Below are 51,022 nucleotides of genomic sequence, written 5' to 3' on the forward strand. Positions count from 1 at the left end.
TGCTCATTATAGGGCAATTTCTTACACGTGCAAGTGCTTTTCACTCACAAAGAACACGAGTGTTTTATTTTTATGCACCATTATGGTTCAAAAAACACACTTTACTTACATAAATACATGATATTTATTACAAATATCATGTAAAATATTTTTCCTATTTTGTGCGTTTAGTTTTTTACAGGTGCTGCTTTAATCACCACACTCTGTATAACTACTGGGTTTACAGGGACATTCTGGTGCATTCCATAGTTCGCAGTTGGAACTTTTACGATTTTATCGACGATATCCATACCTTTAGTGACCTTACCAAAAACAGCATATCCCGCATTCATTGCACTTTTATTGAGGAAGTCATTGTCTGCAACATTAATAAAGAACTGACTACTTGCTGAATCAGGATGATTCATCCGTGCCATTGCCAATGTGCCACGCTTATTGCTCAAGCCATTACTTGATTCATTCTTAATCGCCGCTTTTGTTGGCTTCTCCTGCATCTTGACATCCATGCCCCCACCCTGAACCATAAATCCAGGTATCACGCGATGAAAGATCGTGCCGTTATAAAATTTTTCTTTTGCATAGCTTTCAAAGTTTTTAGCTGAGATAGGTGCTTTGTCATTGAATAGCTCAATTTCAATATTGCCTTGAGAGGTTTTCATTTCGACAATAGTATTGGCAGCAAAACTGCTTAAGCTCACACAGCCAAGTGCTGCGGTAAATAAAATCTGTTTTAACATTTGCTAACTCTTCTGGTTGATCTCGTACTTGTTATTGACTGTATATTAGTCTTTGATGATTAAAAAGTAATTATTCTGCCATTATTAAAACGAGAACAATGATGACGCAAATAATACCGTCGGACACTGCATTGACACATTTACCGCCTTGGCAACTGCGTGGCGATGCTTTTATTTTGAATTATTGGATCTCTCCGAGTTTTATCCAACAAGCGCAGATGTTCCGTTTAGCGACATCAGCTTTGGGTCGTGTGGTTCAGGTGTTATTGGTCCGATACCATGATTCGCCTTTGGGTCCTTATGACGAATTGCTGATTTTAGATCACCCTTTATGGAGTAAGAAAAGGTTAAGTTCGATACCTAAGATTTATGTTTCGACAGATATCTCTGTCATTCATGGCCAAAAACTCTGGGGTATTCCTAAAGAGTTGGCAAAGTTTGAATGGCAACAACATGACAATGAAGTGGTCTGTACTATAGAAGTTGAACAACAAAAGATGCAGATCCGTTTAAAAAAATCACGTTTACAGCGTTCTTTCTATATTAATAGCCATCATATCCCAGCAGCGATGTTGCAAATCAGACAAGCGTGGGAAGGTAAGCGCTATCAATTTTCACCGAAGTTTCGTGGACGGCTCTCTAAACTGAAACAGGTAGAATGGCACAACACGCAGGAGATTTTTCCTAATTTTGCCGAAGCACGATTATTGCAAAGCTTTTATGTCCCAGAATTTAGCCTCGTTTTTCCTGCTGCAAAAATCCAAGATAAATAACCCAATAAATAAAAACCCAGTGTTTCACGTGAAACACTGGGTTTACTTTATATAAAGGAATGATTAGCTACGTTTATCCCAAAATTTACGGAACTTCGTACTGATCTCGATCACGTATTTTTTAGCTCGGTGCGAAACCGGGGTTAAATTGATAAAACCATGGGTTTGATCGGTATATTCTTGATAAAACACTTTTACCCCTTGCTGACGGAGTTTATGCGAATAAATTTCACCTTCGTCATGTAAAACGTCATGCCCTGCTGTCACGATATACGCGGGTGCGATACCTGCCAATTTTCCATAGGTTGGTGAAATTAATGGATCATCTAAGGCCACTGCATGTTGTTCTGCATATAAAGCCGTTACGACATCAATATCTTTTTCAGTCAGAACCAAACCATCTTTATAAGCATAGAAAGATGGGTGGCGACTTTTGAAATCCACCACAGGATAAATTAATAGCTGAGCTTGCGGGGCAAAAACTTTCTGAGCACTGCGCTGCGCAACTGCGGTAGCAATATTGCCGCCTGCACTATCCCCTGCCACCGCAATTCGATTTTTTAGAATTTTAAACTGACGACTATTTTGATAAGTCCAAGCCAAGGCATCTTCACAACTTTGCATTAATTGAGCTGGGCTGGCCTCTGGCGTGAGTGGATAATCAATACTTAAAACTTGTGCTTTGGCATGCACGGCCAATAAACGACAAACTTCATCATGCGTGTCAAGACCACCCACCACAAAACCACCACCGTGATAGAACACGATCATCGGTAATTTTTTATTTGGAGCAGGATGATAATGACGCGCAAACAGCGTTGCACTTTGTAAAGGTAGACGTATATCTTGCACTTGTTTCACAAAGGTCGGCTTGGTCTTGATCGACTCCATCTGTAAATCAAATAATTTACGAGACTTCACATAGTCTTCGGTCACAAAGCCTGACTTACCTTGCTTGAGTTGAGCCGCCATCATGCATTTCACCAGCGGATCTAATTCTGGAAAAATAAACGGATAATCGAGACGTTTTGAGAGGCTTTCTTTGGCAAAGTTAGGAAGACGATCAAGTAACCGAGCAGCCGTACCTTGGCCTTTATCTTTCATATTTTTAAGTGATTCATTCAATGCAAACATGCTCTATCCTTCGAATTATGCTCTTCATACTTTCTACATGATCTAGGTCAAATGTGACCATATTCACATATAAGTCTCAACATCAACATACATAGTACAGACCTAGTTAAGCTAATCTTCTTTTATAGAGTTGTCATTGACAATTTACCCAAGTTTTATGGGTTGATTATGCTAACCCATTCTCGATAAAGGATACTCACCATGGCTAAAAAGATCATCCTTCTGTCTTTTGCGACTGCTTTTTTGGCTGTAGGCTGCGTAGCATTCCCTGAAGATGGTTACTACGATGGACGTTATGATCAACGTTATGACCGCCGTTATGATCATAATGATCGACGCTATGATAATCGTTATGATCGCCGTTACGACAGTCGTTATGAACAAGACCGCCGTACATGGGAACGTCAGCAACAACAACGTAATCGTTTAGAGCTCGAACGTAGGAAGCAGCAACTTGACCAGCGTAACTGGGAACAAAATCGTAAAAATCAACAAGAGTGGGATCGTCGTAAAAACGAACTCGAACGTCAACGTCTAGAACAACAGCGTAAATACTCTGAAGCTGAACGTCGTAAACGTGCTGAACAAGATCGTCAAAAAGTCAGCAAAGAGCGTCAGCGCTTAGAAGAACAGCGCCGTAAAGCCAGTCAAGATCGTAGAAAACAAATTGAGCAAGAGCGCAAAAAAAATATTCAAGATTTAAGAAAGGCATCAGATCAACAACGTAAAGCGGCTGAAGAACGTCGTCGCGCGTGGGAAAATCGCCGTTAATTGTTGTTTTTGCAGATCGGTTAAAAGTAAAAAGCTCATCTACATGATGGGCTTTTTTTTCGTTCACTAAAAATAGAAAAGGTAAAAAAAAGCAATAGAAAAGAAAATAGACAGAAGAGGCATCCTATCTTCTGTCTATTCTTGACTGCCTGTTGTTACAGGTCAGAGAGCATTAAACAATCTTATTGCTGAATTGTAGGTTGTGGTGCAGGCGCAGATTGAACTTCAGCACCTTGAGCTGATGGATCTGCTTGAACCACAGCACCCGATTGCTCTGTTGTTACAGATGCTTCAGTTGCAGACGTTACTTGTGCGGTTTCCGGAGATTCTACAGTTTCTTGAGAAGTACAACCCACCGCAGCTAAACCAAAACCTAAAACTGCGACAGCGAATAAACCAATTTTTTTCATCTTCATTATTTCCTTCATTGAATCATTAAAAGCAAAGCTCAACTTTGCCCGAGTCATAATGGAAAATAATTCTGTGAAGTTCCCACCTTCTGAGTTGTACTTTGTACGAGGCACGGTACAGCTTATGAAATGTTTTATTAATTAGGCGGTTTTCTTTCATTTTAAGGCTTTACATCATTTTTTTAACTCAAGTGCTTTGTTTTTTATTAAAAAAATAAATATAAATGATTTTGAATAAAGCGTGATCTCAGCTTTTGAATACAACAAAGTTCAACAAAACTTGCAACTCAGTTACTTAAGTGGCTGTTTTTATAAATTTCATGCAAAAAAAAAGCCTGCTTATGAGAGAAGCAGGCCATGAAAAACACATTTGAAATAAATTAAGAAACTACAGCGATAGAATCTGAAACAGAGAATACTGTGCTGATCATTTTTTGTGAAATATTTAATAAAACTGATACTAAGAGTTTTTATGTATAAATATTAACCACTATTTTTTGAGGCAAAAAAAATGCTGATTCTTGGGAAATCAGCATGGAAAAGTGTTTCTAAAATCTAGAGGTAGTCACCATATCCCTCTCTCCAGTGGATATGGTCACTTCCGATAGATAAATTATGCAAATTTTCAGGCACAAAGAGAAACCGTTAAAATTTATGATGAAAATCTATAAATCCGATCAAAATATGATTATACATTCAAATCAATAATTTATATTTTCATAGAATTTAATTTTGCAGTCGATATTTGGCTGAAAAACCATTTATTTGAATAAAAAATTGCATTTAATCGCTGACTTCGCTTGAATTTTTATACCCTGCCCCGATTTCTTTTATTAATCATGAATTCAAAACGCATGGCAGTTACGCATCGATGTCGTTTGAACGCACAGCTATAAGGACTGAACATGTTTAAGAACCCATTTAAACGGAGTAAATCAATGGCGACTGAGCAAAACCAAGACGCTCAAGATCTTCAACAAGAGCAAGCAGAACAGCAAACTCAAGCTGAAAACGAGCAAGCTGAAGTTTCAGTTGAAGATTTACAAGCACAAATCACCAATTTAGAAGAAAGCTTAAAACTTGAAAAAGCACGTACTGCAAATGCCGTATATGAAGCGCAAAAAAGTGTAGAACGCATTCAACGCGAATCTGAAAAGCATAAAGATACTGTGCTGGAAAAATTTGCAAAACAATTGCTTGAGTCAGTTGATAACCTTGAACGCGCGATTGCTGCGGCAGGTGATGAAAAATCAGGTTTATCAGAAGGTGTAGAACTTACACTGAAATCATTGCTCAGCACTTTAGAAAAGTTTGGTGTGGTTGCTGTGGATACTGCAAATGGTTTCAATGCAGATCTTCACCAAGCTGTGGGCATCGATCCAAATGCCAAATCGAATGAAATTGGGACAGTATTGCAAAAAGGCTATAGCTTAAACGGTCGTCTATTACGCCCTGCTATGGTTATGGTTGGTGCATAAAGACAAATTTTCTGAGACGAATTAAAAATTTTAACCAATATTACTTGAAAATTTTTGATTGGCTCTCATATCGGATAACAAGCGAAAACATCGTAAAAGAATTTTAGAGGAAACATCCAAATGGCGAAAATCATTGGTATTGACTTAGGTACTACAAACTCTTGCGTAGCAGTACTTGAAGGCGACAAAGTAAAAGTAATCGACAACGCTGAAGGCGCTCGTACAACCCCATCTATTATTGCGTATAAAGACGGCGAGATCCTTGTCGGTCAATCTGCTAAGCGTCAAGCAGTGACTAACCCTAAAAACACATTATTTGCAATCAAACGTTTGATCGGTCGTAAGTACCAAGACCAAGCTGTGCAAAAAGATATCGGCCTTGTACCTTACAAAATCATCAAAGCTGACAATGGCGATGCTTGGGTTGATGTAAACGACAAGAAACTTGCACCACAACAAATCTCTGCTGAAATCTTGAAAAAGATGAAAAAAACAGCTGAAGACTACCTTGGTGAAACAGTAACTGAAGCGGTAATTACTGTTCCTGCGTACTTTAACGATGCTCAACGTCAAGCGACTAAAGATGCAGGTAAAATTGCTGGTTTAGATGTTAAACGTATCATCAACGAACCAACAGCTGCTGCACTTGCGTTCGGTATGGACAAAAAAGAAGGCGACCGTAAAGTAGCGGTTTACGACTTAGGTGGTGGTACTTTCGACGTATCAATCATTGAAATCGCTGACCTTGATGGCGACCAACAAATCGAAGTGTTGTCTACAAACGGTGATACATTCCTTGGTGGTGAAGACTTCGATAATGCATTAATTGAATACTTGGTTGAAGAGTTCAAGAAAGAACAAAGCGTAAACTTGAAACAAGATCCGCTTGCACTTCAACGTTTAAAAGAAGCTGCTGAAAAAGCAAAAATCGAGCTTTCTTCTTCGAATGCAACAGAAATCAACCTTCCATACATCACAGCAGATGCGACTGGTCCTAAACACTTAGTGATCAATGTGACTCGCTCTAAACTTGAAGGTTTAGTTGCTGAATTGGTTGCTCGTACAATTGAACCATGTAAGATTGCACTTAAAGATGCAGGTCTTTCAACCTCTGACATCTCTGACGTAATCTTGGTGGGTGGTCAGTCTCGTATGCCACTTGTACAACAAAAAGTACAAGAGTTCTTCGGCCGTGAGCCACGTAAAGACGTGAACCCAGATGAAGCTGTAGCGATGGGTGCTGCGATTCAAGGTGCAGTACTTTCAGGTGATAAAACTGACGTACTTCTTCTTGACGTAACTCCGCTTACACTTGGTATTGAAACAATGGGTGGCGTGTTAACAGCGATCATTGAGAAAAACACGACGATTCCTGCGAAGAAATCTCAAGTGTTCTCAACTGCTGCAGACAACCAACCAGCTGTAGACATTTCAGTTTACCAAGGTGAACGTAAAATGGCTCAACAAAACAAATTGTTGGGTAACTTCCAATTGGGCGATATTCCACCTGCTCCACGTGGTGTACCACAAATTGAAGTATCATTTGACATCAACGCTGATGGTATCTTGAAAGTATCTGCAAAAGATAAGAGCACAGGTAAAGAGCAATCAATTCAAATTAAAGCTAACTCTGGTTTGAGCGATGCTGAAATTGAAGCGATGATCAAAGATGCTGAAGCGAATGCTGAAGAAGATCGTAAATTTGAAGAATTAGCGAAAGCACGTAACGAAGCTGATGCACTTGTTTCTTCTGCTCAAAAAGCAGTAAAAGATCTTGGTGAACAGGTAACTGCTGATGAGAAATCTGCAATCGATGCTGCTGTAGCTGAGCTCGAAGCAGCGACTAAAGAAAACGATGTAGATGCAATCAAAGCGAAAACTGAAGCACTTCAAAACATCATTATGCCGATCACTCAACGTGCTTATGAAGCTGCACAAGGTCAAGGCGGTGCTGAAGGTTTTGATCCTAACGCTTTCCAAGGCGCTGAAGGTCAAGCTCAAAAAGCAGATGACGGCGTTGTAGATGCTGAGTTCACTGAAGTGAAAGATGACAAAAAATAATTTGTCGCTTTAACTGAGTTTTTCAAAGCTCAAAAAGACCGCGCGAAAGCGCGGTTTTTTTTGTGGATGATTTTGTCTGCATCAGGCAATATTCAAATAACACGCTTAAGCTCAAACAGCCACATTCTTCTCGACTCACTATCAATCTAAACTTAGATTTGCATAGCACTAAATTTCAGTTAAATTAATGCAAAATAATCAAGTTTTGCGACGCTATGCGTTTGATTTTAATTATTGTTGTCATCGTTTTAAGTACTTGGTGGATCTATCAAACCAAGCAGCATCCTCAACTGAAATTTAATTCAATTTCAGATCGACTTTTACACCCTCTCGATACCCGTTTGCGTTATCGGGTTGCTGATGTCGATCCGCGTTTTGGATTAAGCCAGCAACAAGTCATTCAACTTAGCCAAGAAGCCGCAGAGATATGGCATAAAGGGACACTCAAACCGTTATTTATCTATGACCCAAATGCACAACTGGCGATCCATCTAATTTATGATGATCGCCAAGAACAATACAATGCCTATAAGCAAGTCCAAAATACCTTAGCCGCAGATAAAGCCCGTAATGATTTATATGCCGAGAACTTAGCAAATTCGAGAAAAGGTCTGGAGATGAATGAGCAACAGCTCCGATCAAAACAAGCCATGATTCGTGCGGAAATCGCACAGCTGTCGCAAGAACGTATGAATTGGAGCCGAATAGAGCATGCACAAGGCCCCAATATGCAACGCGTTGAAAGAGAACTTGAGCAAGTTAAAGCACAAGCGATGCAATTAGACCAAGAAATAGATCGATTTAATCAGCAAAATGATCAATTTAACCAACAAGTCTTAAGCTATAACCAGCAAATCGATCAATATAATGCAGGCGTGATACAAGCCAGTCAGCGCTTTCCTGCTCGAGAGTTTCATAAAGGTGTCTTTATGGGCGATCAGATTCAGATTTATCAATTTGATGCCGAAGATGATTTACGCCTTACCCTTGCCCACGAACTCGGACATGCTCTCGGCTTATCTCACCATAATGACCCTGCTGCATTAATGTACCCAATTTTAGGCGCGCAACAATTAGAAAACTTTAAACTGATGCCAGCAGACCAAGGATTACTATATTATCGTTAGAATACCCTGAGCAAAAAAACCATACAATCTATAAGGATATTATAGGATTCACCAACAATAATTAGCATTTCATGTTATTGTTGATTTGCAATAATTCCCTTATATCAATGACATCTTACGTGGAGAGCAATGTGAGTTACTACCATATCTTAATTGAAGTGAATGACCACATCAGCACGATTGAACAAACCCGTGATATTGAGATTTTTGATATTACAGACATTCAACCTTATCTCCATGCGGTACTTTTACCCTTTTTTAATGAGCAATTAATTGAGCTCGAAGACGAAAATCTTGAGTTTAAAGATGTCTTGCATTTACAGGTCAAACAAACCCTATTGCCGATCCGTGACCTCATCGAAGAAGAACAACGCCTGCTTCCGAGTGATACCGATGTCACCATTACGGCATATGAAATTTTTAATAATTATCAATTGACTCAAGACGTGACTACCGTAATTTTAGATCTATTAGAAGCACTAAAATTTGAAGCCTAATATCGATTTTAAACATTAAAAAAGCCCTCTAAATGAGGGCTTTTTTATGGCTCAATTCATCATCGCGATTAGATCGAGAATGAAGATCCACATCCACACGTGGTTGTCGCATTCGGGTTTTGAACCACAAATCGAGAACCTTCAAGACCTTCAATATAGTCGACTGTTGAACCAACTAAATATTGATAGCTCAGTGAATCAACCAACATCTTCACATCACCATTGATAAATTCAGCATCATCTTCGTTTTGGCTTTCAGCAAAATTAAACCCATATGAGAAACCTGAACAACCACCACCAGTCACATATACACGTAACATAAGGTCTTGATTACCTTCACTCTCACGCAATTGGCGTACTTTATTGGCAGCATTGTCAGTCAGCACAAGTGCTTGAGCATTCATGATGGATTCCTCTGAGTCATTGGGGTGTCTTTAAAAAGAAAAGACCATATTTCAAGTATAACATACTCAATATATGGTCAGTCTTCACAGTTTAAAGTTAAATCAGAGTATTTTTCTCAAGATTCATTTAAAACTTATTTATAGTTTTCTTCCTGTAATGCGCATTCGAAGTTTTTCGGATCTTGTTTACAGCGGAATTGCCATAATAGTTTCATCATTCGCTTGTCGTAGATACCACGTTTAGTCAAATCAATACGCGCTTCACGCATCATTTTTTGATAACCAGCTTTGTCTGCAGTTGGAACATCCATCCAATATTTGGCTGGAATTTCCGATTTCATTTTTCCTAAAATGGTGAATGCGCGAGGTAATTGTGTTTTGACCCAATCACGTGATTTTTGTCCATAACCTGCAGGGAATTTATCTGGGCGAATAATGATATTTCCCGTCACTTGTAAAATTGGATAATTGACGATTGCGCCTTTGCTGCCTAAACCTTTATGTAATTCCAATGGTTTGAACACCGCAGCAGGTGCCCCAATTATATCTACCTGACCATTGTTAAATTTGGCGCCAAAATTGGTTACATCAGCACTGACTGCTTGAGCTCCGACCTGCTGCACCATAATTTTCTGTGCATCATCATAGTCAAGCACCGCAATTTTTTTACCTGCTGCTTTAGCGACAGTATTAATACTTCGGTCATTCACTAACAGATAGGCATCACCAACAGGTATCACACCTGCCACTTCATATTTACTATTGACCATGCTCTTAGCAAATGTTGGACTTGCAAGACCTTGCATAACTTTTACGGCCAATTTCAAATCTGGAATCGCACCAATGGCATCTAAAGAACCGGTAAAATTATTGAATTGGCGACCACGCATACCAGTAACACTGATCCCATCACATTTACCAGCTTTAAAATCTTCTGCAATCACCGCTTCATTTTGACCGACGCGGAGCTCAATGTCTGCGCCCCAGTTTTTTGCCGCCAATTGATAATCTTTCATCAGGGTAAAAACATCACCATTTTTACCAACCAAATCAAATACGCATACCACTTGCTTCGCTTGAGCTACGCCATTTACCGCTATTAATGCAGCAGCAACACTCAATGCCTTTGTCCATTGTTTCATACTGACTTTCCTTGTTTTTTACTGTTTTTGTTTTTAACCATTTTTTGAATTTTGGGTCATGCTGAGTTCGATTCAATTGACTCACAGCCCTCGATTTGAATTTAGATTACCTGAATATTTTGCTCACTCAATGGCGAGAATGACCTGTAAATTTGCAAAAAAAAGCCTGGATAAATCCAGACTTTTTTCTTTAAATATCAGCTTATTCGCCGCCAAGTGAACATTCAAAATTGGCTTTATCGACAGAACAACGTGCCTTTTTCAAAACAGACATCATGCCTGCATCATAAATGCCACGCTTCGTCATATCCATACGACCTTCACGCAGTAATTTTTGATATTTGGTTTTATCTTCTGCACTTAAGTTCAGTTTATATTTCGCAGGAATACCCGCTTCTAGACGGTTAATCATCGCGATACTCTTCGGTAAGTGTTTCACAAACCAATCACGAGATTTTTGACCAAAGCCAGCTGGGAATTGGTCAGGACGAATAATAAAGTCCGCAGTCACTTGTAGAACTGGGAAGTTAAACATCGCACCATTGGTACCTAAACCTTTATAGATCTCTAATGGTTTGTAGGCATATGCAGGCGCACCCACCATATCCACCTGACCATTATTAAACTTCGCCACAAAGTTAGATACATCTGAAATCACAGCTTGAGCGCCGACACGTTGCACCATGATTTTTTGTGCTTCGTCATAGCCTAATACTGCAAACTTTTTACCTGCTGCTTTTTCAATTGAGTCAATTTTCTTGTCTTTGACAAAGATGAATGCTGAACCTAGTGGGGCAATACCCGCCACTTCATATTTCTTACCACCTAGATTGCTGACCATTTTTGCAGCATTACGTTGGTCTAATGCAAAGGTAATCGCACGTTGTGCAATCGCATTGCTCGGTGCGCCACCCAGCGCATCAATAGAGCCTGCAAATTTGTTGTATTGACGCGCACGCATTGCGGTCATAAATACACCGTCACATTTACCCGCTTTAAAGTCATTGTCGGCTACTGCTTCGTCTTGACGCGGAATTAAGTTAATTTCAGCACCCCAGCCTTTTGCTGCAAGCGCCCATTCCTGAGCCATTTGATATGACTCGCCTGACTTACCTAGTAAGTCAAATACACAGATATCTACTTTTGCTGCCTGAGCTGAACCAGCAAAGCCAATTGCAGCAAACGTAGCCAATGATAGGAGCGTTTTTTTCATTCTATTTTCCTTTCAAATCTTTTTATGGTTCAGAGGTGTCCTTACACAAGCCCGATATTAAGCAAGTTAATTTAAAAAAATAGAGCATTTACTCCATTTATTTATGTCATTTTGGCATATTCTGTTTTTCTGTGATGCATATCACTTTTTATTCAAAGTTAAATTATAAATATAATCATCATCTTATATTTGCAAAAAAGGCTTTTTACATTTACAGCGATTGCATCAAAATTTACAAAGAAATACAGAAAAAAGCTTATTCACCCGCCACTGAACACTCAAAATTGGTTCGCTCAATCGTACAACGGGCTTTTTTCAGTACCGTCATCATAGTGGAGTCATAGATCCCCTGTTTAGTTAAATCCATCCGACCTTCGCGTAAAATTTTCTGATATTTCACCTGATCGTCTTTGCTGAGATTCATCTTATATTTGGCAGGAATTTCAGCTTCCATACGTTTCACCATTGCAAAACTTTTTGGTAATTGCTTAACAAACCATTGCCGAGAAGGTTCAGCAAAACCTTCTGGGAATTTATTATTACGAATAATCAGGTCTGCCGTGACATTCACCACAGGAAAATTCACCATCGCCCCGGTAGTGCCTAAGCCTTTTGAAATTTCGAGTGGCTTAAAGGCATAAGCTGGCGCAGCCACAATTTCAACTTCGGCCTGATTAAACTTGCGAATAAAATTAGAAATTTCTGACATCACTGGCACAGCGCCAACACGGTCGACCATCACTTTTTGCGCATAATCATAATGCAAAATGGCAAATTTTTTACCTTCAGCTTTTTCTAAATTATTGATATTGCGATCACGGACAAAAATGTAGGCTGAACCAATTTGCCCGATCCCTGACACTTCATAACTATCTTTGCCTAGATTGCTAATCAGTCGTTTACTGTTCCGTTTATCTAAGACATAGGTAATGGCTTTTTGCGCGATGGTATTGTTCGGTACACCACCAATGGCATCAATCGAACCGGCAAATTTGTTATACGCACGTGCCCGCATCGAGGTCATATAAAATGCGTCGCATTTCCCTTCTTTAAAATCTTTATCGACTTTGGATTCATCTTGATATGAAATCAGTTGTACTTGTGCTCCCCATGCCTTACTGGCCAGAGACCACTCTTCCATCAGCTTATAAGATTCCCCCGCTTTTCCAAGTAAATCGAACACACAAACCTTCTGATTGGCATAGCTTTGTGCAGACATCACACCTGAAAGAAGCGATAAAATTAAAATTCCTTTTCTCATTTCTTATATTCCCAATATGTTTTATTAATCCATTTAAAACAACAACTTGAAATATTTTTTTAATACTAAAGCCCGTTCAATATACCTAAATACGTGGAATCTGTCACATTTTTTCAGATGGTTGCGATGCTTTGTTTTTTCTTTTGCAAAGCCATCCATTAGAATAGCCCCACATTCTTCTTGTTTAGTTAGTTCCATGATTCAGTTAGACCAACTTTCCATTCGTCGCGGTGGGCGTGTTTTATTTCAAAAAGCATCTATGCAATTGCATCCAGGCTGGAAAATCGGCTTAACCGGTGTAAATGGTGCGGGTAAATCGACTCTTTTTTCTGCGCTTTTAGGTGGAATGGAATCTGATGGCGGCTCATTGACTCGTCCTGCGGTATGGACCGTCGCGCATATGGCACAAGAAATCAAAGCACTCGATATGAAAGCGATTGATTTCGTTCTATCAGGCGATGAAGAATATTGGGATATACAACATAAACTTGAACATCCAGAACAATTAGACAATGAAGCGTTGGCACACTTATATGGCCGATTTGATGAAATCCATGGCTATACAGCACCATCCAAAGCCTCACAACTGATGGCCGGCCTGGGATTCTTTGAACATCAGTCCCAGCTCAATGTTTCAAGCTTTTCAGGTGGTTGGCGTATGCGTTTAAACCTTGCGCGTACCCTGATGAGCCGTTCCGACCTCTTATTACTCGATGAACCAACCAACCACTTAGACTTAGATGCGATTTTGTGGTTAGAAGATTGGTTAAAAGCTTACGAAGGTACACTAATCTTGATTTCACATGACCGTGATTTCTTAGATGCGGTGACTGATCATATTTTACATATCGAAAATCAAGAGCTGACACTTTACACCGGCAACTATTCGACCTTTGAACGCACCCGCTCTGAGCGCTTGGCACAACAACAACAAGCCTATGAAAAGCAGCTTGAAACCCGTGCGCATCTCCAAAAATTTATTGACCGTTTTAAAGCCAAAGCGACTAAAGCTAAGCAGGCTCAAAGCCGTATTAAACAATTAGAACGTATGCAGGAACTTTCTGCCGCGCATGTCGATACGCCATTTAACTTTAGTTTCCGTGAGCCAACCAAAATGAGCTCGCCGCTGTTACAAATGGAACATGTCGATATTGGCTATGGTGACAAACTGATTGCCACCAATGTGAATTTACAGATTACCCCAACCAGCCGAATTGGTTTACTCGGGATGAATGGTGCGGGTAAATCAACCTTAATTAAATCGTTAGTTGGTGACCTTCCTTTATTACAAGGGACGCGCAAAGCCTCTGAACTGTTGAATATTGGCTATTTTGCTCAGCATCAAATGGATGCTCTAGATGGCAATGCCAGCCCGATGTTGCAACTATCTCGAATTGCTGACAAAAAAATCAGTGAAGCTGCATTACGTTCATTCTTAGGTAGCTTTGGTTTTAGTGGCGAACGCATGGATACACCAAGTGAAGGCTTTTCAGGCGGTGAACGAGCACGATTGGCTTTGGCTTTGATTGTTTGGCAGCGCCCCAATGTTTTAATTCTAGATGAACCGACCAACCATTTAGACCTTGATATGCGTCATGCCCTGACTATGGCATTACAAGACTTTGAAGGCGCTGTGGTTTTGGTTTCGCATGAACGTCAATTGATTGCTAGTGTTTGTGACGAATTATTGTTGGTACATCATGGAAAATGTCGTGAATTTGATGGAGACCTCGTGGCTTATGCCGATTGGCTGCGTCAAGCACGGATTGACATGATGAAAAATAGCCAACAAGCCCCTACTCCCATCAAATCTCAAGTTGAAACTAAACAGACGATTTCTAAAGTCGATAAAGAAGCGCAACGTAAAGAAGCTGCACGTCAGCGTGAATTGACCCGCCCGATTCGTAAAAACATTGAAAAAAATGAAGCGCAAATCAGCAAAATTCAGCCACGCTTAAACGAAATCGAGGAATTATTAGCAGACAGTGCTTTATATGAAGCCAGTCGTAAAGATGACTTACTCAAACTAATGAATGAGCAAACAGAATTAAAAGCTAAACTTGAATCTGTCGAAGAGCAAATGCTTGAATTAATGATGGAATTAGAAGAAATGGAAAGTAGTTTTCAGGCTTAATTTAAAAAGCAAAACCCTAGATTTGCATTATTAAGAAAACCTAACTTAAGCTCAAAAAATCAGTCGCCGTGAAATTTAAATGTTCCACGGCGATTTTTTATTTAAACTTCACAATCATAATCACACTATAAATCTAAAAAATATTTAAAAAATCGAATGTTCATATCCAACTGGTTATTGCATCGTTAAGGCATTTCTATTCGGAAAGAATCTAAAAATTCAGCGATCGCTTTTACCCTAATTTTGTAAATGAATTCAAAAAAATATACTTCACATCAAACTCATTACCACAGTTATCCACAAAAGCCATTTTTAAATTCAAATCTTAGTTTTAAATTCATTTTTATTTTTTAAATTCAAAATATCAAACCACCTTTTTGTGGATAAATATTTTTAAATAATGTTGTCCACAATTATAAATGACTTTGATGTTAAACACTATTAAATGTGAAAATTCACAAAACTTATCCACATTTGCAAGATGGATGCATTTTATCTCCATTCACGACATCAATTTAAACTTTTTATTGTTTAAGATAAGGCAGAAGGATGGGCTTCTTTTGCCTTTAAAAAACGTAATTCTTGTATTTTCCAGGTCTGATCAAAATGCCAGATTTCCTGTATTTGCTGCTGTGTTTCGGCTAAACCAATTAAAATTTTGCACTCAGTTTGGTCACGATTAAACTCATATTCTTCAAATTCTACGTCTGGTTTTTGTGGTTTCCAAACCCCATTCTTCACTGCATGTGCAATACGTTCATAGCGGACATAATTACTTTCGACACGCCCGTCTTGCTCATAAACCACCTTAAAGTGCTCATCTTCGTATTCGGCTAAAACGGTATAATTTCCGGTAAAAAATGCATTTACCCAGATGTCACGAATGTGTTCAAGTTGATTGTCCATCATATATAGACCTCTTATTTTTAGCTGCTAAGTTCAATTTGATTTGAGCTTAGCATCAGAATAAGTCAATTTTATAAAACACAAATTGGCGATTTAATATTCAATTTTATTTAAGATAGCATAAAAAAAAGCACTCCCAAGAGTGCTTTTTTGAATGATTCTGTAATCAGAATTTAGGCATCAATATCCGCATTTAACGCATTTTCTTCAATGAAGGCACGACGTGGTTCCACATCATCACCCATCAAGCAAGAGAACATACGATCAGCTTCAATCGCATCCTGTACCGTTACTTGCAGCATGTTACGGTTCTCAGGATCCATCGTGGTTTCCCAAAGCTGCTCAGCATTCATCTCACCCAAACCTTTATAGCGCTGAATCATCATGCCACGGCGTGAGTCTTGTAAGATGTTTTGCCAAACCTGATGGAAGCTGCTCACTGGAATTTTGCGCTCGCCTTTTTGTAGGAAAGCGCCTTCTTCCAATAAGGTGAACCAACTCCTCGAATTTTTGAGTAAACGCGCATATTCACCTGAACCCAATAGACCTGAATCTAACAAGTATTGGTGCGGTAAATTATGAACATAGATGGTAATACGCGGGAAATAGGTCGCTGACTTATTGCCTTCAGTATCTTCATGCTCAAACGTTTCGATGCTTAATTCAGGACGTAGGCTAGGCTGAGTTTTCTCAATATTGGCACGTAGTTGCTCACCCCAAGTCTGTACATAGTCTTGGTTATTTGCTTGATCTAACTTAAAGCCTTCTACTGCCAATAAACCATCCAACACACTTGCAGGATAACGTACAGTCAGACGATGCAAACTCTTTTGAGAGGTTTGATAATCCGCAATCACACCCGCTAAAGCCTCACCACGAATGGCAGGTGCTTCTGCACTGATGTGTAATTCAAGCTCATCAATTGCATTTGAAATCAGGTAAGTCTCAAGTGCATCATTATCTTTGATGTACTGTTCTTGCTTGCCTTTTTTCAGCTTATACAACGGTGGCTGTGCAATATAAATATATCCACGTTCCACAAGTTCTGGCATTTGACGGAAGAAGAAGGTCAATAGTAGCGTACGAATGTGCGAACCATCGACGTCGGCATCGGTCATGATGATGATTTTGTGATAACGCAGTTTATCTGGGTTGTATTCCTCACGGCCAATACCACAGCCTAAAGCAGTAATCAACGTTCCCACTTCTTGTGAAGAAATCATCTTGTCAAAACGTGCACGTTCCACGTTGAGGATTTTACCTTTCAGCGGCAAAATCGCTTGCATCTTACGGTTACGGCCCTGTTTTGCAGAACCGCCCGCAGAGTCACCTTCGACTAAGTAAAGTTCAGACAATGCAGGATCTTTTTCCTGACAATCGGCCAATTTACCTGGCAGGCCTGCAATATCAAGCGCACTCTTACGACGAGTCATTTCACGTGCTTTACGCGCTGCATCACGCGCACGTGCTGCATCAATAATTTTGCCTGCAATCGATTTAGCAGCTTGTGGATTCTCTAAAAGATATTCAGAGAACGATTTATTCATGGCTTGTTCAACCGCAGTTTTCACTTCGCTCGACACCAATTTTTCTTTGGTTTGCGAAGAGAATTTTGGATCAGGCACTTTCACCGAAACAATTGCAGTTAAGCCTTCACGCGCATCATCACCAGAAACTGCTACTTTCTCTTTTTTGAGTAAGTTTTCGCTTTCCATGTAGCTGTTTAAGCCACGAGTTAATGCAGCACGGAAACCCGCTAAATGCGTACCACCATCTTTTTGTGGAATGTTGTTGGTAAAGCAACGAACATTTTCCTGATAAGAATCATTCCACTGCAATGCAACTTCTACACCAATGCCATTATCGGCTTGAGTAGTAAAGTGGAAGATATCATTCAGATGGGTTTTGCCTTGGTTAATATATTTTACAAACTCAGACAAACCACCTTCATAGTCATAAACGTGCTCTAAATTGATACGTTCGTCACGTAGCACAATTCGTACACCTGCATTCAGGAACGATAATTCACGTAAACGACGCGCCAAAATATCGACATTAAAAATCGTTTGACTGAAGGTTTCAGCACTTGGCCAGAAACGTATACGTGTACCTGTACGATCTGTCACACCCACCACCTTTAATGGATACACGGAATCGCCGTGTTTATATTCTTGCTGGTGGATTTGACCCGCACGATGAATGGTTAATTCGAGCTTACTTGAAAGCGCATTCACCACGGATACACCTACACCGTGTAGACCGCCTGAAACTTTATAGCTGTTATCGTCAAATTTACCGCCCGCATGCAGAATCGTCAAAATCACTTCTGCTGCAGAAACACCTTCTTCTGGGTGAATGTCGGTAGGAATACCACGGCCGTTATCCGATACGCTTACAGATTCATCTTCATGAATGGTGACTTGAATTTCGTCACAATGACCTGCCAACGCTTCATCAATTGAGTTATCGACAACTTCAAACACCATGTGGTGTAGGCCAGTACCATCGTCAGTATCACCAATATACATGCCCGGACGCTTACGTACAGCGTCTAGACCACGTAATACTTTGATGCTAGAGGAATCATAAGCTTTTTCTATGGTTTGTTCTGTTTGAGAAGCAGCTTGATCTTCTGAACTCATGGTTTCTCCCTAGTGAAAAATAGGTCTATCCAAAGGTGGTATTTCATTGCACAACAGCCTGCACCGTACCATTTTCAACTTTGAATAATTGATAAGAAATAGATAAATCATGTAAGTGTTTTTGCACTGAATCATGGTCTAAAGTGGTAATAAAAACTTGACTACCAAGATGGCTTAAACGCTCAATTAAACGCTGTTGTGCGGTTAAATCTAATTCTGCTGTCAGATCATCTAATAATACCACAGTTTCCTTATTACAAGCATGTAGCATTGCAATCTGTGACAGTTTTAACGCCATGATCAATAACTTTTTTTGCCCACGTGAGAGCACAACATCAGCATCCCCCATAGCAGTTTTTAACCTTAAATCTGCACGGTGCGGACCATACTCAGTATAGCCACGTTCGCAGTCTTTAAAGTGCTGATTGGTCAGATCATTCAGCAGTCCTGTTTCAGCATGAAAGCCTGCACTATATTCCAATGTCACTGTTAAATCAGGCAATAATGCTTCAAGATCTTGTTGGAAATATCGAGTCCACTGTTCCACCACATTGCTGCGTAGACTATGTAATATCTCACCATAGTCACTGAGCATTTTGTTCCACGGTTCTAAGTCAGACAGACTCAAATGACGTCGTGATTTCAGTAAACTATTCCGCTGTTTTAATGCCCGTGCATAATATTGCCATGCATGGTAAAACTCCGGTTCCACGTGGAACATCAACCAATCTAAAAGTTGACGTCGTGGCTTCGCACCATGATCAATAATATCGGTACTTTGTGGATCGATGAGTTGTAGCGGTAAAATCTTAGCCAACTGCCCTTGTGTCCCCACTAGGTCGCCATTGACTTTAATCACTTGCTCGCCCGACTGCATTTTTTGCATACCAATGCGGTCTGTTGCAGACTGCGCAAAGACAACAGCGTCAGGGCTATTATTTTGAATATAGTTTTTCGGAATATGGGTTCGAAAAGAACGTCCGGTTGCCAGCAAATGTACTGCTTCTAATACAGACGTTTTACCTGAACCATTTTGCCCATAAAAGACATTAAACGGCTGCAACCCAGAGAGTGCAACCGTCTTTAAATTTCGAACACGTTCTACATGTAAACGCGTGATATGCATAATAATTGAGACGTCAGTCCGAATTAAACACGCATTGGCATCACAACATAGGTTTGATCTTGTTGCTGTGGATCTTGTACCAATACCGACTGGTTCGCTTCTGTCATGGTCATTGCAACATCATCACCATCCAATACATTCAGAACTTCCAATAAGTACTGTGCATTAAACGACATTTCCATCGGTGCATCTGCATATTGAATCGCAAGATCTTCGATTGCTTCATCTTGCTCAGGGTTATTGGCACGAAGTTGTAAAGTGTCCGCATCAAACTTCAAGAATACGCCGCGCAATTTTTCATTACTCAAAATTGCAACACGTTGTAGCGATTGCTTGAAAACATCATGTGCAATGCGCACGTTTTTATCGCCACCACGTGGAATCACACGGCGGTAGTCTGGGAATTTACCATCGATCAATTTTGTGGTGAAACGTACGGTAATATCACCCTGCTCTTTATCACGGCTGGCAATGGTAATTGTTACATTTAATAATTCACGACCAATTAACAACGATAATTGCTCGTCTTCAACACTCAATAGACGCTGCAATTCACCTACGGCTTTACGTGGAACAATCGCTTGCATTGCTTGTGTCGCATTCGAGCTTGCCGCTGTTTCACACATCGCCAAACGGTGACCATCGGTCGTTACTGCACGCAATTGATTTTCATCAATTTCAAGCAAAGTACCCGTCAAATAAAAACGCACATCTTGAACCGCCATAGCAAAAGACGTTTTTTCAAATAAACGCTTTAACTCACGTTGAGTCACAACGACTTGAGTGCCTTGAGTATTTTCAGTGGTTAATAATGGATAGTCTTCTGCAGGCAAAGTACCCAATACAAAACGACTGTTGCCAGATTTTAAAATACAACGTTGGTCTTCAGTAATTTGCAAATCAATCAATGCCGCTGACGGTAATGATTTACAGATATCCATCAATTTTCGTGCAGGAACAGTCGTCACCCCTGCTTGTAAACATGCACCTTCAGTAAGTGGTGTACTTGCAACCAGTTCAACTTCAAGATCTGAACCGGTAATGGTCAAAGCTTGCTCTGTTACCTGTACTTTTACATTAGATAAAATATTTAAGGTATGGCGACGCTCAACCGCTCCTACGACATGTGACAGAACATTCAGTAAGCTTTCTTTCGCGATTTTTAAACGCACAATACATTCCTCTAAAAACTGAAGACAGACAAAATAAATTAATTTTTTAGCAGTGTACTATGCGGCAGAATATACCGCATTGCAAGAACAGAATTTGAACAAAAAGACTTAACTTTGCAGCAGACGTTGCAAGTTTTTATAGTCCTCATTGAAGATTGGATCTTCTTCTCGCAGGCTTTGTACTTTTTCACACGCATGCATCACCGTACTGTGATCACGATTACCAAAAGCCATACCAATTTCAGGGAAACTATCACCTGTCAGCTCACGTGCTAGCCCCATAGCCAACTGACGTGGACGTGCATAAATACGTGTACGTTTTGGGCCAACCAATTCTTTCAGTGGAATACGGAAATACTCGCTGACCACACGCTGAATATTTTCAGTACTAATGGTACGTGCACGAATCGCTAACACATCTTTTAATGATTCACGCACCACATCAAGGTCGATTGGAGTGCCTTTAAAACGAGAAATGGCTACGACTTTATTCAGCGCACCTTCTAGTTCACGGACATTGGCAACCACCTGTTGAGCAATAAACAGCGCACAATTACGTGGAAGTTCCACGCCATTGCTTTCCGCTTTTTTCAGTAAAATTTCAATACGGGTTTCAATATCAGGCGGTTCAACACCCACCGATAAGCCCCACGAAAAACGTGAAACCAACCGTGGATCCAACTCAGTCAGTTCTTTTGGATAACGATCCGAAGTTAAAATGATTTGCTTAGATTCATCTAATAACGCGTTGAAGGTATAGAAAAACTCAACCAAGCTGGCCTCTTTACCCGCTAACAAATGAATATCATCCACCAATAACAAATCTAACGAACGACAATTTTTCTTGAATTCTTCGACCTTACCTTGCTGTAGAGAGCTCACAAAGTCTTGTACAAAACTTTCAGCCGTCATGTACATCACACGTGCATTCAGCTTCGCTTGTAATAATGCATTACCTACGGCTTGCATTAAATGGGTTTTACCTAAACCAGTCGGTCCATATAAAAATAACGGGTTATGCTGTGAAGCACCGGGCTGCGTCAAAACTTTACGACAGGTTTCTGCCGCCATCTGATTGGAACGGCCTTCAACAAACAAGGAAAAGGTAAATAATGGGTTAAGCTGACGCTTACGGTTATTTTTTGAAGACGTCTCTTCTTTTTCTTTTTTTAGACGATTCGGTGCAGACACATGCGGCGTTGACTCTAATGCTGCGGTGGTTGTTGCAGGTTGTTCAGCTGCAGATAAAATTGCACCAGGCCGTGAATCAACCAAAATCTCGACTTTACGTACCCGACCTTCAGACAACTGTTCCGCTAAAATAGAGATCAGTTCTAAATGGTGTTCTTGAATATAGCGTGTCCAATACGGATTCGGTGCATAGAGTTTTAGACTATCACCTGCATCTTCTGCCACTAGTGGGCGTATCCACATTGTATAGACATTTCCTGAAAGCTCTTGTCGCAAGCGAGTTAAGCAGTCTGTCCAAAGCATGTGAAACCCCTATTTCAGTCCATTGTACGAAAAAAATAATTCAACCCCGCCTAAGCGGGCAGCCATTCTAACCATCTTATCCACATCTGTCATGAACAAATCAGTCGAAATCGATCAAAAAAACGCAAATTGAGTTTAAATTTAAATTTAAATCACGTGTGGATAAGTTTATCCGCAAGCTGTGGATAAATTGTAGCACAAAGTTATCCACAAACTATCAAAATTATAAAAACATCGTTATCCACAGTGTAATTATTTGTTTTTTAAATCTAAAAATGCGTTTTCCACAGAAAACATCAACACTAATAGTAATAAATTTAAATTTTAAAATTTGAATTTATTTATAAGATCGACCCATTCTGGGGATAACTTGATGGTTGGTTTAAATTCAAATTTAAATTCATAAAAACCAATTCACAAATTTGAGATTGTGGATAAATCTGTGAGTAAACTTGAAGATAACTTAAATAATTAATATATACAATGATTTAGTTTGTGAATATTTTAATTTAAAACTTTCTGACTGATTTCTAATCCTTATATTATCTTGATATATCACAGCCTAGATTTTGAAAGAAAGCGTGTTTTTCATTGACAGCTCAAGCAATGAGCACTAAAATCGCGAACCTTTACTGAAAGATCATTTTTGGAGTTTCGATATGAAACGTACTTTCCAACCTTCTGAGTTGAAACGTAAACGCGTTCATGGTTTCCGTGCTCGCATGGCTACTAAAGCTGGCCGTCAAGTATTAGCGCGTCGTCGTGCAAAAGGTCGTCACAGCTTAACTGTTTAATTTCAGTTAAGACTGTCAAGACTTGGGTGTTATGACAACACTTTACGGCTTTAGCACAGATGTGCGAATACACTGTGCTGCCGATTATAAAAGTGTGTTCGATGGTGCGCTTTTTAAAGTGCATCAACCCCATTTCTTATTTCTAGCAAAAATCTCCGAACAGCCGAATAGCCGTTTGGGTATTGTTGTTGCTAAGAAAAAAGTGCGCCGCGCACATGAAAGAAATCGAGTAAAACGACTTGCACGCGAAAGTTTTCGCCTGCATCAACAGCAGTCTAATGTATTAGATATTGTCGTTATGCCAAAAATGGGCATAGAGGCGGTACCGAATGCAGAGTTGCATCAGCAATTACAATTTGCTTGGCAAAAATTGCAGCGCCTTGCAAATAAGCATAAAAAAATAGCTACCTCCCCACAAGCGTAGAGATGACCAATGGTTCGTTTACTGCATTGGCTCATTCGTTTCTATCAGATTGCGATTAGTCCTTTATTGGGACCACGCTGTCGTTATATTCCAACATGTTCTCAATATTCTTTGGAAGCAGTCCATCAACATGGTGCTGTACGTGGAGTGTGTCTAGCTGTTCAGCGTATTTGCCGTTGTCATCCTTGGGGCGGTTCAGGCTATGATCCTGTTCCATCAAAAGCAATTCGTTTTATTTCATTTCAGCAAATAGATTCTCAAACGCGTCACGTTGCTGTACCCTTTCGTGAACGTTTATTGAACCAAAATCACTCTAACCACTTGGGGTAATACCTATGCAACAATGGGCCAGGATTGCAATTCTAGGGGCCATGTTTGTTGTCGCATATTTGCTCATTTTGGCTTGGCAGAAAGATTATGGACATGCGGAACAAAAACCTCAGCAAAATGCTGCGGTGGTAACGCATGAAGTATCTGCCGATTTGCCAAATGGCCAGACAGCTACGGCTGCTACTGATGTGCCGCAAGCAAATAATGCTGCTACACAACAAACAACAGATGCCACTGCACCTGTTAGTCAACAGTTAATTTCAGTACAAACTGACCTTTACCATCTTTGGATTAATCCAAAGGGTGGCGATATTGTTCGTATTGAATTACTCAATCATGACAAAAATAAAGACAGCGACGAACCGTTTGTAATGCTTGAAAGCGATGCAAAACGTACTTATGTTGCTCAGTCTGGCTTAATTGGTCTTAATGGCCCTGACAGCAATCCGAAAGGACGTCCAACCTATGAGATTGAAAAATCTTCATATACGTTAAATGACGCAAAAGCTGTGAAGGGTAAAGATGGCCAAATAGCAAAAGTTTTGTCAGTACCAATGGTTTATAAAACAGCAGATGGTGTAGAGGTTATTAAAACCTTTAACTTCACTGAAGGTGAATACCCTGTTGTCGTGAATCATAAAATCGTGAACCGCAGTGCTCAGAACTGGCAAGGTCAGATGTTTGGTCAGCTTAAACGCGACAACTCTGAAGATCCAGGTAAATCTGATCAAGGTATTTTCACTTTAGGTACATTCCTTGGTGGTGCATGGGGTTCGCCTGAAGAACATTACAACAAACTTAAATTTGCCAACTTCAATGAAGAAAAATTGAATGTTGAAGCAACTGGCGGTTGGGTTGCAATGGTTCAGCATTACTTCGTGAGTGCGTGGATTCCTGGACAGATCAAATTAACGCAAGCCAATGGTCAACCGTATGCTGCGAAACTTGAGTCACGTAAATCTACTGATGATATGAACATTATTCAGTTCACTTCACCTGCAATCAATGTTCCTGCAGGAACTGTGGCAGAAGTAGATGCAACGTTCTATTCAGGTCCAAAAATTCAATCTGAATTGAAAGAATTGGCGGTTGGTTTAAACCAAACTGTAGATTACGGTTGGTTATGGCCTATTGCGAAATTATTGTTTGTCGGTCTTGAGTTTTTCCACGGTTTAGTGGGTAACTGGGGTTGGTCAATTATTCTATTGACCATTCTTGTGAAACTGATCTTGTGGCCTTTGTCATCGAAGAGCTACCGCTCTATGGCGAAAATGCGTGTGATTGCACCTGAAATGCAACGCATGAAAGAAGAGTTCGGTGAAGACCGTATGCGCTTCTCGCAAGAAATGATGGCATTGTATAAACGTGAACAAGTAAACCCACTATCAGGTTGCTTGCCGTTATTGCTCCAAATGCCGATCTTCCTTGCTTTGTACTGGGTATTGATGGAGTCTGTTGAACTTCGTCATGCGCCATGGTTAGGTTGGATTCAAGATTTATCTGCGATGGATCCGTGGTTTATTTTGCCGCTATTAATGGGCTTAACCATGTTTATTCAGCAAAGTTTGAACCCACAACCGGCTGATCCAATGCAGGCGAAAGTCTTCAAAATCATGCCAGTGATCTTTACGGTATTTATGTTGTTCTTCCCTGCGGGCCTTGTGCTTTACTGGATCTGTAACAACAGTATTACTATTCTTCAACAAGGTTTGATTAACAAATCTGTTGAAAAAGAACGTTTAAAACGTGAAGCGGCTGACTCAGCAAACTAAGCATTGCTGATGGGCTGAATAAATCCGCTTAAGATGGTAATCTTAGGCGGATTTTTCTTTATCTGTCGTTTGAAAATTTTTAGGTGAATTTTATGTTAAACCGAACCACCATCGCAGCAATTGCCACACCGCCGGGTCGTGGTGGTGTCGGCGTGATTCGCCTGTCTGGTCCCCAATCTTATGCCATTGCAGAAGCATTAACGCAGCAATCCCTGCCTGAAGCACGTTTTGCTGGTTTCCGTAAGTTTTTTGATGCATCGAATGAAATCATGGATGAAGGTTTGGTGATTTGCTTTCCAAATCCGCACTCTTTTACGGGGGAAGATGTGGTGGAGCTTCAAGGTCATGGCGGCCCCGTTATTCAAAATGCATTATTGGCGCGGTTACTTGAATTGGGCGCTATTGCTGCAAAAGCGGGCGAATTTTCAATGCGCGCCTTTGAAAATGGCAAAATGGACTTGGTGCAAGCCGAGGCGATTGCTGATCTGATTGATGCCACCTCACAAGCAGCGGCACGTTCAGCGGTACGTTCATTACAAGGTGCCTTTTCGAGCAAGGTCAATACGGTGTTAGAAAAACTTATCCATTTGCGTTTGCATGTGGAAGCAGCGATTGATTTTCCTGAAGAAGAAATCGACTTTTTGGCGGATGGTAAGATTTTGGGTTTATTGGATGAAGTGGCAAGCTCGGTCCATGCTGTACAGCAGTCTGCTCGTCAAGGTCAGCTACTACGTGAAGGTCTACAAGTGGTGATTGCCGGTAAACCCAATGCAGGTAAGTCTTCTCTACTCAATGCTTTGGCGGGTGTTGAACGTGCGATTGTGACGGATATTGCCGGTACGACACGAGATGTTTTACATGAAAAAATCAGCCTCAATGGTTTGCCGATTACCTTGACCGATACCGCAGGTTTACGTGAAACCGGTGATATCGTCGAAAAAGAAGGGATTCGCCGCGCAATTAAAGAAATTGAGCAAGCTGACTTGTTACTTTTGGTCTATGACTTGAGTCAGGGCGAAGATCCACTACAATTGGCTCAAGCGTACTTTGCCGATCATATTGAACCGAAGCGGTTGATGTTGATTGGTAACAAATGCGATTTGACGGGATCTACCGCGGAAATTACCGATTTAAACGGTTTTCGACATATTCGGGTTTCGGCTAAACAAGAAACTGGCGTTCAAGCGCTTATTGATGCGATTACAGCGCATGCAGGCTTTCAACCAGAGGAAGATACCTTTATTGCTCGAACACGCCATTTAGACGCAATGAAGCGCACTCAGCGCTATCTTGCAGAAGCACGTGAGCAGTTGGTGGTTTATCATGCGGGTGAGTTGGTAGCTGAATCTCTACGTTTGGCGCAAAATGCCTTAGGTGAAATTACGGGCGATTTCAGTGCGGATGATTTGCTTGGGAAGATTTTTGGATCGTTCTGTATCGGCAAGTAATAAAACGATTGAGCTCCTCATTTCACCTATGAATAGATTCATCCAAAGCACGATATTCGAAAACATCGTGCTTTTTTTACATCGTTTAGCGTGGGTTTGAGCCAAAAATGATTTTAAAGATTGTTCTCAGCACATCTTTTATTTTCATCCCATAAAAAGGATTGATTGCTGCTCTTTTTGAAGCTGCTTCAACTTTGACTTTGAGTGTTGCATAGTCTGGAAATTGTTGCTGTTGCGAGGATTTTTCCACCGCTGACAAAATATCAATTAAAAAAGCACGATTGATTTTTGAACTTAATGGAATGGATTGATACCACTGTTTTTCAAAGCGACGTTCTAAAAAGATATCGGGAATTTCGGGGCTAGTGGCATAAAACATGGCTTTGGTGCGCATACATTTACTGCATTGACCACAATTTTTTGGTCGAGCCCTATAGTCCACACAAATCGACAGGGTTTGTAAATCTAAGTCAGATTGGCTTAAAAATGCGGTTTTTTGTGATCGCGTGACATCATCGTCGAGGGTGATTAAGACCCCAGATCGGTTCTTCATCAATCGGTTGGATGCCGTATTTGAGCCATAGGGATGAACGAATAATTGTTGATCTAAACGGTAATCGGCTGAAATTCGATATTGCTGGTAATGTTCAAAAATCGAAGCGCAGGAAAACAGCGAAAAGATATGTGTGACATGCGAACCTTTAGGGTTACAGCCATATTTACTGTACAGCGTGTAAGCATCGGTTTTTACCACGCGACTTTGCTTAAAAACTTGGCTTCTAAAGTCATGGGTCTGATCCATTAAAGCCTGAAATTTTTCATGGTCATTAAATTTATAATCCATTCCATGCACAGTGAGACAATCAGAGTCTTGTCCATTTTCAAGAAAAGCTTTGTATGTACTATATGTGGAGTCAATTCCACCGCTAAAAAAGCTTAAATTTTGAGTGGTTTGGTTTGCCGGTGGTGTTTGGATAATCGATGCAGCACTGAGCATGACTGGTTGATATAAATCAGGCAACCAAGCGGCCCAGACAGTTGAAACCTCCCGTGCGGAGTGGAGGGTTTGTATTGAAATAGGTCCTTCTATATGCAGCGGGATGCCAAGGCGCATGGCAATGGGTAAAAAGCCCCAAACGATAAAATCATAGGTTTCTAATTGCGGTAAGGATTCAAACGGTAAAATATAGTGAATATTCCCGTATTCGCTGCTGGCGATGATTTGATTTTCCGCAGTGTTAATTTGACATTGAATTTTTAGCATTTTTTTAAATTTTTGAATCACATCACACAAGATCTTAATTTAATTGGATTGATTTTTATAGGGTTTCTTAATTGTTTTTGGGTTTAAGAAGCACCCCATACAAGATGCTTATTGAATAAGTTCAGTGGTTAATTGGTGTTAAGACTGCGGTGCCAAAGCAATAAGCCGATACACAATAAACCTACGCCCATACAAAAACCTAAAACACCGACGATCAAGCCGAAATGATCAGATAAATAGCCGGCTGCAATAATTGGAATAATGGTGCCTAGATATCCAATAAATAAATAGGTCGAGATCACTGCAGCACGGTTTTGATTGTTGGTCATTTGATGAACTAAGCCAAATGCGCCTAAAAGCCCTAGACCATGCCCTACACCGACTAAAATATCGCTAATAAAAAACAATGCACTCCAGTGTTGGGTCATACATAGCGCAAGGAGCGTATAGCTCAGTATTAACACTATTAAGCCGGCATTGACACATTTTGCAGAAGGAATCGATTTCGCCATAAATTGCACGACAGCGGAAACCAGCAAGATACTTGCAATGGCACTACCACTGACCAAAGGGCCATGCCATGGGATCGCATCTTTGACGAAAGAGGGTGCGAGTGATGCAAATAAGCTGAAGGAGCCAAAGGCACAAAAGGCAGTCAGTCCAGCGATATAAAATCGTGAATGATCACGCTTTTCAGGCAATTCCAAATGTGGTGCCACTGAAAAAGGCTGTGGCTCAAAATTCGGTGTGCGAATAAAAAATAACCATATTAAACACGCCAACCCCCCAAAGATCACAGGGATATAAGGGGTGACTAAAGGCTGTTCCGAAAATTGGGCAATCACTCCACCAATAAATGGGCCAAGACCAAAACCAATCACGGTAATGATTGAACTCAACTGTGGAGCATTATTTTTATGCGGTTCAGGAATGGTATAGACCAAACCAAGCATGGCTGAGGTGCTGATTAAACCCGAGGCAATCCCGATAATAAAGCGCCCGATAGATAACCACAGCGCATTACTGGCAAACACCGACAAGCTTAAACCTAAGATGATGCACGCCATACCGATTTGCAGGGTTCTTAAAAAACCAAAACTATTACTGGTACGACCTAAAAACAGCAAGGTCGCTAGGCAACCAAACATGTAGGCAACAAAGATATAGGTGATATGACTCGGCAGCAGTCCCCAAAGTTGTTGATAAATGGGATACAGAGGACTAGCTAGCGCTGTACCAATAGTGCCCATACAGAGTGCAAGGCTCACCATGATAAACGGTCGCCAAGAGGGAGATGTGGTCATTTTAAAGTCGCAGAGGTACAGTCAATAGGGTCAATATTGTGCTGTATGAGAAAGACGGAAATATGGGCTCAGTTTAATGCCGATTTTTTTCCATGGTCAAATCACATTTGTAACTTTATCCATAGCGTTTAAGCAGTTTTACAAATTCTTCCAGTTCTGCTTCATTGATTTCAGCATCTTGAGGTAATACATGATGGCGTAAATGTGCTTCGATTAATTCATTCATTAATCCATTTACAGCACCTTTGATGGCCGCAACCTGTTGTAAAACCTCGATACACCCTGCTTCGGGTTGCTGTAAAGCCAGTTCGACCGCATTGACCTGACCTTGTAGACGTTTAACCCGATTTAAAATCTTTTTGTCCTGATGTAAATGACTCAACACTTTCTCCCGAAAATAAATATACTATGGGGGAGTATATTTAAACATAGAACCTAATGAAAACTTCCCCATCCATCCGAATTCATCATCACCAATTTGATGAAGGTAATCCACTCGCACAAAAACGGATCTTAATTGCCACCATTTTAACGGCAGTCATGATGTTGTTAGAAGTCATTGGCGGATGGATTTTTAATTCGATGGCATTATTGGCTGATGGTTGGCATATGAGTTCACATATGTTGGCATTAGGCTTGGCCTATTTTGCCTATCGTGCGGCACGCCACTATGCCCAAGATGCTCGTTTTAGTTTTGGGACTTGGAAAATTGAAATTTTAGCGGGCTATAGCAGCGCGATATTATTGATGGTCGTTGCTGCATTTATGGCCTTTCATTCGGTGGAACGCTTATTCAACCCGGTCCAAATTCATTATAACGAAGCAATCCCTATTGCGATTTTAGGTCTGGTGGTGAACTTGATCTGTGCTTGGTTATTGCATGATGACCATCACCATCACCATCACCATCACCATCACCATCACCAGCATAGCCATGAGGAGCAGCATGATCATCATCACGATCTCAATCAGAAAGCAGCCTTCATGCATGTGGTTGCTGATGCGGTGACTTCGGTGTTGGCGATTGTGGCTTTATTTGCTGGAAAATGGATGGGCTGGGGATTTTTAGATGCGCTATTGGGGATTGTTGGTGCAGTGCTTGTCGGTAAGTGGGCCATTGGCTTGATGAAAGAAACAGGACAAACATTACTGGATGCGGAAATGGATCACCCTGTCGTTGATGAGATCCGAGAGGTTTTAATGCAATTGCCTGTCGACGTCGATGTGACCGACTTACATGTGTGGAAAGTGGGTAAAGGTCAGTTTTCATGTATTGTGGCTTTAGAAACCAGTCAGGCATTGAACGCCGATGAAGTGCGTCAAGCGCTGTCGATTCATGAAGAAATTGTGCATGTGTCTGTTGAAATTAATTCACCTGATGCAGCTTAATATGTTCCACGTGAAACGGCATGTAGCTATTGCGTAATGAACTGAAAAAAGCCCAAGACTTTCACGTGTTAAGGCTTAGAATGCTGAATCAATTAAATGTTGAAGTTGTTCGGTCTATGTTGAAAAAAATATGTGCGTTGGCGTTGAGTACCACCCTTTCGACTTTTGCTTTAGCAGATGCGGCACAGGTTCAAAAGCTCTTGGTAGAAAAGCACCCCAGTTTAAAAATTGAAAATATTCAAAGTACCGAAATGCCGGGCATATATAGTGGCTTTGTTGAAGATCAAGTTTTGTATTTGAGTGAAAATGCGGATTATGTGATCGCAGGTTCTATGATTCGTTTAAAAGATCAAAAAAATCTGACCAAACAATTGATCCTCAGTCAGCAAAAAACTGAGTGGAATAAACTTCCATTACAAGATGCGATTAAAACAGTCAGGGGGAATGGGAAGCGCCAAATCGCGATCTTTTCTGACCCAAATTGCCCATATTGTAAGAAGCTTGAAGTAGAGCTGGCAAAACTCAATGATGTGACCATTTATACTTTTATCACAGCCATAAAACCGCAGTCATTGGGGCCATCGAAGCAGATTTTTTGTGAGTCAAACCCTGCTATGGCCTGGGATAATTTAATCAATAAGGGAATTCAACCGAAGTCAGCGAAAAGCTGTGCAAACCCCATTGATCGAAATTTAAAATTAGCAAAAAGCTTAAAACTAAGTGGTACACCGGGAATCGTCTTTGCCAACGGTTCGATCTTAACCGGTGCATATCCTGCTGCTGAATTAGAATCGATGTTAAAAGAGATCAAATAATTTCAGCTGTACGGCATGAATAAAATATAGAAAAAATACCCGTCTATAGGCGGGTATTTTAATGGTGCTATAAAAATTAGACGCGGGTTTTTTTCGTTACAAGGTTATAGATAAACAACACGATGATCGCACCAATGACGGAAGCGATAAATCCAGCGGCAGAATTTTCTCCATATAGACCTAATAAACGTCCGCCATAGGTCGCAAGTAAGGAACCTGCTATCCCGAGCAGGGTGGTCATAATGAAACCTGCTTTGTCATCTCCAGGATGGATCGCACGTGCAATTAAACCAGCAATAAAACCAACAACAATCGCAACAATGAGTGACCACATAGTAACTCTCCTTTTGTTATCATGTATTTGTTTTTTACGACATGTTCAATCTTTATCTTTAATCAAAACTGCGCTGAGCTATAGCCTAAACATGCAAAAAACTGTTGTTTTTTTGTTCAAAATAACCCAAAAAATAAAAAAAAGTGGCCTTCGGCCACTCTTAAGTATCTGATCTTGCTTAGAGACCAATTTCGCCAATAAATGGAATATGACGATATTTTTGATCATAGTCCAAACCATAACCCACGATAAATTTATCTTCGACTTCAAAACCTAAAAATTTTACTTCGAGTTCAATCTCACGACGTGAAGGCTTGCTAACCAAAGTACAAAGCTCGATTGAATTTGGATTGCGCGTCTGTAAAATTTCTAAAACTTTGCTTAAGGTATTGCCTGAATCGATAATATCTTCAACCACCAAGACATCTTTATCTTTAATGTCGCCGTCTAAGTCTTTTAAGATTTTTACATCACGAGTAGATACGGTCCCACCGCCATAACTTGAAACGGTCATGAAGTCGAGTTCATGCGGTTTTGAAATTGCGCGGCAAAGGTCAGCCATAAAAATAACAGAACCGCGTAAAAGACCGATTAACACCAACTCTTTGTCGCTGTTAGCATAGTGTGCATCAATTTTTGCGCCAAGCTCTTTCACTTTAGCTTGAATTTCTTCAGTGGAAATCAGTACGCTCATTTGAACAGACATGGGTAGATACCTAAAAAAGCAAATCAAAAAATAAAAAAGGTGTTGACTTGCAACACCTCTAAAGATGAACCAATTTTAATACATCTGGCTTGCAGATGCATCTTTTTTGCCGTTGAAAATGTAATCAGTTTTTCTTGGAAGTGCTGTCACGCTTGAGTAAGCACAAACAAGCGACGGCAATCAGTCCAATTTTCAACGCTGTTTTTCGTCTCGGTCGATCCATTTTATGCTTTGACATACGCACATTGTCCATACACATAGGTGGCATGGATATTACGATCATCACCCATCAGCATCAGGGCAAATAAAGCATCTTCCAGATTTTTGGCACGTTGTTGACGTAGGGCTTGTAAAGCCGTGGCTTTTAAATCGAGCACCACAAAATCTGCTTCTTTGCCCAAATCAAAGTTTCCAAGTTTGTCCTCTAGGTCTAAGGCTTTTGCTCCCCCTAACGTTGCATGGTACAGCGCTTCAAATGCGGACAGTTTATCGCCTTGAAGTTGTTGAACTTTGTAGGCTTCATTGATGGTTTGTAGTTGGTTAAATGAGGTGCCTGCACCAATGTCTGTGCCTAAGCCGACTTTCACCTGTTTTTCCCATGTTGTCTTTAATGGAAATAAACCACTGCCTAAGAACAAATTCGAGGTTGGACAAAACGCAATGGCAGAGTTGGTCTGATGCATACAGTCCCATTCGGCATCTTCCAAATGCACGCAGTGCGCAAACACGGAACGTGATCCGGTCAGACCATAATGATGATAAACGTCTAAATAGCCGTTTTGCTCAGGGAATAATGATTTGACCCACGCGATTTCATTTTTATTTTCACTCAAATGCGTATGTACATAGACATCAGGATACTCGGCTTTTAGCTCCCCTGCCCGTGTCAATTGCTCAGGCGTTGAGGTTGGGGCAAAGCGAGGAGTGATGGCATACAGGTTACGGCCCTTGCCATGCCACTTCTCAATCAGTGCTTTGGAGTCGTTGTAGCCACTCTCAGCTGTGTCACATAATGCTTCAGGGGCATGTCGATCCATCATGACCTTACCGGCAATTAAGCGCATCTGATGCTGTTCTGCAGTTTTAAATAAAGCATCGACCGATTGTGGATGAACGGTACAAAAAACAAGAGCTGTTGTGGTTCCGTTTTTGAGTAACTCGTTTACGAAGAACTGTGCAATTTGCTCTGCATAAGCCGGATCTTCAAATTGGATTTCAGTTGGGAAGGTATAAGTATCAAGCCATTCCAATAGCTGTTCACCATAAGCCCCCATCATTTCCGTTTGTGGATAATGAATATGGGTGTCGATGAAACCCGGAACAATCAATTGATCTGGATAATGTTGTACTTCAACCTGATTTGGGAGATGGTGTTGGCCCTCAGACCATGGACCGAACCATTGAATTTTTCCGGCTTGCGTAATTAGCAAACCATCTTCGAAATAGCGCACTTGGTCGTGAATTTCACGTGCTTGGGCAACTGTATTCTGAATATCTAGAAAGCGACCACGGATCGCTGTAGATGCGATAACAGAAGACATGACATACCTGCAGTTTAGAATTTTTTCGGTTGATTGTAGCCCAATTTGGTTCAAAATACCGTTAGAGTAATTGTGAAAATGTGTTCTAAAAAATAGAACAACTGTTTATGAGTGATTCTGTTTTTTTGTTCATTGTATTTGATTTGAATAATACAAAAGCATTGAGCCGTGTACATTGCACGACGTATGAATAAAGACTTACAGGTGCAACGCTTGCTATATTGATCTCAAGAGCGCCCTTTAAAAAAGAGAATGAGCCCTTTAATGCACATGCGTTATTCAGACCAATTAAAACATGACCTATTTCAGCATCAAGGCATCATGCAGATTTTACATGCCCTGTATGCCATAGATACACAGGCTTATTTGGCTGCAGGCGTGGTTCGTAATTTGATTTGGTCACAGCGACATCAACAACTCTATGTACTGGAAGGAACAGAAGTCGATGTGATTTATTATGCGGAACATGATGATGGAACACAGGGTCAAAGGATTCAACAACAGATGCAGTTGAATTTTCCTCACATTCATTGGGATGTTACCAACCAAGCGACAGTACACCAGTGGTATCGCTTGGAAAATGGCGAGCAAATACAGGCGCTCAAGTCGATTGAGCATGCCCTATCGTTGTGGCCAGAAACTGCTACTGCCATCGCTGTTAAATTGGATGATCAACAACAAATACAGCTGATTGCTCCTTTGGGCTTAGATGATTTATTTGAGTTAAATGTCCGCTGGAACCCACGTTTAGTCAGTCAGGCGACTTTTTTGCAGCGTGTGCAGCAAAAACAATTTTTACAACGCTGGCCGAAACTCAAACTCTTGATGACGCCTGAAGCTTAGTCCAAGTTTTCGTTGCAGAATAAAAAAGCCTTCTCGAAAGAAGGCTTTTAATCATCTAAGTGTTTTAAAGCGTGGTTTGATGGTACTTCTTGCTGTGTCGGATCGATAACCACGCGGTGATGGTTAAGGTCACCACAATAAAGCCGAGTGAAATCCAAATTGGCATGTGGAACACATCGAGCAATAGCATCTTAGCGCCAATAAATACCAGGATAATGCCCAGACCATATGGTAAGTAATGCATTTTCGATGCAGCACCGGATAAGAGGAAGAACATAGCACGTAGACCTAAAATCGCCATTAAGTTTGCAGTCAGTACAATGAACGGGTCAGAGGTAACCGCAAAGATCGCTGGGATTGAGTCCACCGCAAAAATGACGTCCGATGCTTCAACCAAGATCAACACTAAAAAGAGCGGCGTTGCCCACAAGACACCATTTTGACGAACAAAGAATTTATCTTCATGCATCTGAGGGGTAATACGCATGTGTTTACGTAGCCACTTCAAAATCGCCATATCTTCGATATCTTTATCTTCTTCGTCTTGGCCTTTAAGGAATTTAAAGCCGGTATACACCAAGAACGCACCGAAGAAGTACAGCACCCAAGAGAATTCTTGAACGAACCATGCCCCAATAAAAATAAAGATGGTACGCAGTACAATTGCGCCGAGGACACCGTAGAGCAACAGTTTACGTTGCAAAGCCGGTGGAATGGCAAAGGCAGCAAAGATCATGAGCCAGACAAAAACGTTATCAATTGCGAGTGATTTTTCCAGCAGATAACCAGCGAAATATTCCATGACTTTGGTGTTTGCAACAGCGACACCAGCGGTTTGCTGTAAGTAGAGCCACAATGCACCACCGAATAAGGTAGCCACAGAGACCCATGCAATACTCCAATAGGCAGCGGTTTTGACTTTGATTTCTTGGCCTTTGTTATTTTTAAAGCCTAAAAAGTCGATGAGTAGCATGATGGTGACTAAACCGAAAAATGCCAGATATAGCCATAAAGAGCCAATCGTTTCCATGTGTATTCTCCACATCTAACAACCAGCCATAAAAAAACCTCGACCAGTTGCCAGACGAAATAAAACGCCTGAGACAACATGATCAAGGTCTCGCCTACATCGTACTGTAATGATTTTCAGCAGCGATGCTCAGATACCGACTTTTTGCAAAGTGTAATGACGATATTCTGACACGTAAAACAAGGTTTACGTTTGGAGGAGGCTACTCCCCTTGTTCAAATTTTGTTTTGGACACTGTCCAAATATGCGGCAAAGCATGACAGTTTTTAGTTCAAAGTGCAATCAGCAATTTACGAATTCATTTAATGTGCCACAGGAGGGTTAAAATCACCACGGTGTACCAACGCTAAGGCTAAAAGTGTGCCGATCACCGCGATGATTCCTCCGATCACGCCAATATAACTCAAACCGAAATGTACGCTGACCATGCCGCCCAAGAGTGCGCCACCGCCAATCCCAACATTATAAAGTCCTGAATAGATAGCCATGGCGACATCGGTGGCATCGGATGCGAGAAGCAGCGTTTTTGACTGTAATGCGAGACCAAATCCAATGATACTCATGCCCCACAATAAGCACACTGCACTTACACCTGCAAAACTCAAAGAAACAGGAAGCAACAGCAGCATCGATAAAGCCAGTGTGGCTGTACTTAAAGGAATCGCAACTTTGGGATATTTCCCACCAAATTTTCCAAAGAGATAAGAACCTAGAAAGCCTGCTGCACCAAAGATTAATAACAACGTGGTGGTTTGCATGGAGCTGAATGCAGCAATGTTGAGCGAAAACGGTTCGATATAGCTATATGCGGTAAATTGCGCGCTAATGACGATAATGGTTAATGCAAAGACCATCATTAAGCTTGGACGGCGAATAAACTGTTTTAGGCTGCTCAGCGAGCCAGAGTTCAAACTCGGCAGTATCGGCAGCGTTTTGGCTAAAATTAGGCAAACGATACTTGCGCCAATGCCAATCAGAGCAAAGGTATTTCGCCAACCATAGGCTTCTCCGACCATACGCCCAAACGGAATACCGAGAACCATTGCCAAAGCTGTGCCTGTGGCTAAAAGTCCCAAGGCTTGAAATTCTTTGCCTTTCGGCGCAACACGAACTGCCAGTGATGCGGTAATGGACCAAAAAAGTGCATGCGAGAAAGCAATGCCAATTCGACTGAGCAATAAAGTATTAAAGCTCCATGCGAAATACGACAGAATATGGCTGACAATAAACACCATAAATAAGCAAATCAGGAGTGAACGACGTTCAATATTTTTGGTCAATAACATGATCGGCAAAGAAATCGGCGCAACCACCCATGCATAAAGCGTAATCATGATGCCGACATCGGTCGCGGCTAAGCTAAAGGTTTTGCCAATATCGCTGAGCAACGCGACAGGTACAAATTCAGTGGTATTAAAAATAAATGCTGCGAAAGCCAAAGCAATCACAGCCGTCCAAGAGCCAGAAGAAGCCGTTTCGGAGGGAGAGGCAGACATGAGTGTCTTCAAATAAATAAAGTGGCTTATTTTACTATGCTCTATACACAAGCAGGAACCGATTTAAGCCCTGTGCATGCGGTTTAAATTAATACAAAAACAACAGAGTTGACCTGCATTACATGCCAATTTATAAAAAAATGGAGGAAATTTAAGATGTTTGTACAACAAGATGATGATCAAAAAAAAGGAGCTTTCTTTGTTGAGCAAGATGGGGAACGTTTGGCAGAGATGACTTACTCATGGGCAGGCGATGATAAATTTATTATTGATCATACCGATGTCAGTGACAGCTTGCGAGGACAAGGTGTTGGACGACATCTCCTCGATGCAGCAGTGAATTTTGCTCGGGAAAAGAACGTGAAAATTATTCCACTCTGCCCTTTTGCAAAATCTGTATTTGATAAAGATGAATCGATTCGTGATGTTCTACGCTAATACGCTAAATTGTATAGCGTGATGTGGATTAATCATTTGGATAAATAAAAACAGCCTAATGGTATGGCGATCAGGCTGTTTTATTTGAAATCCAGTTGTGAAATTGAATTAAGATCGTGATTTATACAGCGATACAACCAAGCATGCTGCAGCAATCAGTAATACAAAGATGGCGATGATATAAAGGTCCATAATAAAAATATCCGGCAAATGTGATTTAATTGTTTTTTAATTAATGTGAAAGGTGTACGGATTTATTATCACCTACAGTTGAATATAGGTCGTTTAAGTTCTGTACCAATCACTTTCTCGTTTGTTACACGGTGTATTTTTTCATAAAAAGGAAGAAAAAACAGTGACTATGCAACATCAAGATAACGGTCAAAAAGGTGAATTTTTTCAGTTAAATGCTGAGGGTGTTCGCATCGCAGAAATGAGTTATCTATGGCGTGATGAACACACCATTGTGGCAAATCACACGTGGGTAGATGATTCCTTACGTGGGCAAGGGGTTGCTCGTGTGTTATTGGATCATTTGGTGGAATTCGCTCGTGATAAACACTTAAAGATTATTCCAACCTGTTCTTATGTAGAGGTGATGTTTCGCCGAGACAAGACATTAGCCGATGTTCAAGCCTAAAAAAGCCCGCGATGCGGGCTTTTCTATCATTATGAAATTTTAAAAAAAACTTAAAAGCTAATTTGTATTTAATTGAGCTTTAATTTTAACAGCGTTGAAGGTGCTTTAAAAAGATTTGGCCAAAACTGCAATAAGATCGAGCAGCTTGATATCCCTAAAAATAAGCTTAAACACATGATATTTAATAATGCAAAGTCATTCAGTACAAAATAAATACTGCCAATAGTCATCATCATCAGTAAATAAATGAGATAGTGAGGAATCACAGTACGCAGTATTATTCCTAAAATAAATGAGCAAATAACAACATTAAAAAAATCTGAAACGCCAAAATTATTCAGTACGATCAAGGCAGCAAAATATACACAAGTGATCGATAAAAAAATGATTAAATTTTTAAGCATGGTCGGCCTCTTTATTCATCTTCAAATGGAAATAATTTCATTGTTTTAATATGTATAAGTTTAAAAAAATGAAGGTGATATCGGTATACGTGATCTTGGTTTTCTGTTGTAAGTTAAAAAGCACATTTGATTAAAAAATATACAAATATTTACTCATCCTGTAGAACTTTCTACGTTAAAATCGTACTAATACTTTAAGAATAAACACAATGATACAACTCTGTTATGCCAGTACACGTGTAGAACAACAATTTGATTTAATACAAGATTTAAGTGATATTTTGGTGAGAGCCCGCAGCTTCAATACCGAACAGCGTATTTTTGGCGTGCTGTACTATGCCGAAGGCCGGTTCTTCCAATGCTTGCAAGGTGAGCAAGCGGCTCTCGAACAGCTTTTTCAGCATATTGCGAAAGATACTCGCCATCGGGATATTGTGCGTTATCCTGATCAAACTATTGATCAAATCGATTTTTCAAAATGGTCGATGAAATATGTCAACCGACATAGTGAAATTGCTAGTTTGTTTCAGCGCTTTGGACATTCAAGCTTTCAACCCGACGTGCTCAATCTAGAACAAATTCAGGCGTTTTTAACAACCTTGTTAAGATTAGAGAATGTTGAACAGCCCGTTAAGCTGGATTTAGGCTATAAAAACCGAGGCTATCAGAATTATTTTTAAGCTGAGTGTGAATAAAAAAAGCCCGCGCATCGGGCTTTTTTTATTTTATCTAGTGGGTTTAGGCTTTTAATGCACTGATCAACTTCTGATGTAAACCACCAAAACCGCCATTCGACATAATCACCACAGCATCGCCCTCGCCTGCCTCGCTTACGATGGTTTGAATGATCTCATCCAGTGAACGAGCCACCACAGCTTTATTCGCAGCAGCTTCAATCACAGGTTGTAAATCCCAATCCAAACCTTCAGGTTGATACCAAATCACTTCATCTGCTAAGCGTGCAGAATGTGCAAGCCCATCTTTATGGCTACCCATGCGCATGGTATTAGAACGTGGCTCGATTACCGCCCAAAGCTTACGTTCACCCAAGCGCTTACGTGCACCTTCCAGTGTGGTATCAATTGCAGTTGGGTGATGTGCAAAGTCGTCATAAACTTCAACGCCACGTACAGTACCCAAAAGCTCCATACGACGTTTTACACCGCCAAAGTTCGAAAGCGCCTCACACGCTGCTTCAATCGAAACACCGACATGTTCAGCCGCAGCAATGGTTGCTAAAGCATTGGCTACGCTGTGTTGCCCAGTCATGTTCCATTTGACTTCGCCTTTTACCACACCGTGTTGTAATACTTTGAAGTGAGAACCATCGTTCGATAGTTGTTCTGCGTACAGTTCAGACTTTTCATTGGCATCTAAAGATGTACGCACTACAGGTGTCCAGCAGCCCATTTCCAAGACTTCATCAATATTTGTTTCAGTGATGGGCGCAATGATACGGCCTTCACTTGGAATAGTACGCACTAGATGATGGAATTGCTTTTGAATCGCAGCCAAGTCTTCGAAGATATCGGCATGGTCAAATTCAAGGTTATTTAAAATCGCTGTTTTAGGATGGTAATGCACAAACTTAGAACGTTTGTCGAAAAATGCCGAATCATATTCATCGGCTTCTACACAGAAATATTCACCACCGCCTAAACGTGCGCTTTCACTAAAGCCTAAAGGTACTCCGCCAATCAAGAAACCTGGGTTTAAACCCGCTTGATCGAGCACCCATGCCAACATGGTTGTGGTTGTAGTCTTGCCATGTGTGCCTGCAACGCCTAAGACATGTTTGCCTTGTAGGACGTGGTCTGCAAGGAACTGTGGGCCAGAAATATAAGGCAGGCCTTCGTTCAGCATGTATTCCACTGCATCAATGCCACGTTTCATGGCATTGCCGACAATCACGAGATCTGGATGTGGTTGAAGATGGCTACGGTCATAGCCTTGCATTAAGGTAATGCCTGCATTTTCCAATTGGGTAGACATTGGTGGGTAAACGTTTTGGTCTGAACCCGTGACCTTATGTCCTAAATCACGCGCCAAGAGTGCCAATGAACCCATAAAGGTGCCACAAATACCCAAGATATGCAGATGCATTCGTTCTAACTCCACTGCTTTTATCGACACATCACTTTGTTATTGTGGTGTTGTCATTATAGATTTGGTTGAAAAGGTTAATTTCATTTGAGAGCAACCATAGCAAGGGTCTTAGGGAAAAGATAGATTTTTTTGTATGAGATCGTGCAAAAAGATTGAGCTCGTAACTGATCAAATGTACGCAATTTTCTTGAGGATAAAAACACGGAAAATAGGCGCGAAATCGTGATGAAAAACGTACAATATGCGCAAATTTTTGCGATCTTGATTGCTTATGTCACTTGCCCTGTTTTTATTGATTATTTCCAACTGTTTTATGACTTTGGCCTGGTATGGGCATTTGAAGTTTTTACATGATGCACCGCTTTGGCAAGCGATTTTATTTGGATGGGCGATCGCGTTACTCGAATACAGTTTTATGATCCCAGCAACGCGACTGTTGGCCAAACATGGGTGGTCTTTGGGTCAAATGAAAATCACACAAGAAGTCGTGACGCTATTGGTCTTCGTTCCATTTATGATTTTCCTTTTTAAACAACCCTTTAAGTTGGACTATTTGTGGGCAGGTTTATGCCTTTTTGGATGTGTCTATTTCGTGTTTCGCAGTGCTTAACTGATCCAATGCTGCATGGCTCTGATCATTTAAGTGAGGCGTGTTTGCAGGCATTTTTGAGGACTTTACTAAACTCACGGTCTCGTGGAGTGGGATCTTCATAGTCAAAGGCATAATCACTCTCACTGGTCAGTACAGTCATTTGACCGTCTGCTTCAAAGTTCATGAGAGCAAAACCATAGCTTTGGTCATCACAATAAACACGATATTCTGAAATTGAATACATTTTATCGCGGCCATCATCTGCTTTGTAATAGCCTGTCATCTTGACCGGCTTACGTTCATCAATGATCGATTTTCCGGTGACTAAAAATTTTTCGTGGATGTAGCCATTACTCTTAATTTGGCCGTTATAGCCTTTTTGTTGCTGTAAGAGGTTAAAGTCTTTTTCAAATTGGCTTGTATTGAGTTGAACGAGTTGGGCAAAACTCGGAGAGCTTAGGGCTAGAGTAAGTAGGATAAACATCTGTTTCATGTTTAAAGTGTCTTATAAATATTGATTTAATAAAAGTTTTTATAAAATTGAAAAAAATAAAAATATTTTCATCAAAATATTATGGAGTTTTCTCTTTAAAGACAACCGTTAAATTTTATTGAGATGAATTTTCAGTCTATAATATGGGGCTCTTATTAAAGCTTGGCTCTAGTCGAGATTTACTCTCTCTTACTTTAATCTCTGGAAACATTGCAATGAATGCGGCCGCTTCACAAGACACTCCTCTCGTTGGAATTATCATGGGTTCTCAATCGGATTGGGCAACGCTAGAAAACACTGCCAATATGCTGAAACAGCTTGGCGTCCCATTTGAAGCGGAAGTTGTATCTGCACACCGAACTCCAGATCGATTATTCGAATATGCTGAAACCGCACGTGATCGTGGTATTCAAGTGATTATTGCCGGTGCTGGCGGTGCAGCGCATTTACCAGGTATGTGTGCAGCCAAGACTGACCTACCTGTACTTGGTGTACCGGTAAAATCATCAATTTTAAACGGCGTGGATTCATTACTGTCTATCGTGCAAATGCCAGCAGGTATTGCAGTTGGTACTTTGGCGATTGGCCCAGCGGGTGCGACCAATGCAGCGATCATGGCGGCACAAATTTTAGGTTTAACGCGTCCTGAAATCGCAAAAAATGTTGCAGATTTCCGCGCTGCGCAAACCGATAAAGTGGCGAGTAAAAATATTCCGGGTCAAGCTTAATTAAGGGGCATTTCTCATGGATAAAACCATTGGTATTTTTGGTGGTGGCCAGTTGGGTCGCATGATGGCGCAAGCGGCATTGCCTTTAAACATTCAATGCACCTTCTTTGAAGCGAGTACTGAGTGCCCTTCTGCAGCGCTGGGTCCAGTGATTTCGACTCAAGCTGAAAATGGTTTGCAAGATTTCATTCAGAGCGCAGATGTTTTCAGCTTAGAGTTTGAAAATACTCCGTTAGCAGATGTTGATGTGTTGACTAAGAACAAAGCATTGCACCCACCGCGCCAAGCTTTAGCGATTGCACAGCATCGTTTGTCTGAAAAAGCTTTGTTTGATGAATTGGCTATCCCAGTTGCACCTTATAAGGCCGTGACATCTTTCGAGGGTTTACAAGCTGCTGTTGCTGAGTTGGGTTTACCCATCGTACTGAAAACATCGCGTGGCGGTTATGACGGTAAAGGTCAATTTGTGCTACGTAGCGCTGAGCAAATGGATCAAGCATGGGCTGAACTAGGCCCTGCAGGTGAATTGATCGCGGAAAGCTTTGTAACCTTCTCACGTGAAGTCTCAATCATTGCGGTGCGTGGTCAAGATGGTGATGTGAAAACATGGCCATTGGCGGAAAACCACCACCACAACGGCATTTTGTCGCATTCGATTGTGCCTGCACCAAACAGTGCAGACTTACAACCAGTTGCGCAAGATTACATTACTCGCCTGCTCAATCATTTGAATTATGTCGGTGTTTTGACGCTAGAGCTGTTTGTGACAGATAAAGGCTTATATGCCAATGAGATGGCGCCACGTGTGCATAACTCGGGGCATTGGTCGATTGAAGGTGCAGTGTGTTCACAGTTTGAAAACCACATTCGTGCTGTAGCAGGTTTGCCTTTGGGTTCGACTGAAGTTGTTCGTCCAACGGTCATGGTAAACATCATTGGCCAACATCCGAAGTCTGAAGATGTATTGGCACTGAATGGCGCGCATTTGCACCTGTATAACAAAACAGAGCGTGAAGGCCGCAAAATCGGTCACATCACTTTAATGCCGAACGATACTGCTGAATTAACAGCTTTATGCCGTGCTTTGGCGAAAATTTTGCCGAATCCACTGGCACTTAGCGAAGATATGACCATTTAAACCTGTGTTTGAATGATAAAAAAGCGGTCATGCACATGGCCGCTTTTTTTATTGCTGTAGTTCGGGCATCATTGCGCCTCTTTGCAAAATCACACCGTTTATCGCTGAAACGATAAGAAACTATTGATCATAAAGTGTTCGTTCGTTTATAAATATTCTGCGTTAATCTTCGTATTATTTTTTGTGTATCAATAGCCTGTGATGTGTGTGAATCAAAATCAAAAATAACCAAAGCGTTTTGAATTTAAATTGTGTTTTTGAATTCAAACTATGAGTTTGAATTCAAAAAATCCTATACGAAAAAAATGAATTCAAAGTTTATGAATTCAAATTTGAAAAATGAATTCATTTCGCCGTGTTTAAATTTAAAATTTGAATTTAAAAGTTGCTCAGACTTATTGGATCTATAGGGAGTATATTTTAAAACCTATAATATTTTGATTATTAATAATAAAAATGAATTTTTACCCCATTTTGCATTTGTGGATAACTTTTTATGTATGCGATTTATTTTTAAATTTAAAAGTTTTGAATTTAAATTTAAACCACGGTTTGAGCTGGAATGAATTTAAAACTGGGCTGTGGATAACTGTTTTTGAATTCAAATTTTAAAAATGAATTTAAATAAGTAGAAAATATGAATTTAAATTTACGTTTTGAACCTTTAACTTTTGTTTTGAGCTGCTATTGTTAAAACAACAATTTAAATTCAAAAAAGATCTAGGGTATGAAGCATCACTTAGGATTTGTTTTCGGGACTGCTTTATTGGCAATAACTCAGGCAAATGCCGAGTTGATTATTAATGGTCAGTCTGTCAATGCGTCGAGCATGCCTACAACAAGCAGCATTTCACCACAAAATAACTTTCAAGGTTGTTTAGCCAATTTGCGCTCGCAAGCAATGAATGCTGGTGTGAGTGCATCCACTTATGATCGCTATACACAAAATTTAACACCTGATTATTCTGTGATTGAAAAGCTCAACTATCAGCCTGAGTTTTCAACTCCGATTTGGGACTATCTGTCCGGTCTGGTAGATGAAGAGCGTGTACAACTGGGTCAGCAGAAATTGGCGCAGCATCGTGATGTATTAAACCGTGTCGCAGCGGCTTATGGTGTGCCTGCTGAAACCGTGGTCGCGGTTTGGGGTGTAGAGAGTAATTTTGGTGATATTGCGGGTAGCTATCCTTTATTGCAGTCATTGGGCACTTTGAGTTGTGAAGGGCGCCGTCAAAGCTATTTCCGTGGTGAGTTTTTTGCTGCCATGCGGATTTTGCAGCGTGGTGATTTAAATGAATCACAATTGAAAGGTTCGTGGGCAGGTGCATTTGGTCATACCCAATTTATGCCGAGTACCTATGAAGAACTGGCCGTGGATTTTGATGGTGATGGCCGCCGTGATTTGGTGTCGAGTACCGCGGATGCGTTGGCATCTACAGCCAACTTCCTGAAAAAGCGTGGTTGGCAAACTGGTCAGCCGTGGGGCTTTGAAGTCAAAATTCCGGATGGCATGTCGATCAGTGGAGAAAGTCGCCGTAATAAAAAGTCATTAGACAGCTGGATGAATCGTGGTTTGCAGCGTGCCGATGGTACGCCGTTAATTCAAGGCAACCTTTCTGGATCGAGCCAAGCAGGTTTAATGGCACCGGCTGGGGCAAGTGGGCCTGTGTTCTTGGTGTTTAAAAATTTCGATGCAATCTATAGCTACAATGCCGCAGAGAGTTATGCATTAGCGATTGCGCATTTATCCGATCGCTTGCAAGGCAAGGGTGGCTTTAGTACGACATGGCCAACCGATGATCCTGGGACTTCACGTGCGGAACGACGTGAGATTCAACAATTTTTACTTAACCGTGGCTATGACATTGGTAAAGTTGATGGATTAATTGGAGATAAAACCCGTCAAGCCATTCGACAAGAGCAAAATCGACTGGGTTTAAGTCCAACAGGTCGGGCAGGACAGCAGATTTTACGGGCATTTCGTAATGAGCATGCCAAGGCAATGATGAATTAAGTTTGAGCTATGCTTTTTATATAGTAGTCAATATATATAAAAGCTTGTCTATATAAAAAAGGTCTGCAATTGCAGACCTTTTTTATATGTTTTTGACTCTTAAACCGCAGTGATTGTACCTAAGATACGATAGCCAGCAGCACCCGTCACACTTGGTAAATTTGCACTAAGCTGATTGACAAAGCGCATCGCCAACCAAGCAAAGGCCGTCGCTTCCACCCATGTTGGGCTTAAGCCTAAATCTGCGGTACTTTGCACCGTCCATTCATGTTTACGTAGACGCCAACGCAGTTGTTCTAAAAGGTGCGAATTGTATGCACCACCACCACAGACATAGACTTCACCAGTATCCATGTCAGAACGATAAATGGCTTTTTTAATAGCACGTGTGGTGAGTTTCATTAAGGTTGCTTGAATGTTTTCTGGCGTATCTTCGAGTTCGTCATATTCGAGATCTCCACGCCAATCGAGAATCTGTTCATCTAACCATTCTAGATTGAAGTCTTCACGACCTGTGCTTTTTGGCGGTTCTTTAGAGAAAAACTCATGTGCTTGTAAGCGGTCGAGCAGACTGCGAATAGGTTGACCATAAGCTGCCCAGTTCCCATTTTCATCATAGGGCTGACCAGTATAACGTTCGCACCAAGCATCCATTAAAATGTTGGCAGGTCCTGTATCAAAGCCATACACGGCTTCAGGTTGACCTGCAGGTAACATGCTGACATTGGCAATGCCACCCAAGTTTAAAATCACACGGTGAATGGTGTCATGTTGGAAAAGCGCTTGATGGAACGCAGGAACTAAAGGTGCGCCTTGACCACCCGCAGCCATATCACGGCGGCGGAAGTCTGAAATCACCGGGATTTTAGTGAGTTCGGTAATAATATTGGGGTCGCCAATTTGCAGGGTAAAACCATGTTCAGGGCGGTGGCGAATGGTTTGTCCATGTGAGCCAATCGCCTTGATTTGACTTCGATCTAGCTGATTCTTCTCGATCAACTCATTGATGCCATGACCGATCATTTGAGCTAAAGCTACGTCTGCCTTACCCATACGATCAATTTCGTTGTCATCAGGCAAGGTGAGAGCCATTAGTTCATCACGAAGGTCTGGGTCAAAGGGAAGTGTGAGCGTCGCATGAATCTCTAAAGGATCAAAAGAAGCAGCAACAATATCGACACCATCCATGCTTGTGCCGGTCATTACCCCAATGTAGATCGCTGTCATGATGATTCTTAAGCCTGCAATGTGCTGAAAAAGTGTTAGTATATCGCACAAATTGTATAACTGATCTATTTGGATTTTGTGATGTCAAATTTCCTGCCGGCTGAAGAACAACTTGCCCTCATCCAACGAGGCACACATGAGATTATTTCTGAAGAAGATCTTCTTAAGAAATTAAAGCAGAATCGCCCATTAAAAATTAAAGCGGGTTTTGACCCGACTGCACCTGATTTACATTTAGGTCATACGGTTCTGATTAATAAATTAAAAGTTTTCCAAGATTTAGGTCATGAAGTTTACTTCCTGATTGGTGACTATACAGCCATGATCGGTGACCCAACCGGTAAGAGTGCTACGCGTCCACCGTTGTCACGTGAAAAAGTTTTAGAAAATGCTAAAACTTATCAAGAACAAGTGTTTAAGATTCTTGACCCTGCGAAAACTAAAGTTGTGTTCAACTCAGAGTGGTTTGGTCAAAAAACTGCTGCTGACTTGATTCAGTTGGCTTCACAGCAAACTGTGGCACGTATGTTGGAACGTGATGACTTCACTAAACGTTATAACAGCCATCAACCGATTGCGATTCACGAGTTTTTATATCCATTGGTGCAAGGTTATGACTCAGTTGCGCTAGAAGCGGATGTAGAGTTGGGGGGTACAGACCAAACCTTTAACTTGCTGATGGGTCGTACATTACAAAGCCGTTATGACCAAGAGTCTCAAGTGTGCATTACTGTGCCGATTCTTGAAGGTTTAGATGGCGTAAATAAAATGTCTAAATCTTTGGGTAACTATATTGCTGTATTTGATGCACCGGGTGCGATGTACCAAAAAGTGCTTTCAATGCCAGATGATTTGATCGAACGTTACTTTGACTTATTGAGCTTTAAATCGATTGAAGAAATTCAACAGTTGCTTAAAGAAGTGGCTGAAGGTCGTAACCCACAAGAAGTGAAGAAAATTCTTGCACTTGAATTGGTTGAGCGTTTCCATGGCGCAGAAGCTGCGGCAAATGCACACAAAGGTGCAGGTAATTTGATTACTGAAGGTGAACTTCCAGAAGGTACACCAGAAGTGACGATTTCTCGTGGCGCATTTGGTGGTGAGATTTTCATTACTTCTATTTTGCGTGAAGCGGGCTTGACTAAAAATGCAGCTCAAGCAAAAGATGCAATTGGTCGTGGCGCGGTGAAAGTGGATTGGGAAGTGGTTGATGCAGGTTATGCTGTGTCAGAAAACAAAACTTTGATCATCCAAGCGAGCAAAAAAGCGATCGCAAAAGTAACTTTTACCGACTAATAAATTCTTGAATTTTTAGTTAAGTTATTGAATTAAAAGCAGGCTTCGGCCTGCTTTTTTTTACCAATTAATATATTAATAATATAAATAAGCAAATTCAAAAAAAACCTTATAAAAACAACACTTAAATTTTGCCAAATGTGTTGCATTTCTTGAATTTTATGTATAAGATTTATTCATCTAGAGAGATATATACCATCTAGAGGGTACATAACGATAACTCCACTTTTTATAAGTCTCTTCCCCAAGGGACTCTTTTTTTAGTGAAGTAAACAGATAACTATAATAATTACACGATGGATCGACTAAAGATTCAATTCTAAGGGAAAGATTTTGGGAGAGATCTTTCCCTTTTTTATTTGTAAAATTGAGCTATTCCTTTCAAAAGTCACATTTATTTCTGTATTAAAGACTTTAACCGCGCCAAAAAAAAGCCCGATTCAATCGAGCTTTAAAATGTTTCTACTTAGACAGATGTTCATTGAGTTTTATTTTAGGGTTTAGAGCCAAATTGAATGAAGCTTAATTTAGGTAAGATCCGCTTGACTAAAGTCCCGACTAAAAGTGCGGTAATAATGGTGCCTTCACGTACCCCGATGACTTGATGTAAGACCAACCAACTGCTGATAACCGCAATACTGACCAAGACAATGTCGCCATAGGTCTTACAGTTGCCAAAATCAAGGCGATAACGAACAGCAATGGCTTGATAGAGACCTTCTGCGGCTAAGAGGACTAGACTGGCTTTGACCACTAAGCTCACACCTAAAGCGGTAATCAGGCAACTTGCCAAGCAAACCAAGAGTTGAAGTGGGTAACTTTCTATGCTCCAGCCTTGGGTGAGCCACATTAAACCGTCAATAAATGCACCAAATAAAATTCCCACAGGTAATTGCAACCACTGTATCCACTGAAAGCGTGATTTTAAGATCAGCATTTGCAGCAAAATCATGACGATATGCATTAATACTGTTAATGTGCCGACGGTGAGTGGAAAGATATAGCTAAAGCTGTAGGGCACCGAAGAAATAGGGGATGTCCCTAAATTTGAATGTATAGAGAGTACGACACCAAAAGCCAATAATCCTAATCCGCTTAATAGTAAGAATAAGCGTGGAAAAAACTGTGTTGGCATCCTGCACCTAAAAAATAAAAAGAGTGTACGTGAAATGCAGCCTGCGCTCTATGCGTCTAAAGCCCAAAAATAGTGGCTTTTTATGACTGTGATCGTTAATAGTGATTATTCAAATAAAATAGGCTGTATTTTTATCAGCAAAAATGACTAAGCATGTAATTAAAATGATTTTTGCAAAAACAGGCCTTATGGAACAATGGTCAAAAATCAAAAAAGAGCAACAGCATGGCGTATTACAATACCGATAATCATGATGAACAGATCGATCGAATCTTGAGATATTTATTTGACTACCAAACCACACAGCATAAGCGAGCATTATTTTGTGAGGCGCAGCAACAATTACATGATTTGGATATCGCAGCACAGTACCAACTATTTGCATTGGTACGAGAACAACTCCCTCGACGTGCAAAGCTGCTATTTTCTGCCGAGGATTTCAGTGGAAAGCAACAAGTCATCTTGGAAGTCATGCAACATTTGGCATATGAACGTTAAAAGAATGCTGGGAAATATAAAAATGCACGCTAAAAAAGTCTATGAAGCTTGAATCGATATGATGACACAAAAAAATGATGTGCTTTGAGGCAGAAAAGTAGACTAATGATTAATAAACAATCAAAGTCACTTTTATTAGACTTAAAAGCGCTGAAAAAGATTTGCTAGATATAAGAAATTTACTTAATTAAATATCGACTATTTGCTAAATATTTATAAAAAATGCTTAAAAAATAGGTAAAAGTGCAATTTTTTTAGCAAAAACGCTTATAAAAAATACATACGTGAAAAATATAGTGAATTGGGGGTTGCAATGATTCTGAAATGCTCTAGAATGCACC

Annotated in this window: 48 protein-coding genes; 24 read left to right on the forward strand and 24 right to left on the reverse strand. The window is 40.7% G+C overall.

The window, feature by feature from the left end:
• Positions 1-167: 167 nt before the first annotated feature.
• Entirely contained in the window at positions 168-737 is a 570-nt protein-coding gene (locus tag FTU22_RS14245) for a peptidylprolyl isomerase (protein ID WP_180005529.1), read from the reverse strand.
• Positions 738-838: 101 nt separating this feature from the next.
• On the opposite strand from FTU22_RS14245, the gene FTU22_RS14250 reads away from it, so the two are divergent.
• Positions 839-1,510 carry an acetoacetate decarboxylase family protein gene (locus FTU22_RS14250; protein ID WP_180095157.1) on the forward strand — a complete coding sequence of 224 codons (672 nt, stop codon included), beginning with the start codon at positions 839-841 and terminating at the stop codon, positions 1,508-1,510.
• A gap of 63 nt (positions 1,511-1,573) precedes the next feature.
• Here the strand turns inward: FTU22_RS14250 and FTU22_RS14255 are convergent, their stop codons facing one another.
• Entirely contained in the window at positions 1,574-2,644 is a 1,071-nt protein-coding gene (locus FTU22_RS14255; RefSeq protein ID WP_180095110.1) for an alpha/beta hydrolase, read from the reverse strand.
• A gap of 201 nt (positions 2,645-2,845) precedes the next feature.
• Between FTU22_RS14255 and FTU22_RS14260 the strand changes: the two genes are divergently transcribed.
• On the forward strand, positions 2,846-3,415 hold the full coding sequence (locus FTU22_RS14260) for a hypothetical protein (RefSeq protein ID WP_078194437.1): 570 nt from the start codon (positions 2,846-2,848) through the stop codon (positions 3,413-3,415).
• 182 nt (positions 3,416-3,597) lie between these two features.
• On the opposite strand, the gene FTU22_RS14265 is transcribed toward FTU22_RS14260, so the two are convergent.
• Entirely contained in the window at positions 3,598-3,825 is a 228-nt protein-coding gene (locus FTU22_RS14265) for a hypothetical protein (protein WP_252725869.1), read from the reverse strand.
• Between the two features lie 938 nt (positions 3,826-4,763).
• Here FTU22_RS14265 and grpE point away from each other — a divergent pair.
• From grpE to FTU22_RS14285, 4 genes are all read left to right on the forward strand, one after another.
• Entirely contained in the window at positions 4,764-5,303 is a 540-nt protein-coding gene (gene grpE / locus FTU22_RS14270; protein WP_111885723.1) for a nucleotide exchange factor GrpE, read from the forward strand.
• Between the two features lie 120 nt (positions 5,304-5,423).
• Positions 5,424-7,364, forward strand: a complete 1,941-nt coding sequence (gene dnaK, locus FTU22_RS14275) for a molecular chaperone DnaK (protein WP_078194438.1) — start codon at positions 5,424-5,426, stop codon at positions 7,362-7,364.
• A gap of 215 nt (positions 7,365-7,579) precedes the next feature.
• The gene (locus tag FTU22_RS14280) at positions 7,580-8,491 is read left to right on the forward strand and encodes a matrixin family metalloprotease (RefSeq protein WP_180095112.1); all 912 of its coding nucleotides are present in this window, start codon (positions 7,580-7,582) and stop codon (positions 8,489-8,491) included.
• 119 nt (positions 8,492-8,610) lie between these two features.
• Positions 8,611-8,988, forward strand: coding sequence for a hypothetical protein (locus FTU22_RS14285; protein ID WP_171263823.1), 378 nt, complete (start codon positions 8,611-8,613; stop codon positions 8,986-8,988).
• Between the two features lie 68 nt (positions 8,989-9,056).
• Here the strand turns inward: FTU22_RS14285 and erpA are convergent, their stop codons facing one another.
• From erpA to FTU22_RS14305, 4 genes are all read right to left on the reverse strand, one after another.
• The gene (gene erpA / locus FTU22_RS14290; protein WP_078194440.1) at positions 9,057-9,392 is read right to left on the reverse strand and encodes an iron-sulfur cluster insertion protein ErpA; all 336 of its coding nucleotides are present in this window, start codon (positions 9,390-9,392) and stop codon (positions 9,057-9,059) included.
• A 134-nt stretch (positions 9,393-9,526) separates the two neighbouring features.
• Positions 9,527-10,534 (reverse strand): putative solute-binding protein, encoded by a 1,008-nt coding sequence (locus tag FTU22_RS14295; RefSeq protein ID WP_180095114.1) that lies wholly within the window; start codon positions 10,532-10,534, stop codon positions 9,527-9,529.
• Between the two features lie 202 nt (positions 10,535-10,736).
• Positions 10,737-11,747 carry a putative solute-binding protein gene (locus FTU22_RS14300; RefSeq protein WP_078194442.1) on the reverse strand — a complete coding sequence of 337 codons (1,011 nt, stop codon included), beginning with the start codon at positions 11,745-11,747 and terminating at the stop codon, positions 10,737-10,739.
• Between the two features lie 256 nt (positions 11,748-12,003).
• Positions 12,004-13,008, reverse strand: coding sequence for a putative solute-binding protein (locus tag FTU22_RS14305; protein WP_180095116.1), 1,005 nt, complete (start codon positions 13,006-13,008; stop codon positions 12,004-12,006).
• A gap of 196 nt (positions 13,009-13,204) precedes the next feature.
• On the opposite strand from FTU22_RS14305, the gene FTU22_RS14310 reads away from it, so the two are divergent.
• A complete protein-coding gene (locus tag FTU22_RS14310) occupies positions 13,205-15,142 on the forward strand; it encodes an ATP-binding cassette domain-containing protein (protein WP_180095118.1) in 1,938 nt (645 codons plus the stop codon).
• A 531-nt stretch (positions 15,143-15,673) separates the two neighbouring features.
• On the opposite strand, the gene FTU22_RS14315 is transcribed toward FTU22_RS14310, so the two are convergent.
• The 5 genes from FTU22_RS14315 to dnaA all read right to left on the reverse strand — a co-directional run bounded on the left by FTU22_RS14315 (position 15,674) and on the right by dnaA (position 22,482).
• Positions 15,674-16,051 carry a hypothetical protein gene (locus FTU22_RS14315; RefSeq protein ID WP_180095120.1) on the reverse strand — a complete coding sequence of 126 codons (378 nt, stop codon included), beginning with the start codon at positions 16,049-16,051 and terminating at the stop codon, positions 15,674-15,676.
• A 170-nt stretch (positions 16,052-16,221) separates the two neighbouring features.
• Positions 16,222-18,690 (reverse strand): DNA topoisomerase (ATP-hydrolyzing) subunit B, encoded by a 2,469-nt coding sequence (gene gyrB, locus FTU22_RS14320; protein WP_180095122.1) that lies wholly within the window; start codon positions 18,688-18,690, stop codon positions 16,222-16,224.
• Positions 18,691-18,733: 43 nt separating this feature from the next.
• Positions 18,734-19,816 (reverse strand): DNA replication/repair protein RecF, encoded by a 1,083-nt coding sequence (gene recF, locus FTU22_RS14325; RefSeq protein WP_180095123.1) that lies wholly within the window; start codon positions 19,814-19,816, stop codon positions 18,734-18,736.
• Between the two features lie 23 nt (positions 19,817-19,839).
• Positions 19,840-20,988 carry a DNA polymerase III subunit beta gene (dnaN, locus tag FTU22_RS14330; RefSeq protein ID WP_180095125.1) on the reverse strand — a complete coding sequence of 383 codons (1,149 nt, stop codon included), beginning with the start codon at positions 20,986-20,988 and terminating at the stop codon, positions 19,840-19,842.
• 108 nt (positions 20,989-21,096) lie between these two features.
• Positions 21,097-22,482 carry a chromosomal replication initiator protein DnaA gene (gene dnaA, locus FTU22_RS14335; protein WP_180095127.1) on the reverse strand — a complete coding sequence of 462 codons (1,386 nt, stop codon included), beginning with the start codon at positions 22,480-22,482 and terminating at the stop codon, positions 21,097-21,099.
• A 659-nt stretch (positions 22,483-23,141) separates the two neighbouring features.
• Between dnaA and rpmH the strand changes: the two genes are divergently transcribed.
• From rpmH to mnmE, 5 genes are all read left to right on the forward strand, one after another.
• Positions 23,142-23,276, forward strand: a complete 135-nt coding sequence (gene rpmH / locus FTU22_RS14340) for a 50S ribosomal protein L34 (RefSeq protein ID WP_000831329.1) — start codon at positions 23,142-23,144, stop codon at positions 23,274-23,276.
• A 31-nt stretch (positions 23,277-23,307) separates the two neighbouring features.
• Positions 23,308-23,700, forward strand: a complete 393-nt coding sequence (rnpA, locus tag FTU22_RS14345; RefSeq protein WP_078189509.1) for a ribonuclease P protein component — start codon at positions 23,308-23,310, stop codon at positions 23,698-23,700.
• 9 nt (positions 23,701-23,709) lie between these two features.
• Complete coding sequence (gene yidD, locus FTU22_RS14350; RefSeq protein ID WP_111885710.1) at positions 23,710-24,030, forward strand: membrane protein insertion efficiency factor YidD; 321 nt, start codon at positions 23,710-23,712, stop codon at positions 24,028-24,030.
• 5 nt (positions 24,031-24,035) lie between these two features.
• On the forward strand, positions 24,036-25,802 hold the full coding sequence (gene yidC, locus FTU22_RS14355) for a membrane protein insertase YidC (protein ID WP_180095129.1): 1,767 nt from the start codon (positions 24,036-24,038) through the stop codon (positions 25,800-25,802).
• A gap of 92 nt (positions 25,803-25,894) precedes the next feature.
• Positions 25,895-27,250: a tRNA uridine-5-carboxymethylaminomethyl(34) synthesis GTPase MnmE gene (gene mnmE, locus FTU22_RS14360; protein WP_180095131.1), complete on the forward strand. Its 1,356-nt coding sequence runs from the start codon at positions 25,895-25,897 to the stop codon at positions 27,248-27,250.
• 85 nt (positions 27,251-27,335) lie between these two features.
• On the opposite strand, the gene FTU22_RS14365 is transcribed toward mnmE, so the two are convergent.
• The 3 genes from FTU22_RS14365 to FTU22_RS14375 form a co-directional block, all read right to left on the reverse strand.
• Positions 27,336-28,514 (reverse strand): hypothetical protein, encoded by a 1,179-nt coding sequence (locus FTU22_RS14365; RefSeq protein WP_180095133.1) that lies wholly within the window; start codon positions 28,512-28,514, stop codon positions 27,336-27,338.
• A gap of 128 nt (positions 28,515-28,642) precedes the next feature.
• Positions 28,643-29,818: an MFS transporter gene (locus FTU22_RS14370; protein WP_257225949.1), complete on the reverse strand. Its 1,176-nt coding sequence runs from the start codon at positions 29,816-29,818 to the stop codon at positions 28,643-28,645.
• Between the two features lie 115 nt (positions 29,819-29,933).
• A complete protein-coding gene (locus tag FTU22_RS14375) occupies positions 29,934-30,200 on the reverse strand; it encodes a metal/formaldehyde-sensitive transcriptional repressor (protein WP_078194474.1) in 267 nt (88 codons plus the stop codon).
• Positions 30,201-30,256: 56 nt separating this feature from the next.
• On the opposite strand from FTU22_RS14375, the gene dmeF reads away from it, so the two are divergent.
• Complete coding sequence (gene dmeF, locus FTU22_RS14380) at positions 30,257-31,207, forward strand: CDF family Co(II)/Ni(II) efflux transporter DmeF (RefSeq protein ID WP_180095135.1); 951 nt, start codon at positions 30,257-30,259, stop codon at positions 31,205-31,207.
• Between the two features lie 116 nt (positions 31,208-31,323).
• Positions 31,324-32,022 carry a DsbC family protein gene (locus FTU22_RS14385; protein ID WP_180095161.1) on the forward strand — a complete coding sequence of 233 codons (699 nt, stop codon included), beginning with the start codon at positions 31,324-31,326 and terminating at the stop codon, positions 32,020-32,022.
• Between the two features lie 76 nt (positions 32,023-32,098).
• Here the strand turns inward: FTU22_RS14385 and FTU22_RS14390 are convergent, their stop codons facing one another.
• The 3 genes from FTU22_RS14390 to guaD all read right to left on the reverse strand — a co-directional run bounded on the left by FTU22_RS14390 (position 32,099) and on the right by guaD (position 34,603).
• Positions 32,099-32,356, reverse strand: a complete 258-nt coding sequence (locus FTU22_RS14390) for a GlsB/YeaQ/YmgE family stress response membrane protein (RefSeq protein WP_180027157.1) — start codon at positions 32,354-32,356, stop codon at positions 32,099-32,101.
• Between the two features lie 178 nt (positions 32,357-32,534).
• Positions 32,535-33,062 (reverse strand): hypoxanthine phosphoribosyltransferase, encoded by a 528-nt coding sequence (hpt, locus tag FTU22_RS14395; RefSeq protein ID WP_078194457.1) that lies wholly within the window; start codon positions 33,060-33,062, stop codon positions 32,535-32,537.
• 224 nt (positions 33,063-33,286) lie between these two features.
• The gene (guaD, locus tag FTU22_RS14400; protein ID WP_180095136.1) at positions 33,287-34,603 is read right to left on the reverse strand and encodes a guanine deaminase; all 1,317 of its coding nucleotides are present in this window, start codon (positions 34,601-34,603) and stop codon (positions 33,287-33,289) included.
• Positions 34,604-34,867: 264 nt separating this feature from the next.
• Between guaD and FTU22_RS14405 the strand changes: the two genes are divergently transcribed.
• Entirely contained in the window at positions 34,868-35,446 is a 579-nt protein-coding gene (locus FTU22_RS14405) for a nucleotidyltransferase family protein (protein ID WP_180095138.1), read from the forward strand.
• A gap of 64 nt (positions 35,447-35,510) precedes the next feature.
• Here FTU22_RS14405 and FTU22_RS14410 read toward each other — a convergent pair whose 3' ends face one another.
• A complete protein-coding gene (locus FTU22_RS14410) occupies positions 35,511-36,476 on the reverse strand; it encodes a TerC family protein (RefSeq protein ID WP_180095140.1) in 966 nt (321 codons plus the stop codon).
• A gap of 302 nt (positions 36,477-36,778) precedes the next feature.
• Positions 36,779-37,972 (reverse strand): sugar transporter, encoded by a 1,194-nt coding sequence (locus FTU22_RS14415; protein ID WP_180095142.1) that lies wholly within the window; start codon positions 37,970-37,972, stop codon positions 36,779-36,781.
• A 132-nt stretch (positions 37,973-38,104) separates the two neighbouring features.
• Here FTU22_RS14415 and FTU22_RS14420 point away from each other — a divergent pair, with 132 nt between their 5' ends.
• The 3 genes from FTU22_RS14420 (at position 38,105) to FTU22_RS14430 (ending at position 40,134) form a co-directional block, all read left to right on the forward strand.
• Positions 38,105-38,410, forward strand: a complete 306-nt coding sequence (locus tag FTU22_RS14420; RefSeq protein ID WP_347269446.1) for a GNAT family N-acetyltransferase — start codon at positions 38,105-38,107, stop codon at positions 38,408-38,410.
• A 313-nt stretch (positions 38,411-38,723) separates the two neighbouring features.
• The gene (locus tag FTU22_RS14425; RefSeq protein WP_180095144.1) at positions 38,724-39,050 is read left to right on the forward strand and encodes a GNAT family N-acetyltransferase; all 327 of its coding nucleotides are present in this window, start codon (positions 38,724-38,726) and stop codon (positions 39,048-39,050) included.
• A gap of 613 nt (positions 39,051-39,663) precedes the next feature.
• Positions 39,664-40,134 (forward strand): BLUF domain-containing protein, encoded by a 471-nt coding sequence (locus FTU22_RS14430; protein ID WP_180085999.1) that lies wholly within the window; start codon positions 39,664-39,666, stop codon positions 40,132-40,134.
• Positions 40,135-40,192: 58 nt separating this feature from the next.
• Here the strand turns inward: FTU22_RS14430 and mpl are convergent, their stop codons facing one another.
• Positions 40,193-41,557 (reverse strand): UDP-N-acetylmuramate:L-alanyl-gamma-D-glutamyl-meso-diaminopimelate ligase, encoded by a 1,365-nt coding sequence (gene mpl / locus FTU22_RS14435; RefSeq protein WP_180095147.1) that lies wholly within the window; start codon positions 41,555-41,557, stop codon positions 40,193-40,195.
• Positions 41,558-41,831: 274 nt separating this feature from the next.
• On the opposite strand from mpl, the gene FTU22_RS14440 reads away from it, so the two are divergent.
• The gene (locus FTU22_RS14440) at positions 41,832-42,170 is read left to right on the forward strand and encodes a DMT family protein (RefSeq protein ID WP_078189529.1); all 339 of its coding nucleotides are present in this window, start codon (positions 41,832-41,834) and stop codon (positions 42,168-42,170) included.
• Between the two features lie 25 nt (positions 42,171-42,195).
• Here the strand turns inward: FTU22_RS14440 and FTU22_RS14445 are convergent, their stop codons facing one another.
• Positions 42,196-42,645 (reverse strand): hypothetical protein, encoded by a 450-nt coding sequence (locus FTU22_RS14445; RefSeq protein ID WP_180095149.1) that lies wholly within the window; start codon positions 42,643-42,645, stop codon positions 42,196-42,198.
• 215 nt (positions 42,646-42,860) lie between these two features.
• Here FTU22_RS14445 and purE point away from each other — a divergent pair, with 215 nt between their 5' ends.
• The 3 genes from purE to FTU22_RS14460 all read left to right on the forward strand — a co-directional run bounded on the left by purE (position 42,861) and on the right by FTU22_RS14460 (position 46,525).
• Positions 42,861-43,373: a 5-(carboxyamino)imidazole ribonucleotide mutase gene (gene purE / locus FTU22_RS14450; protein WP_078189531.1), complete on the forward strand. Its 513-nt coding sequence runs from the start codon at positions 42,861-42,863 to the stop codon at positions 43,371-43,373.
• Between the two features lie 16 nt (positions 43,374-43,389).
• The gene (locus tag FTU22_RS14455; RefSeq protein WP_078194467.1) at positions 43,390-44,511 is read left to right on the forward strand and encodes a 5-(carboxyamino)imidazole ribonucleotide synthase; all 1,122 of its coding nucleotides are present in this window, start codon (positions 43,390-43,392) and stop codon (positions 44,509-44,511) included.
• Positions 44,512-45,238: 727 nt separating this feature from the next.
• On the forward strand, positions 45,239-46,525 hold the full coding sequence (locus FTU22_RS14460; protein WP_180095151.1) for a lytic murein transglycosylase: 1,287 nt from the start codon (positions 45,239-45,241) through the stop codon (positions 46,523-46,525).
• A gap of 99 nt (positions 46,526-46,624) precedes the next feature.
• Here the strand turns inward: FTU22_RS14460 and FTU22_RS14465 are convergent, their stop codons facing one another.
• Positions 46,625-47,752 (reverse strand): anhydro-N-acetylmuramic acid kinase, encoded by a 1,128-nt coding sequence (locus FTU22_RS14465; protein ID WP_180095153.1) that lies wholly within the window; start codon positions 47,750-47,752, stop codon positions 46,625-46,627.
• 63 nt (positions 47,753-47,815) lie between these two features.
• Between FTU22_RS14465 and tyrS the strand changes: the two genes are divergently transcribed.
• A complete protein-coding gene (gene tyrS, locus FTU22_RS14470) occupies positions 47,816-49,048 on the forward strand; it encodes a tyrosine--tRNA ligase (protein ID WP_171262600.1) in 1,233 nt (410 codons plus the stop codon).
• Between the two features lie 493 nt (positions 49,049-49,541).
• Here tyrS and FTU22_RS14475 read toward each other — a convergent pair whose 3' ends face one another.
• Positions 49,542-50,183 carry a YitT family protein gene (locus FTU22_RS14475; protein ID WP_180095155.1) on the reverse strand — a complete coding sequence of 214 codons (642 nt, stop codon included), beginning with the start codon at positions 50,181-50,183 and terminating at the stop codon, positions 49,542-49,544.
• Positions 50,184-50,408: 225 nt separating this feature from the next.
• On the opposite strand from FTU22_RS14475, the gene FTU22_RS14480 reads away from it, so the two are divergent.
• Positions 50,409-50,681 carry a hypothetical protein gene (locus FTU22_RS14480; RefSeq protein WP_180042222.1) on the forward strand — a complete coding sequence of 91 codons (273 nt, stop codon included), beginning with the start codon at positions 50,409-50,411 and terminating at the stop codon, positions 50,679-50,681.
• Positions 50,682-51,022: the final 341 nt, after the last annotated feature.

The organism is Acinetobacter sp. YH12076 (genome assembly GCF_013419525.1).
Taxonomy (GTDB): Bacteria; Pseudomonadota; Gammaproteobacteria; order Pseudomonadales; family Moraxellaceae; genus Acinetobacter; species Acinetobacter amyesii.

What these genes read in the sequence shown, in the direction of transcription:
- yidD (WP_111885710.1), top strand. Translation starts at nt 23,710, where the DNA reads ATGGTTCGTTTACTGCATTGGCTCATTCGTTTCTATCAGATTGCGATT.
- FTU22_RS14465 (WP_180095153.1), bottom strand. Translation starts at nt 47,752, where the DNA reads ATGACAGCGATCTACATTGGGGTAATGACCGGCACAAGCATGGATGGT.
- FTU22_RS14255 (WP_180095110.1), bottom strand. Translation starts at nt 2,644, where the DNA reads ATGTTTGCATTGAATGAATCACTTAAAAATATGAAAGATAAAGGCCAA.
- mpl (WP_180095147.1), bottom strand. Translation starts at nt 41,557, where the DNA reads ATGCATCTGCATATCTTGGGTATTTGTGGCACCTTTATGGGTTCATTG.
- FTU22_RS14280 (WP_180095112.1), top strand. Translation starts at nt 7,580, where the DNA reads ATGCGTTTGATTTTAATTATTGTTGTCATCGTTTTAAGTACTTGGTGG.
- FTU22_RS14245 (WP_180005529.1), bottom strand. Translation starts at nt 737, where the DNA reads ATGTTAAAACAGATTTTATTTACCGCAGCACTTGGCTGTGTGAGCTTA.
- dmeF (WP_180095135.1), top strand. Translation starts at nt 30,257, where the DNA reads ATGAAAACTTCCCCATCCATCCGAATTCATCATCACCAATTTGATGAA.
- FTU22_RS14390 (WP_180027157.1), bottom strand. Translation starts at nt 32,356, where the DNA reads ATGTGGTCACTCATTGTTGCGATTGTTGTTGGTTTTATTGCTGGTTTA.
- FTU22_RS14415 (WP_180095142.1), bottom strand. Translation starts at nt 37,972, where the DNA reads ATGTCTGCCTCTCCCTCCGAAACGGCTTCTTCTGGCTCTTGGACGGCT.
- FTU22_RS14295 (WP_180095114.1), bottom strand. Translation starts at nt 10,534, where the DNA reads ATGAAACAATGGACAAAGGCATTGAGTGTTGCTGCTGCATTAATAGCG.
- FTU22_RS14455 (WP_078194467.1), top strand. Translation starts at nt 43,390, where the DNA reads ATGGATAAAACCATTGGTATTTTTGGTGGTGGCCAGTTGGGTCGCATG.
- FTU22_RS14480 (WP_180042222.1), top strand. Translation starts at nt 50,409, where the DNA reads ATGGCGTATTACAATACCGATAATCATGATGAACAGATCGATCGAATC.
- yidC (WP_180095129.1), top strand. Translation starts at nt 24,036, where the DNA reads ATGCAACAATGGGCCAGGATTGCAATTCTAGGGGCCATGTTTGTTGTC.
- gyrB (WP_180095122.1), bottom strand. Translation starts at nt 18,690, where the DNA reads ATGAGTTCAGAAGATCAAGCTGCTTCTCAAACAGAACAAACCATAGAA.
- FTU22_RS14310 (WP_180095118.1), top strand. Translation starts at nt 13,205, where the DNA reads ATGATTCAGTTAGACCAACTTTCCATTCGTCGCGGTGGGCGTGTTTTA.
- FTU22_RS14445 (WP_180095149.1), bottom strand. Translation starts at nt 42,645, where the DNA reads ATGAAACAGATGTTTATCCTACTTACTCTAGCCCTAAGCTCTCCGAGT.
- erpA (WP_078194440.1), bottom strand. Translation starts at nt 9,392, where the DNA reads ATGAATGCTCAAGCACTTGTGCTGACTGACAATGCTGCCAATAAAGTA.
- rpmH (WP_000831329.1), top strand. Translation starts at nt 23,142, where the DNA reads ATGAAACGTACTTTCCAACCTTCTGAGTTGAAACGTAAACGCGTTCAT.
- dnaA (WP_180095127.1), bottom strand. Translation starts at nt 22,482, where the DNA reads ATGCTTTGGACAGACTGCTTAACTCGCTTGCGACAAGAGCTTTCAGGA.
- FTU22_RS14405 (WP_180095138.1), top strand. Translation starts at nt 34,868, where the DNA reads ATGCACATGCGTTATTCAGACCAATTAAAACATGACCTATTTCAGCAT.
- FTU22_RS14440 (WP_078189529.1), top strand. Translation starts at nt 41,832, where the DNA reads ATGTCACTTGCCCTGTTTTTATTGATTATTTCCAACTGTTTTATGACT.
- recF (WP_180095123.1), bottom strand. Translation starts at nt 19,816, where the DNA reads ATGCATATCACGCGTTTACATGTAGAACGTGTTCGAAATTTAAAGACG.
- FTU22_RS14460 (WP_180095151.1), top strand. Translation starts at nt 45,239, where the DNA reads ATGAAGCATCACTTAGGATTTGTTTTCGGGACTGCTTTATTGGCAATA.
- FTU22_RS14265 (WP_252725869.1), bottom strand. Translation starts at nt 3,825, where the DNA reads ATGAAAAAAATTGGTTTATTCGCTGTCGCAGTTTTAGGTTTTGGTTTA.
- FTU22_RS14315 (WP_180095120.1), bottom strand. Translation starts at nt 16,051, where the DNA reads ATGATGGACAATCAACTTGAACACATTCGTGACATCTGGGTAAATGCA.
- FTU22_RS14475 (WP_180095155.1), bottom strand. Translation starts at nt 50,183, where the DNA reads ATGCCAACACAGTTTTTTCCACGCTTATTCTTACTATTAAGCGGATTA.
- mnmE (WP_180095131.1), top strand. Translation starts at nt 25,895, where the DNA reads ATGTTAAACCGAACCACCATCGCAGCAATTGCCACACCGCCGGGTCGT.
- rnpA (WP_078189509.1), top strand. Translation starts at nt 23,308, where the DNA reads ATGACAACACTTTACGGCTTTAGCACAGATGTGCGAATACACTGTGCT.
- FTU22_RS14385 (WP_180095161.1), top strand. Translation starts at nt 31,324, where the DNA reads ATGTTGAAAAAAATATGTGCGTTGGCGTTGAGTACCACCCTTTCGACT.
- guaD (WP_180095136.1), bottom strand. Translation starts at nt 34,603, where the DNA reads ATGTCTTCTGTTATCGCATCTACAGCGATCCGTGGTCGCTTTCTAGAT.
- FTU22_RS14410 (WP_180095140.1), bottom strand. Translation starts at nt 36,476, where the DNA reads ATGGAAACGATTGGCTCTTTATGGCTATATCTGGCATTTTTCGGTTTA.
- hpt (WP_078194457.1), bottom strand. Translation starts at nt 33,062, where the DNA reads ATGTCTGTTCAAATGAGCGTACTGATTTCCACTGAAGAAATTCAAGCT.
- FTU22_RS14300 (WP_078194442.1), bottom strand. Translation starts at nt 11,747, where the DNA reads ATGAAAAAAACGCTCCTATCATTGGCTACGTTTGCTGCAATTGGCTTT.
- purE (WP_078189531.1), top strand. Translation starts at nt 42,861, where the DNA reads ATGAATGCGGCCGCTTCACAAGACACTCCTCTCGTTGGAATTATCATG.
- FTU22_RS14430 (WP_180085999.1), top strand. Translation starts at nt 39,664, where the DNA reads ATGATACAACTCTGTTATGCCAGTACACGTGTAGAACAACAATTTGAT.
- FTU22_RS14305 (WP_180095116.1), bottom strand. Translation starts at nt 13,008, where the DNA reads ATGAGAAAAGGAATTTTAATTTTATCGCTTCTTTCAGGTGTGATGTCT.
- FTU22_RS14250 (WP_180095157.1), top strand. Translation starts at nt 839, where the DNA reads ATGACGCAAATAATACCGTCGGACACTGCATTGACACATTTACCGCCT.
- FTU22_RS14260 (WP_078194437.1), top strand. Translation starts at nt 2,846, where the DNA reads ATGGCTAAAAAGATCATCCTTCTGTCTTTTGCGACTGCTTTTTTGGCT.
- dnaK (WP_078194438.1), top strand. Translation starts at nt 5,424, where the DNA reads ATGGCGAAAATCATTGGTATTGACTTAGGTACTACAAACTCTTGCGTA.
- FTU22_RS14365 (WP_180095133.1), bottom strand. Translation starts at nt 28,514, where the DNA reads ATGCTAAAAATTCAATGTCAAATTAACACTGCGGAAAATCAAATCATC.
- grpE (WP_111885723.1), top strand. Translation starts at nt 4,764, where the DNA reads ATGGCGACTGAGCAAAACCAAGACGCTCAAGATCTTCAACAAGAGCAA.
- FTU22_RS14370 (WP_257225949.1), bottom strand. Translation starts at nt 29,818, where the DNA reads ATGACCACATCTCCCTCTTGGCGACCGTTTATCATGGTGAGCCTTGCA.